The following is a 54,645-nucleotide window of genomic DNA, read 5'->3' on the forward strand; positions in this document are numbered from 1 at the left end:
CGAAGTCGTCCGTGAATGTCTCGCCGTGCACGGTGCGGGCGGTGGGGCGGGCGGCCGCGCGCGGGGGCGTCGGCAGGGAGGTCTCATACATGCGCCCATCCCATCACAGCGGCCAGGGGCCGGCGTGATCGCGGCGCCTGGTCCCTCGCGCCCGGGGGCGCCCGCCGCGCGCCCGCGAGGATGCCGGAGCCACCGCTGGCGGGTCAAGGCCTGCCGGGAACTCCCGGCGACTGCCTCCGGCGCGCCCATGGAGTTGCGGCCGGGGTGTCAGGTCCGTCCGGGGATTCGCGCAGGTCGCACCGTCACGGTGGAGGGACGGCGCCGCCCGGTGCCGTGACCACCGAAGGACAGGAGCTCCCCGTGAGCATCGACCAGAACACCGCCGACACGACCACCCCCCTGGCCACGACGGGCGTGCGGGGCCGATCGCGTCGCCGCCGGACCGCCGTCGGCGCGCTCGGCGCGGCGGGCGCCCTCGCCGCCGTCGGCATGGCGAGCGCCCCGGCCCAGGCGGCGACCGTGGACGCGTCCGTGCTGCAGTCCATCCAGGCCTGCGAGTCCGGCGGCGACTACACCGCCGTGAACCCCGCCAGCGGGGCCTCCGGCGCCTACCAGTTCCTCGACTCCACGTGGGCGACGCTGGCCGCCGCGCAGGGGTATGCGAGCGCGGCCGACGCCCCGGCATCCGTCCAGGACGCGGCCGCACAGGAGCTGTACGCGCAGGAGGGCACCACGCCGTGGGAGGCGTCGCAGAGCTGCTGGTCCGACGCGGCGAGCGTCGCGGCCATGAGCACCTCGACGTCTTCCACGACCGTCTCCGACGCCGCCGTGGCGCAGGCGGACGTCGCCACGCCCGTCGAGACCGTGGCCCAGGTGGAGCCTGCCGCGGGCGCCGCCGACGAGGCCGAGGCGGACACCGCCGCAGGCGCCGACGCCGCCGCGGAGGAGGCGGCGGGCGAGGAGACCGATGCGGGAGGGACCGCCCCGACCGCCGCCCCGGATGCCGCCGCGTCCGGTGAGCAGGCCCCGGCTCCGAGCGAGCCCGCCCCGGAGCCCGCCCCGCAGGGTGATCAGACTGGCCGCCAGCCGGCCGAGCGCCCGGCCGAGCAGGGCCGCGGCACCGCCGAGCAGGCTGAGCAGGGCCGCGGCACCGCCGACCAGCGCGAGCAGCGGGGGCAGGACGTCGAGCAGCGCGAGGGCCGCACCGGCGGCGAGCGCCAGGGCGCGGCCCCGGAGACCGGCGGTGACGCCGGGCACCAGGAGGCCGATGCCGCCTGCTGACCCTACGAGCGACGAGGGGCGGGGCGCGCCTGGAGAGCATCGACCTCCGAGCGCGCCCCGCCCCGCCGTCGTGCGGGAGACGGCAGGGGATCAGGCGAGGCCGAGGATCCCCCGGAACACGCCCATGCCGAAGTACAGCACGAAGGCGGCGGCCACGACCCACAGCAGCGGGTGCACCTCGCGGGCCCGGCCCTGGCCGGTGCGGATCACGGCGTAGGCGATCATGCCGGCGCCGATGCCGTTGGCGATCGAGTACGTGAACGGCATCAGGATGAACGTGAGGAACGCGGGCAGGGCGGCGCCCCAGTCGGTCCAGTCGATGCGCACCACCTGGGAGCACATCATGAAGCCCACCACGACGAGCGCCGGCGCCACGGCCTCGAACGGCACCAGGTGGATCAGCGGGGTGAGGAAGATCGTGGCCACGAACATCAGGCCGGTCACCACGGAGGCCAGGCCGGTGCGGGCGCCCTCGCCGATGCCGGTGCCGGACTCCACGTAGATCTGGCCCGCGGAGGCCGAGGCGGCGCCGCCGCCCGTCACGGCCAGGGCGTCGACCATGAGCACGCGGTTCAGGCGGGGGACGTTCCCGTGCTCGTCCATCGAGCCGGCCTCGCGGGCCAGGCCCACGGTGGAGCCCATCGCGTCGAAGAACACGGAGAGCAGGATCGCGAAGACCAGCAGGGCGCCCATGAGGCCGCCCACGGCCTCGAACGCGCCGAAGGGCCGGGCCGAGCCGAGCAGGGACAGGTCCGGGGCCGCCCACTCCGGCAGAGACGGGGCCACGAGGGCCCAGCCGGTCGGGTTGTGGGAGCCGTCCGCGCCCACGGACGGGCCGATGTGGAACACGGCCTCGAGGATGTTCGCCAGCACGGTGGCGGTGACGATGCCGACCAGGATGGCTCCGCGCACGTTGCGGATCACGAGGATCGCGGTGACCAGCAGACCCACGATGAACACGAGCACCGGCCAGCCGGCCAGCTCGCCGCCCGTGCCCAGGCCCACCGGCACGGTGGTGCCGGCGGCGTCCGGCAGGCGCCGCACGAACCCGGCGTTCACGAGGCCGATGAGCGCGATGAACAGGCCGATGCCCACCACGATCGCGGTCTTGAGCGCCTCCGGCACCGCGTTGAACACGGCCGTGCGGAAGCCGGTGGCCACGAGCACCACCATCACCAGGCCCGCGATCACCACCAGGCCCATGACGTCCGGCCAGGTGAGGCCCGGCGTCGTCGCGACCGTGATGGCCAGGAACGCGTTCACGCCCAGGCCCGAGGCCAGGGCGAACGGGTGCCGCGCCCACAGGCCCATGGCCAGGGTCGCGACGGCGGCCACGAGCGCCGTCGCCGCGGCGACGCGCGGGATGCCCAGGACGGCGCCGGTGGAGTCCGGCCCGGAGAGGATCAGGGGGTTCAGGACCACGATGTAGCTCATGGCCAGGAACGTGGCGATGCCGCCGCGGACCTCCTGGCCCACGGACGAGCCGAGGGCGGAGATGCCGAAGAACCGGTCCAGGCCGGAGCGGGGGCCTGCGGGGGAGGCGGGGTTGGACGGGGCGGTGCCCGGCGGGGTGGCGCCGGTGGTGCGGGATGACATGCGCCCCAGGATAGTGACCGCGCTCGGCCGCCCCCGCTGTGCGGCGACGGGCCGGTCAGCCGAACGCGGTGGGGGTGCGGGGGGCGTCCGCGCCCTCTTCCGGGGGCATGGTCTGGCCGGAGGCGTGGTCGTCGAAGATCATGTAGGTCTGCGTGTCCACGACGGCGGGCAGGGACTGGAGCTTCTCGAAGATCACGTGTCGCAGGTCGGCGGTGTCCCGGGCGCGCACCAGCAGGACGACGTCCATGTTCCCGCCGACCAGGGAGACGTGCCACACCTCGGGGATGGCCAGCAGGGCGGCGCGCAGCTCGCGCCAGTCGTGCTGGCGCAGCTTGAGCATGACGTGGGCGGACGCGGTGAAGCCGGTCTTCACGGGGTCCACGCGGGCGGAGAAGCCGGTGATGACGCCGGAGTTCTGGAGGCGGTTGAGGCGGGAGTAGCAGTGGGCGCGGGAGACGTGCACGCGCTCGGCCAGCGCGGCCACGGAGAGGCGGCCGTCCTGGGACAGCTCGCGGACGATCGCGCGGTCCACGCGGTCCAGGGGGGAGGATGTGCTCATGGCGGTCTCGCTTCGCTCACGGGACGGCGCCCGACGACGACGCCCGCGCACCTCCGGGAGGCGACGCACGGTCATCGTGAGACCCGTCACATCGGCAGGATGTCTTCCAGAATCCGGAAGATCCGAACGGTTGTCCACTGATTCTCCCATACCCGTCGACGAAGTGCCGGAACGCTCCACACTGGTGGCACAGATCGAGAGGACGCCATGACCAGCACCCGCCCCGGGCCGGCCACGCCCGACACGCGCACGGAGGCCGCCGCCGCCTTCGGCATCACCCTGGAGGAGTACCTGCTCCCGGCCGCCCGCCGGATCCAGCTGATCTCCCCTGAAGGCGAGCTGCTCCCCGCCGAGGAGCAGGGCACCGCCCCCGGCCACGAGTACCCGCTGCCCTCGGACGAGGAGCTCCTCGCCGCCTACCGGCACCTGGTCATCGGCCGCCGCGTGAACGACCAGGCCTACGCGCTCGTGCGCCAGGGCCGCATGGCCGTGTACCCGTCCTCCCACGGCCAGGAGGCCTCCGAGGTCGCCGCCGCCGTGTGCCTCGGCCAGGACGACTGGCTGTTCCCCACGTACCGCGACACCGTGGCCGTGATCGCGCGCGGCGTGGCTCCGCTCGACGTCATGGTCTCCTTCCAGGGCACCTGGCACCAGGGCTACGACCCGAAGGAGCACCGCGTCTCCGTGCAGTCGACCCCGCTCACCACCCAGCTACTGCATGCCGTGGGCATGGCCAAGGCCGCCCGCCTGCGCGGCGAGGACGTCGTGTGCCTGGCCATGGTCGGCGACGGCGGCACCTCCGAGGGCGACTTCCACGAGGCCCTGAACTTCGCGGCCGTGTTCAAGCTGCCCGTGATCTTCCTCGTGCAGAACAACAAGTTCGCCATCTCCGTGCCCTTCGCGAAGCAGTCGGCGGCCCCGTCCCTGGCCCACAAGGCCGTGGGCTACGGACTCGCCGGCGAGCGCGTGGACGGCAACGACCTCGCCGCCCTGCTCGCCGTGCTCGGCCGCGCCGTGGACCTGTGCCGCGAGGGCAAGGGCCCGTTCCTCGTCGAGGCGGACACCTACCGCATGCAGGCCCACACCAACACCGACGACCCCACCCGCTACCGCGAGGACTCCGAGGTGAAGGAGTGGGAGGTGCGCGATCCGCTGCGCCGGATGACCGCCTACCTCGAGTCCACCGGCGCCCTCACCGCGGAGGTCTCCACCTCCATCGCGAAGGACGCCGAGGATGTGGCCCAGCAGCTGCGCGACGCCATGAACGCCGACGTGGAGCTCGACCCCCTCGAGCTGTTCGACCACGTGTACTCCGTGCAGACCCCCCAGCTCGCCGCCCAGCGCGCGCAGCTGGCCGAGGAGCTGTCCCGTTCCGAGAACAAGGAGGCCTGAGCATGGCGAACCTGACCTTCGCCGCCGCGCTCAACGCGGCGCTCGCCGACGAGATGGCCGCCGACGACATGGTGGTGGTGTTCGGCGAGGACGTCGGCACTCTCGGCGGCGTCTTCCGCATCACCGACGGTCTGACGCAGCGCTTCGGCGACGAGCGCTGCTTCGACACCCCGCTGGCCGAGTCGGGCATCGCCGGCATGGCCGTGGGCATGGCCCTCGGCGGCGCCCGCCCGGTGATCGAGATGCAGTTCGACGCCTTCGCCTACCCCGCCTTCGAGCAGGTCGCCTCGCACGTGGCCAAGATGCGCAACCGCACCAAGGGCGGCGCGCCGATGCCGATCGTCATCCGCATTCCCTACGGCGGCGGCATCGGCGGCGTGGAGCATCACTGCGACTCCTCGGAGTCCTACTACGCCCACACCCCGGGCCTGAAGGTGTACACCCCGGCCTCCGTGAAGGACGCGTACCTGATGCTGCGCTCCGCCATCCGCCTGGACGACCCGGTGGTGTTCATGGAGCCGAAGAAGATGTACTGGACCAAGGCCGACCTGGACCTCGACGAGCTCCGCGCCGAGTTCGACGAGCAGTGGGCCCGCGCGCAGGAGAAGACCGCGCAGGGCGAGGCCTGGGCGCGCGCCGCCGTCGTCCGCCAGGGCGCCGACGTCACCCTGGTGTCCTACGGCCCGTCCGTGCCCACCTGCCTCGCCGCCGCTCAGGCGGCCGCGGAGGAGGGCCTCTCGGTGGAGGTCGTGGACCTGCGCACCGTGAACCCGCTGGACGAGGACACCATGGCCGCGTCCGTGGCCAAGACCGGTCGCGCCGTCGTCGTCGCCGAGCCGCAGGGCTTCGCGTCCGTGGCCTCCGAGCTGGTGGCCCGTATCCAGCAGCGCTGCTTCCACTCGCTCGCCGCCCCCGTGGGCCGCGTGACCGGCTTCGACATCCCGTTCCCCGCGCCGAAGCTCGAGGAGCACCACCTGCCCAACGTCGACCGCATCCTGGACGCGATCGACGACCTGAACTGGGACCTGGACGCCGAGGAGGCCCGCGCATGAGCAACACCTTCCTGCTGCCCGACCTGGGCGAGGGCCTGACCGAGGCCGACATCGTCCGCTGGCTCGTGGCCGAGGGTGACGAGGTCGCCGTCGACCAGCCGATGGTCGAGGTCGAGACCGCCAAGGCGCTCGTCGAGGTGCCCAGCCCCTTCGCCGGCACCGTGCTCACCCTGCACGGCGCCGAGGGCGAGACCATGGAGGTCGGCGCGCCCCTGATCACGGTCGGCGCCGTCGGCGAGTCCGCCGGTGACGCTCCGCCCCCGTCCTCCGCGGCCGACGCCGGCACCGCCCCCGCGGCGGACGGCGCCGTCCCCGGCGCGCTCAGCTACCGCGAGGAGGAGCGCGCGGGCGTCCAGCCGAAGCCGGACAAGGCCCGCGGCGGCGACGGCGACGTGGCCGGCTCCGACGACGAGGCCTCCGGCGCCGTGCTCATCGGCTACGGCACCTCCGGCCACACCGCCACCTCCCGCTCGCGTCCGTCCAAGCGCGCCCGCGGCGGCGCCGGCACGACCCAGGCCGCCGCGGGTGCCGCCCCCGCCGCGTCGGGCCGCGCCCCGCGCGTGACCTCGCCGATCGTCCGCAAGCTCGCCCGCGAGCGCGGCGTCGATGTGGCCACCCTGACCGGCACCGGCCCGGACGGCCTCATCACCCGCGCCGACGTGCTGGGCGCGGCCGGGGGCGCCTCCGCCCCGCAGGACGCCCAGGCCCCCGCGCCGGTGCAGACCGCCCCGTCGGCCGCCGCCCAGGCCCCCGCCGTCGCGGCGGGCGCCACGGACGCGCGCACCGGCCTGGCCGTCGTCGCCCGCACCCCGATCTCGGGCGTGCGCAAGGTGATCGCGGACCAGCTCTCCCGCTCGCGCCGCGAGGTCCCCGACGTCACGGCGTGGCTGGACGTGGACGTCACCGCGCTGCTGGAGCTGCGCGCGCAGCTCAAGGCGAAGGACCCGGAGAACGCCCCGAGCCTGCTCGGCCTGATCGCCCGCTTCACCCTGGCCGGCCTGCGCCGCTACCCGGTGATGAACGCGCGCATCGAGGCCGGCGCGGACGGGAAGGACGAGATCGTCGAGGTCGACGGCGTGCACCTCGGCCTGGCGGTGCAGACCGACCGCGGCCTCATGGTGCCCTCCGTGGAGCACGCGGAGAAGATGTCCGCGGACGAGCTGACCCGCGCGATCAACGACACCGTGTCCCGTGCCCGCGAGGGCAGGGCGGCCCCGGCCGAGCTCACCCGCGGCACGTTCACGCTGAACAACTACGGCCCACTCGGCACCGACGGTGCGACCCCGATCCTGAACATCCCCGAGGTGGGCATGCTGGGCATCGGCCGCATCATCGACCGCCCCTGGGTCGTGGACGGCGAGATCGTGGTCCGCAAGGTCACCGAGATGACCGTGACCTTCGACCACCGCGTCACCGACGGCGCCACCGCGAGCGCGTTCCTGACGTTCGTGGCGGACTGCCTGAACGACCCGCAGGCCGCGCTCGCGCGGATCTGAGGGCCGACGCACGGCCGAGGACCGGCGTCGCCCCCGTGGGGCGGCGCCGGTCCCCACTGCTCTCCGGGTCCTCAGTGCTGTTCGGCGCGGCGCAGGCCGGTCAGCAGGGCGGCGCAGAGCACGAGGGCGGGCGTGCCGCTGAGCAGCGCCCCGGCGGGGGCCGCCAGCGGGTGCGGGTCCGCGCTCACGGCCGGGGAGCCCAGGGTTGCGACGGCGAGTCCCAGGCCCACGAGCACACCGGCGACGCCGAGCGTCCAGAGCATCCGCTCCACGGCGAGAGCGGCCCGGGAGGCGTGGCGCGGACGGTGGTCCGCCGCGCGTCGCCAGGGGGCCACGAGGACGGCCCAGAAGGCCGCGACCCCGAACGCCGCGGCCATGTCCGAGGGACGGTGCCAGGCCTCCAGGTAGGCGGCCGAGCCGGTGAGCGCGGTGGCCCCGGCGCCCACGACGGCCACCGCCGGGCGCCAGCGCGCGGGCACCAGCAGGAGCGCGGCCACGGCGGCCGAGGCCGCGAGCGTCGTGTGGCCGGAGGGCAGCGAGTTCCCGCCCGCCCAGGGCACGTGGTTGGCGAACGACGGCCGCCCCAGGGACTCCTTGAGGGCCTGCGTGCCCACATTGGCCCCGGCCAGCGCCACCAGCGCGACGACACCCCGCCGCCGCGTCCGCCGCGGGATCAGGCAGGCCAGCGCCGCGAGCGTGGCGGCGCCCGCCAGGACCACCGGCAGCACCGTGAGGATCCGCTGGGCCGGGCCCGTGGAACGGGTGCCCCAGCGGTCCTCCACGGCGTGGAACACCTGGTACTCCAGCAGCTGCCCGCCGGAGGTCCCCACGAACACGGCGTGGACCAGCGCCACGACGCCGGCCGCCGCCGCGAGCCCGAGCAGCCACGCCCAGCGCGACCCGCGGGGGCGGCGCGAGGACGCCACGGGGCGCGCGGCGGCGTCGGCGGGGGAGCCGGGCGGGGGCGTGACGGTCATGCCCACCATTGTGGGACAGCCCCCTGAAGGAGGCCCAGACGACCCGGTCATGCAGGCTTCACCGGCCCGTCACCGGCCCGTCAGCGGCCGGTCCTGCCGTCCGTGGCCGGCGGCTCCTAGCCTGGCCGCATGGACCGCCACCTGCTCCCCGCCGGCCCCGGCGAGGTCACCCCCCGTCCCCGGATCGCCCTCGACCCCGCCCGCCTGCACGCCGCCCGCGCGGCCCTGTCCGTGTTCGGGCCGGTGCACCGCCAGGAGCCCATCGAGTGGGCGGCGGAGGAGCCGCTGGCCCCGGACCTGGCCGAGTTCTACCGCGAGGTGGGCCCGGACTGGGTGGAGATCGACACCCTGGGCCTGCCCCTGCTGATGTTCCCGCTGGAGCGGCTCTGGGACGAGCAGGCCGGGTACCGGTGGAACCACCGCACCGGGGCCATGCTCGCCGACTGGAACGAGGACTGGACGGTGGTCGCCAAGCAGGGCGCCGAGCCGTTCATCCACGAGGCCGCCACCGGCCACGTGCTCATGGCCCACGGCGAGGAGGGCTGGGAGGACCGCCTCGGGGAGCCGGTGCCCGTGTTCCGGGACGTCGCTGAGATGACCCTGGCGCTGTGTGCGGCCGGGGCCGCGTGGGCCGGCTCGGACGACCCCTTCACCGCGGACTGGCACGTGCGCCCCGAGGTGACCTCCGCCGTCGTGGACGGGCTGGAGCAGGTGCTGGGCGACCGCGCCCGCGCCGTGGACGTCGCCCGCCGCCTGGGCCACCTCCGCGCGGCCTGAGCCGTCGCCGGCCTCCCTAGACTGGCCGGCATGACCGTCCCCGCCGCACACGACGACGCCGACCCCCGCCCCGGATCGGCGCTCCCGCCCCTGCCGGGCGCCCCCGGCGGACCCGCGCTGCCGGACGTGGACGAGCTCCTGGAGCACGCGGTGGCCGTCACCCTGCCGATGACCGTCCGGTTCCGCGGCACCACGGAGCGCCGGGCCCTGCTGCTGCGCGGCCCGGCCGGGTGGGCCGAGTTCTCCCCGTTCCCGGAGTACGGCCCCGCCGAGGCCTCCCGCTGGCTGGCGGCCGCGGTCGAGGCCGGCTGGCAGGGCTGGCCCGCCCCCGTCCGCTCCGAGGTCCCCGTGAACGCGACCGTGCCGGCGGTGGACGCCGCCGACGTCGAGTCCGTCCTCGCCCGCTACGGGGACGGCATCACCGCCGTGAAGGTCAAGGTGGCCGAGCACCGTCCCGGCGGCGGCCTCGTCGACCCGACCCACGCGGCCGACGTCGCCCGCGTCCGCCGGGTCCGGGAGCTCCTGCCGGAGGCCGCCGTGCGCATCGACGCGAACGCCGGCTGGGACGAGGACCGGGCCTTCGCGGTGCTGGGTGCGCTCCAGGACGTGGGGCTCGAGTACGCCGAGCAGCCCGTGCCGGGCATCGCCGGCCTGGCCGCGCTGCGCTCCCGCCTCCGCGCGGCCGGGATCGCCACCCCGATCGCCGCGGACGAGGCCGTGCGCAAGGAGACCGACCCGCTCGCCGTCGCCCAGGCCGGCGCGGCCGACCTGATCGTGGTGAAGGTCCAGCCCCTCGGCGGGGTGCGCCGGGCCGCGGCGATCGTCGCCGCGGCCGGACTGGACGCCGTCGTCTCCTCCGCCCTGGACACCTCGGTGGGCATCGCGGGAGGCGCGGCGCTCGCGGCGCACCTGCCCTCCCTGCCGTTCGCGTGCGGGCTCGGCACCGCCTCCCTCTTCGCGCACGACGTCGTGTCCCCGGCCTGGCGGCCCGCCGACGGCTCCCTGCCGGCGCCGGGGGAGCGGGCCCCGGAGCCGGACCCGGCCCTGCTCGCGGCGGCGCGGGCGGACGCGGCCGAGCACGCGTGGTGGGCCGAGCGGCTGCGCGCCGCCCACGCGGTGCTGGCGGCCCGGGGGCGGTGACGGGGACGGATTAACGCACGGCCTCGGGACGAAATCCCACGGTGGCGGCGAGTTCCCCTCCGGTTCACCTGGGTGTAGTCGACGGCTCGTCCGTGTGGGCCACGCTGGGCGGTGCGAGCGGGCCGTGGGCCCGCCTCCGGCCGCGGCACCCGTCACCGGCCGGGCCCCGTCTCATCCGGATGTGAAGGAACCCCCATGCTCAAGCGACTCCTGCCCATGGCCGGCCACACCCGCGGCAACCGCTCCGCCGTCACCTGCGAGCTCAAGTGCGGCAACGCCTGCTCCCACCCGATCCCGAACACCTCGGCCAACGAGACCTTCCACTCCGTGGCCGAGCGCGCCATCTCCCGTCGTGCCGCGCTCGGCGTGGGCGGCGGCCTGGCCGCGGCCGTCGTGATCGGCGCCAACGTGGCCCACGCCCCCGAGGCCCTCGCGGACAACGGCCTGCGCCCCGCCGGCGGCGGCAAGCTGGACTTCACCGCCATCCAGCCCGTGCAGCGCACCGTGGACACCATGACCGTCCCCGAGGGCTACGACTGGGGCACCATCATCCGCTGGGGCGACCCGCTGTTCGCGGACTCCGAGGAGTTCGACATCGAGCACCAGACCGGCGCCTCCGCCGCCGGCCAGTTCGGCTACAACAACGACTACCTGAACATCATCTCCGACGGCGGCAACCACCGCCGCGGCTACCTGGTGTCCAACCACGAGTACACCAACGAGAACATCATGTTCTCCCCGGAGTACATCGCCTCGAACCCCGAGGACGTGGTGAACGCCGGCATCGAGTCCCACGGCCTGTCCGTGGTGGAGCTGGAGCGCCGCAAGGCCGGCGCCAAGTGGGAGTACGTCCGCGGCGGCCGCCGCAACCGCCGCATCACCGGCACCACCCCCTTCCGGGTGACGGGCCCCGCCGCCGGCCACGACCTGCTGAAGACCGTCGAGGACCCGACCGGCACCCGCGTGCTCGGCACCCTCAACAACTGCTCCGGCGGCACCACCCCGTGGGGCACCGTGCTCTCCGGCGAGGAGAACTTCAACCAGTACTTCAAGGGCCGCGGCACCGCGGAGGAGAAGCGCTACGGCATCTCCACCTCCGCCACGCAGCGCGGCTGGGAGCGCTTCCACGATCGCTTCGACCTCACCAAGGCCGGCTACGAGAACGAGGCCCACCGCTTCGGCTGGGTCGTCGAGATCGACCCCGAGGACCCGACCTCCACCCCGGTGAAGCACACCCTCCTGGGCCGCTTCAAGCACGAGGCCGGCACCGCGATCATCTCCGAGTCCGGCCACGCCGTGGTCTACTCCGGAGACGACGAGCGCCACGACTACCTGTACAAGTTCGTGTCCTCGAAGAAGGTCATCGAGGGGAACAAGAAGCACAACATGACCCTGATGGACGAGGGCACGCTCTACGTGGCCAAGTTCACGGGCGACTCCCCGGCCTCCGAGATCGACGGCAAGGGCACCCTGCCCTCCGACGGCGCCTTCGACGGCTCCGGCGAGTGGATCGCCCTGGCCTCCCACAAGAAGTCCTACGTGCCCGGCATGTCCCTGGCCGAGGTCCTCGTCTTCACCCGCATCGCCGCGGACAAGATGGGCGCCACCAAGATGGACCGCCCGGAGGACGTCGAGACCAACCCGGTCAACGGCAAGGTCTACGCCGCCCTCACCAACAACACCAAGCGCACCGCCGTCGACGAGACCAACCCGGTCATCGGCAACCGCGACGGCCACGTCCTGGAGATCACCGAGAAGTGCGGCGACCACACGTCGACCTCCTTCAACTGGGTCATCCTGCTGCTCGCCGGCGACCCCAAGGTCTCCTCCTCGGCCTACTTCGCCGGCTATCCGAAGGAACTCGTCTCCCCGATCTCCTGCCCGGACAACGTGGCGTTCGACTCCGAGGGCAACCTCTGGATCTCCACCGATGGCCAGCCCGGCACCATCGGCTATGCCGACGCCCTGCACAAGGTCACCCTGGACGGCCCGGAGCGCGGCCGCGTGCAGCAGTTCCTCGCCGTCCCCCGCGACGCCGAGACCTGCGGCCCGGTCATCCACGACCGCGACAACTCCGTGTTCGTGAACGTGCAGCACCCGGGCGAGGACGGCAACTGGGGCGCCCACACGTCCTACTTCCCGGACTTCCTGTCCCCGAACGGCCCGGTCCAGGTCGGCGACAAGGTCGCGGCGCCGCGTCCGTCCGTCGTGCAGGTCTTCAACGCGACCGGCAACAACGGCATCGGCAAGGGCTCCGGCAACAAGAAGGGCAACCACGGCAAGGGCAGGGGCAACTCCGCCTTCGGCCACGCCCAGGGCCACGGCCCGAAGAAGTGATCCGCGCCGGCGCCTGAGCCGGTCGCAGCCCCCGTGGTCCGCCCCCGTCGCCCCGTGCGGCGGGGGCGGACCCGTGTCTGCCGGTGCGCCCGCCTAGACTGGAGGCCACCATGTCTTCCGTCGACTCGACCACCCTGGCCCGCACCGTGGCCGCCGCCCTGCTCGAGGGCGGCATGCGCGAGGCCGTGGTGTGCCCCGGCTCCCGCTCAGCACCCCTGGTCTACGCCCTCGCCGAGGCGGAGCGGCGCGGCCGGATCCGCCTGCACGTGCGCGTGGACGAGCGCTCGGCCGCCTTCCTGGCGCACGGGATCTCCCTGGCCACCGGCCGTCCCGTGGGCGTGCTGACCACGTCCGGCACCGCCGTCGGCAACCTGCTGCCCGCCCTGATGGAGGCGTTCCACGCGGGCACGCGCCTCGTCGCGCTGACCGCGGACCGGCCCGCGGAGATGCACGGCACCGGTGCCAACCAGACCACCCGCCAGGACGGGCTGTTCGCCCTCCACACGCGGGGGGCGGCGTCCATCAGCGCGGACCTCGCCCCCGGCGAGGGCGCCGAGGAGCACCTGGGGCGGGTCGCCGCCACGGTCCGCCGCCTGCTCGTGCGCGCCGAGGGGCTCGTGGTCGACCCGGCCGCGGCCCGCCCGGACCTCGCCGAGGCCCCCGCCGGGCCCGTGCACCTCAACCTGCCCTTCCGCGCCCCGCTCGTCCCGGACGCCGGGCAGCTCGCGGCCATGGCCGCCCCCGCGGCCCCGGGCGACGACGCCGACCGCCCCGCCGAGCCCGCCCCCTGGCGGGCGCCGGGCAGCGACCTCACCGCCCGCGTGGACCTGGACGTGTCCCGGCGCCCGGAGCGGCGCACCGTCGTGCTGGCCTGCCACGGCGCCGGCCCGGTGGCGGCCGCGTTCGCGATGGCCCTGGGGCTGCCGCTGCTGGCCGAGCCCAGCTCGAACGCCCGCTTCACCGTCAACGCCGTGGCCGCCTACCCGCTGCTGCTCGGCCCCGCCGGCGGCGCGCCGGGCTCCGACCAGGGGCACCCGCTCGCGGAGTGCATCGAGCGCGTCGTGCTCTTCGGCCGCCCCACGTTGACCCGCACCGTCACCGCCCTGCTGGACCGCCCGGACGTCGAGGCGGTGCTCTACTCCCCGGAGCCCGCCCCGTGGTTCGAGCCCGGTCGGCGCCCGGAGCGCGTGGTCACGGACCTCGGAGAGCTCGCGGACTTCGCGGGCCAGGGCGCCGCCGGCTGGGTGCCCGCCTGGCAGCGCGCCTCCCACCGGGCCCAGAACGCGGTGGAGGACGCGCTGGTGCGGGCGGACCGCCGGCACGGCCTGTCCCCGCAGAGCGTCGCCCACGTCGTCCCGGCGGTCACGCGGGGCCCGCTGGTGCTGGGCTCCTCCTCCCTGATCCGGGACGTCGACCTGACCTGGCGCCCGCCGACCGCCCCGGACGCGGGCGTGTTCGCCAACCGCGGGCTCGCGGGCATCGACGGCACGATCGCCACGGCCGCCGGCGTCGCCCTGGGCACGGGGCGGCGCACCGTCGCCCTGATCGGGGACCTCACGGCCCTGCACGACGCCGGTGGGCTGCTCGTCGGGGACGGGGAGCCGGAGCCGGACCTGGACGTGGTGGTCGTCAACGACGCCGGCGGTGCGATCTTCGCCGGCCTGGAGCACGGCCAGGTGGCCGGCCACGCGGGCATGGCGGACGTGGTCGAGCGGTTCTTCGGCACGCCGCACCGCGTGGACCTCGCCGCGCTCGCCGCCGCCTACGGCGTGCCGCATGTGCTGGTCGAGGACCGCGTCGAGCTCGTCCACGTGCTCGGCGCCCCCGAGCGCGGGCGCCGGCTCGTCGAGGTGCGCGTCCACCGCGCCGACCGCCCCGCCGTCGCCGCGGCGATCGCCCGGGCGGTGGCCGAGGCCGTCGCCGCCGACCCCGTCCCCGCCTGCACCGGGGCCGCGGCCCCCGAGGAGGAGTCATGACCGAGCACCCCACCCCCGCCGCAGCGCCCGTCGTCCGCAGGGCCGACGTGCTGATCTCCGGGGCGGGCCCCGCCGGGGCCACCGCCGCCGCGCACCTGGCCGCGGCCGGTCTGGACGTCGTCGTCCTGGAGAAGTCCGCGTTCCCGCGGGAGAAGGTCTGCGGCGACGGCCTCACCCCGCAGGCCGTCCAGGAGATCCGCAACCTGGGCATCGAGCATCAGGGCGGCCCCGGCGACGACGGCGGCTGGCACGCCGTGCGCGGCCTGCGCCTGCGCGCGGGGGAACGGTCCGTGGACGTGCCCTGGCCCGCCACGCAGAGCTGGCCCGACTACGCCCTGACGCGCACCCGCAAGGACCTGGACGCGCTCCTGGCGGACACGGCGCGCGCGCGCGGCGCCGAGGTCCGCGAGCGCCACGCCGTCACGGGCGTCACCCGGGACGACGCCGGTCGCGTCGACGGCCTCGAGGCCGAGCTGATCGCGGAGAACGGCCGCAAGACGGGGGAGCGGGTCCGGTTCGCGGCGCCCCTCGTGCTGGCCTGCGACGGCGTCTCCGCGCGCGCCGCCGTCTCCATGGACGTCCACCGCCGCACCGACCGCCCGATGGGCGTGGCCGTGCGCGCGTACTACACGGCCGGGCCCGTGGGGGCCGACGGCGCCGTGCCCCGCCCGCCGGGGGACCGCGTGGACTGGATGGAGTCCTGGCTGCGCCTCCCCGACGAGCACGGGAACCCGCTGCCCGGATACGGGTGGCTGTTCCCCCTGGCGGACGGCACCGTGAACGTGGGCCTGGGCATCCTGGACACCTCCCCCCTGTTCGGGAAGCTGGACTACCGGGCGCTCCTGAAGCAGTGGTCCGGCGCGCTGAGCGAGGACTGGGGGATCTCCGAGGAGACCCGCACGTCCAAGATCCTCGGCGCGGCCCTGCCCATGGCGTTCAACCGCACGCCCCAGCACGTGCCGGGGATGCTGCTGGTGGGCGACGCCGCCGGCATGGTCTCCCCGTTCAACGGCGAGGGCATCGGCTTCGCGATGGAGGCCGCCCGCATCGCCGCGGACCTGGCCGTCCAGGCCCATGCCGCGCCGAACACCCCCGCCGCGGACGCCGTGCTCGCCCGCTACCCGGTGATCACCCAGCACCTGTGGGGCCGCCACTTCCGCCTGGGCACGGTGTTCGCCCGGCTCATCGGCGAGCCGCGGGTGATGCGCGCCGCGCTGGCCACCGGCATGGCGGTGCCCCCGCTGCTGCGCACCGTGGCCCGGGTGATGGGCAACGTCGTGGATCCGTCCGGCGGGGACGCGGTGGACCGCGCGGTGCGGATCCTGGAGTCCGTCACGCCGTCCCTGACGACGGCGGACGCCCCCGGTGTGGGTAGGCTTGCCCGGTGACCACGTCTGCCGCCGGCTTCGCCCTGCCCTCCGGATTCGACCCCCTGGCCGAGCACGGCCGGGTGCTCGAGGCCGTCCTCACCGCCCTGGAGCGGGTCGAGGAGCAGCTGACCGCGTCCCTGGAGTTCGACGACGTCTTCTCCCAGACCGCCACCCGCCACCTGGCCTCGGCCGGCGGCAAGCGCGTGCGCCCGGTGCTCACCGTGCTGGCCTCCCTGCTCGGCGACGCAGGCCTGGCCGAGGGACAGGTGGGCGAGGTCGGCCCCGAGACGCGGCAGGCCGCCGTCGTCATGGAGCTGACGCACCTGGCCACGCTGTACCACGACGACGTCATGGACGAGGCCCCCGTCCGCCGCGGCGCCCCCGCCGCACACCGGCTGTGGGGCAACTCGCAGGCCATCCTGGCCGGCGACCTGATCTTCGCCCGCGCCTCGCAGCTGATGGCCGAGCTCGGCCCGCGGCCGGTGCGCATCCAGGCGGAGACGTTCGAGCGCCTCGTGCAGGGCCAGCTGTGGGAGACCCGCGGCCCCGACGAGGGCCAGGACCTCCTGGAGCACTACTACCGGGTGCTCCGCGGGAAGACCGGATCGCTGATCGCCGCGGCGGGCGTGCTGGGCGCCTACCTGGGCGGGGCGGACGAGACCGCCGTGCAGGTGATGGCCGACTACGGGGAGAAGGTCGGGCTGGCCTTCCAGCTCGCCGACGACCTGATCGACCTCACCAGCTCCGCCGAGGAGCTCGGCAAGACCCCGGGCACCGACCTGCGCGAGCACGTCCCCACCCTGTCCACCATCCTCGTGGCGCGCGCCGCCGCGGGGGAGGGGCCGGAGGCCGACGACGCCCGCCGCGTGCTCGCCCTCGTGGACGGCCCGCTGGACACCGACGAGCAGCTCGCCGCCGCCGTCGCCGCCCTGACGGCGCACCCGGCATTCGCCGAGGCCGGCGCCCTGACCCGCCGCTGGGCGGAGGAGGCCAAGGCCGCGCTCGCGCCCCTGCCGGAGTCCGTGGTCACGGAGGCGCTCGCGGCGTTCGCCGACTACGTGGTCTCCCGCGCCAGCTGACGCGCTCCGCCCGCCCCGCGGCCGACCGGCGCGGGCACGTTCGCCGCAATGTCACGATCCGGTAACGCTGTGGTCGGCGGATCGACCCTACGCTGAGGTGCCGCCCTCCCCGCGTGCGCCTCCGTCTCCTCTCGCCCGAAAGGCGCAGATCCCCCATGCGCTCCGCCTCCCGCCGCACCCTGATCGCCGGTCTCGGCGCCACCGCCGCCCTCGCCCTCACCGGCGCGTCCGCCGCCCCCGCCCTGGCCGCGGGCACCGCCACCGCCACCGCCACCATGGACGTCTACCTGCGGGCCACCCCGTCCTGGACAGCCGGGCGCCTGCTCGTCGTCCCCCGGGGCGCCGCCGTCTCCGTCACCGGGGTCGTGAGCTCCGGCTGGCAGCAGGTCGGCTACGCCGGGCAGACCGGCTGGATCGTCCCGGACTACCTGACGCCCGTGGCCGCCGTGGCGGTCACCGACCTCACCTCCGTGGCGACCTGCCTGCGCTCCACCCCCTCGTGGTCCGGCGGGCAGCTCGCCTACCTCGCGGCGGGCACGGGCGTCGCCCGCACGGGAGCCACGAGCGGTTCCTGGGCCCAGGTGACCACGGGCGGCCGCACCGGCTGGCTGCACACGGGGTGCCTCACGCCCGTGGTGGAGCGCACCGTCGCCGTCGTCGCCCGTCCCGTGACGCGCCTCAACAGCACGTTCGCGTACGGGGCCCAGTCCTCGGCCTACCACGTGTGGGCGGAGGGCATCGACTGGAGCCGCCCCACCGGTGTGCTGTGGTACCTCGACGGCGACTACACGAACCCGGCCTGGTCCCGCGTGATGAACCTGACCGGCGCCGAGATGACGTCGATCGCGGCCGAGGCCAATCGCCGCAACCTGGTGTGCGTGGCCGTGAACACCCCGGACGTCTACCGCGCCGACGTGGGCTACTCGTGGTGGTACGACCGCCCGAGCACCGCACCGTACTTCCGCGCCTTCGCCGACTGGTTCAACCGCACCTACGGCATGGACGCGGGCCGCCAGTGGCTCATGGGCTACTCGGGGGGCGCCCAGATGATCACGGGCAGCATCATGGCGCAGCAGCAGTCCACGTGGGGCTTCTCGGGCGGCGGGGCCATCATCGTGGGCGGCGGCGGCCGGCCCTGGACCTACGACGAGGTCGGCATGGGCTCCACGTACAAGCAGATGAGCGCCACGTGGGTGGTGGGCTCGCTCGACGTGGCCGGCGCCACCGTGCCCGCCACCTGGTCCGCGCTCGACTCCGCGCGCGGCGGCCAGGCGTACTTCGCAGCGCAGGGCTTCGTGAACACCGCATACACGGAGCTGGCGCAGGTGGCCCACCGCTACGTCCTCGCCGACGTGATGCAAGCCCCCCTGGAGGCGGCCGGCGTCGCGCGCCTGCGCTGAGCACGACGCCGCCGGGCCCGCTCCCGCCCGGCGGTCAGTCCAGCAGCGTCGGCGCCGGGTCGAGGGCCGCGGCGAGCTCGCGGGCCCGTGCCGCGCGGACCTCGGGCGCCACAGGGTGGCGCAGCTGCCGGTAGAGCAGGTCGTCCTCGTAGCGGGGGAACACGTGCAGGTGGTAGTGCCACACGTGCTGGTTGCCGGCCGGCTCGTTGTGCTGGCGCGTGGAGACGCCGTCCGGTCCCCACGCCCGCTTCATGGCCAGGGCCACCTGCTGCGCCATGAGCGCGATCCGCTGCAGCACGCGCGGGGGCAGGTCGTAGAGGTTCTCGTAGTGCCCGGAGGGACAGACCATGGCGTGCCCGTCGTGCTCGCCGAAGCCGTCCACCGCGATGAGGACGAGCACGTCCTCGTCCTGGTAGACGGTGTCCTCGAGCTCGCACCGGTTGCCGGGGTCGGAGACGTCCCCGGCCACCAGGCCGCAGAACGGGCAGACATACCCCTCGGGGGCGTGGGAGAGCGGCTGCGCGCTCATCGGGCGTCCTCCGCGGCGTCGTCCTCCGGGTCCTCGAACGTCCACACCAGCAGGTCTGTGATGAACTCGCTGAACGTGCCGCCCTCGTCCTGCCAGTCTCCCTCCTCGGCGTCCGCGCCGGTGTCGCGGCGCCACACGAGCGGGTCCGGCAGGGCCAGGTTGTCCACCGGCAGGCCCCACACCACGGTCTCGCCCTCGTCCTCGAGGAACATCAGGAAGCCGTCACGGACCTCGAGGTCCTCCGGGTCCCACACGTAGTGGTCCGTCTCCATGAGGTCGCCGCAGTTGCCCAGCGCCAGGTAGAACTCGCGCAGCGCGGCGGGGACCATGAAGCCCGTGCCCAGCTGCTCCGCGGCGGGGGACTCCGCCAGGCGAGCCTCGACGTCGGCGGGGGCCAGCCCGTCGTCCTTCGCCCAGGTGTCCCCGAGAAGGTCCGGGACGAGGCGCTGGAAGCCGGGCAGGTACACGGGGGCGGGGGGCTTGGCGGGCATGGGCCCAGTCTAGGGGCGGGTCCTAGGGTGGGCCCATGACCATCGAGCGATCCTCCGCCCCTTCCGGCGGCCCGCTGCCCCGCGGCATCCAGCACATCGGGGTGACCGTGCCCGACCTCGACGCCGCCACCCGCTTCCTCGCCGACGGCCTCGGCGCGAAGGTGGCCTACGACGGGCTGAGACCCGAGGACGAGCCCCGCAGCGGGCCGGAGGTGGAGCGCCAGCTCGGCCTCCCTGCCGGTGCGGAGATCCGCCGGCAGCGGATGCTCGTCATCGGCGAGGGGCCCGGTCTCGAGATGTTCGAGGTCTCCGGCGAGCAGCGTCCCGCGAGCGGGCTGTCCGACCTGGGGCTGAATCACATCAGCCTCTACTGCGACGACATCGACGGCAGCCTCGCGCGACTCGTGGCCGCGGGCGGCGAGGCGCTCTCCGAGGTGCACGGGAACAGCCGGCACGAGGACACCCCCGGGAACGGGAGCGTCTACGTGCGGGCACCGTGGGGGATGCTCATCGAACTGCAGACCATCCCCGGCGGGCACACCTATCCCGCCGATGCAGAGGCCGAGGTCTGGATGCCCCGTCCGCGCTGACCGGACAGTCCGCACCGGCCCGCGGGGCAGGCGGCTCAGGTGCGTGCCCGGCCCGCGGCCCGGGCCGCGCGGCGCTGCACGCGGGAGGCGTTCGCCTGGTCCAGGGTGAACACCACCAGCGAGAGCCAGATCAGGGCGAAGCCGGCCCAGCGGGCGGCGGGCATGTGCTCGCCTAGCACGGCGACCGCCACCAGGAACTGCATGATCGGCGCGATGTACTGCAGCATGCCGAGGGTGGTGAGCGTGAGGGACTGCGTCGCGGCGGAGAACAGGATGAGCGGCACGGCGGTGAGCACGCCGAGGCCGGCCATCATCCAGAAGTGGCCCGGGCCCTCGGAGACGGTGGTGAGCAGCCCGGCCTGCACCAGGAACACCATGCCCACCGCGAACGCCGGGAGCAGCACCACCGTCTCCGCCGTCATGGTGGTCACCGCGTGCACGGGCACGGGGAAGCGCTTCTTCACGAAGCCGTACATGCCGAACGTGAACGCCAGCCCCAGGGCTATCCACGGCACCTGGCCCATCGCCACGGACATCACCACGACGGCGACCACGGCGATCCCGACGGCGATCCACTGCCCGCGGCGCAGCCGCTCGCCGAGGAACAGCACACCGAGCAGCACGTTCACCAGCGGGTTCATGAAGTAGCCGAGCGAGGCCTGGAGCACGTTCCCCGAGGTGACCGAGTGTGCGTAGAGCAGCCAGTTCACCGCGATGAACGCGGCGGCCAGGGTGATGCTGCCCCACCGGGCGCGGGTGGCCAGGGCCGTGCGCAGCTCCGGCAGCCGCCGCATGACCGCGAGCAGCAGCAGGCAGAAGATCAGCGCGAAGACGACGCGCACCACCACGATCTCCACCGCGCCGGCCGGGGCGGTGGCCGCCATGTACAGGGGCAGCAGCCCCCAGATGACGTACGCCGCGAAGCCCAGGGCCAGGCCCCGGGGGTCGTTCGCGGGCGCGGGGGTGATCGTGGGCAGGGCGCCGGTGTCCGGCGCGGCGGCCTCAACGGGGACGCCGTCCCGCGGCGCGTCCGGGCCGGACGGGGAAGGGGAGTGGCTCACCTGGGCCACTGTACGGCGGGGCCGTGCCCCGGGCGGCCGGGTGAGCACTCTCACCCGCCGGGCGCCGGCGGAGATCGGTAGACTCGGGGGTTGATCCCGCGCGCCGTGGTCCGGGCCCGCCCCGCGGACCGGCGCGCACCGCCGTCGTCAGAGAAGGACACCCCCGCCGTGACCGAACGCCCTGATCGCCCGCTGCGCATCGCCGTCGTCGGCGCCGGCCCCGCCGGTGTCTACACCGCGGACATCCTCACCAAGGAGGAGCGGGACTTCCAGGTCAGCATCGACCTGTTCGACCGCTACCCGGCCCCGTTCGGCCTGATCCGCTACGGCGTGGCCCCGGACCACCCGCGCATCAAGGGCATCGTCACGGCCCTGCACAAGGTCATGGACCGCGGCGACATCCGCTTCATCGGCAACGTGGACGTGGGCACCACCGTGTCCCTGGAGGACCTGCGCCGCCTCTACGACGTCGTCGTGTTCACCACCGGCGCCGTGCGCGACGCGGCCCTGGACGTGCCCGGCGTCGAGCTGGAGGGCTCCTTCGGCGGTGCCGACTTCGCGTCCTGGTACGACGGGCACCCGGACGTGCCGCGGCACTGGCCGTTGGAGGCCACCCAGGTTGCGGTGATCGGCAACGGGAACGTGGCCCTGGATGTGGCCCGGATCCTGTCCAAGCATGCCGAGGACCTGCTGGTCACCGAGATCCCGGACAACGTGTACCGGGACCTGGCCGCCTCCCCGGTGACGGACGTGCACGTGTTCGGCCGGCGCGGGCCGGCGCAGGTGAAGTTCACCCCGCTGGAGTTGCGCGAGCTCGCCCACTCCCGGGATGTGGACATCGTGCTGTACGAGGAGGACTTCGACTTCGATGAGGCCTCGGAGAAGGCCATCGAGGAGAACAACCAGGTCCGCACCATGGTCGGCACGCTGACCAACTGGCTGATGGAGCAGGAGGACCGCACCGAGCAGGCCTCCCGCCGCCTGCACCTGCACTTCCTGCAGGCCCCGGAGGAGTTCCTCGACGCCGACGGCGACGGCCGCGTGGACGGCCTGCGCATGCGTCGCATGGAGCTCGACGGCCAGGGCGGGATCACCCCGACCGACGAGACCGTGGACTACGACGTCCAGGCCGTGTACCGGGCGGTGGGCTACTTCGGCTCTCCGGTGCCGGGCGTGGAGTTCGACGACGTCCGCGGCGTCATCCCGAACGCCGAGGGCCGCGTGCTCGACGCCGCCGGGCATCCCGTGCCGGGGCTGTACACCTCGGGCTGGATCAAGCGCGGGCCGGTCGGCCTCATCGGCTCCACCAAGGGCGACTCCCTGGAGACGATCAAGCACCTCATCGAGGACGAGCCCGGCCTGTACACCGCCGAGGACCCGTCCGAGCAGGCCGTCCTGGACCTGCTGGCCGAGCGCGGCGTGGACTACACGACCTGGGAGGGCTGGCACGCCCTGGACGCGCACGAGAAGGCGCTCGGCGCCGAGGCCACCCAGGCGGGCCCGGTCGAGCGCGAGCGGGTGAAGGTCGTGGACCGCGCCGAGATGACCCGCATCTCCCGCGCGGGCACTGGCCTGGCCTGAGCGGCCCGGGCGGCGGCGGCCCGAGCGCGGCCCGAGACGGCCCGCCGCCGCGCCCTCTCCACCGACGGGGCACCCGCTAGGCTTCGCGGGTGCCCCGTCTGCTCGTCGACCTCGCCCCGCTGGAGGCCTCGCCCGCGTACCGGCGGCTGTGGCTCGGCAACGCCCTCGCGTTCGTGGGGACGCAGCTCACGCTCGTGGCGGTCTCCCTCGAGGTCTTCGCCCTGACGGGCTCGTCCTTCGCGGTCGGGATGCTGGGCCTGGCCGCCCTGATCCCGTTGGTGGTCGCGGGCCTGTACGGCGGCGCCGTGGCGGACCGCCACGACCGCAGGACGGTCGCCCTCGCCTCCGGCGCCGTCATGTGGGCGGCCACCGCCCTGATCGCGGCGCACGCGTGGGCGGGCGTGGAGTCCGTGGGGGTGCTCTACGGGCTGGTGGCGCTGCACTCGGCGGCCTCCGGCATCAACCAGCCCACCCGCGGGGCCATCATCCCCGCGCTGGTGGGGCCGGCCCTGCTGCCGGCCGCCAACGCGCTGAACATGCTCACCTTCTCGACGGCCATGATGGCCGGGCCCCTGCTCGGCGGGGTGCTGGTGGCGTCGGTCGGCTACGCGTGGACGTACACGGTGGACGTGGTGACGTTCTTGGCGGCGCTCTGGGCGGTGTGGAGGCTCCCCTCCCTGCCCCCGGACCGCTCGGCCGCCCCGGACGACGCCGGACGAGGCGGCCTCTCCTCGGTGCTGGACGGCTTCCGGTTCCTCGGCACCCGGCGCAACGTCCGGATGACGTTCGTGGCGGACATCGTGGCCATGGCCACGGCGTTCCCGCGTGCCCTGCTGCCGGCGGTGGGCGGGACGATCCTCGGCGGTGGCGAGGCCGCGGTCGGCGTGCTGCTGGCGTCCATGGCGGCGGGCACGTTCCTGGCGGGCCTGTTCTCCGGGACGTTCACGCGGGTGCATCGCCAGGGCCGTGGTGTGGCCGTGGCCATCGCGGCGTGGGGCCTGTCCGTGGCCGCGTTCGGGGCGGTGGTCCTCTGGGCCGCCCCGCTGCCCGACGGCGACCCGCGCCTGGGCCCCGCCCTGGCCGCATGCGCAGCGTGCCTGGTGGTGGCCGGCGCCGCCGACTCGGTGTCCGCGGTGTTCCGCACCACCATCCTGCAGTCGGCGACCCCGGACCATCTCCGGGGACGGCTGCAGGGGGTGTTCGTCGTCGTGGTGGCCGGCGGGCCGCGGGTGGGGGAGATGATCCAGGGCACGGCCTCGGCGGCCCTGGGGGAGGGGGCCACCCTGGTGCTGGGCGGCGTGCTGTGCGTGGCCGGGATCGCGCTCCTGATGCGCGTCCAGCCGGGGTTCCTGCATTACGACGCGCGGCGTCCCACGCCGTAGCGGGGGCGCCGCGCGTCGGGGGCGTCCGGAGGGAGGCGGCGGCCCGGCCGCCGGCTCAGTGGGGCTCTCGGCTCAGTCAGCGTCGGCGAGGTCCGCCTGGATGGTGGCGGGCAGGCCGCCGCCCATGCCGCGCCAGTGGGTCACCAGCTCGCGGCGCGGGGCGGCCTGGAGGGCCTCGCGGGCGGCCTTCTCGGCCTTCTCGATCCGCGTGTCCAGGTCGCGGTGCGCGCCCTCGACGACGGCGGCGTGACGGCTGGAGCGCAGGGAGTCGGTCTCGGTGCGCAGCTCGACGGGCTCCAGCTGGTCGGCGGTGGCGTCCTGGTTGGCGCGCTGACGCTTGAGCTGGGAGGGCTGCAGGACCTGGGTGACCCAGCCGCCGTCGAGCAGGATGCCGCGGGGGGCGGCCACGCCGTGGCGCAGGCCGAGGTCCAGGACGTCGGCCTCGTCGATCGGCAGCACGGCCTTCTTCAGCGGCACGTCGTCCACGGGGCGGCCGTCCACCTTCTGGCGGGCGAGGGCGCGCCCGAGGGTGACGTCGGACTGCCACACGGCGCCGCGGGGGTCGATCAGGTAGAGCATCGGGACTCCTCGGTCTCGGGCGGGGCGGCTCAGCGGAAGTTGATGAACTGCAGGTCGGCGTCCTCGAACGTCTTCAGGAGCGCGATGGTCTCCTGGAGGTCGTCACGGGACTTGGAGGAGACGCGGAGCTCGTCTCCCTGGATCACGGCCTTGACGGACTTGGGGGCCTCGTCGCGGATCAGCTTGGTGATCTTCTTGGCGGTGGGCTGGTCGATGCCCTCCTTGATGGAGGCCTCCATGCGGGTCTCCTTGCCGGAGGCGAAGGGCTCTCCGCAGTCCAGGGACTTCAGGGAGATGCCGCGCTTGACCAGCTTGGACTCGAAGACGTCCAGGACGGCCTTGACGCGCTCCTCGGAGTTCGCCTTCATGAGGATCTTCTCGCCGGAGAAGTCGATCTCCGCGCCGACGCCCTTGAAGTCGTAGCGCTGGGCGATCTCCTTCTGCGCCTGGTTCAGGGCGTTGGACACCTCCTGCTTGTCCACCTTGCTGACGACGTCGAACGTGGAATCGCTGGCCATGGGTGCTCCTTGCTGCGTGGGCGGGCGCGCCGGGGTCCCTGCGGCCCGGGCGCGGATTCTGCGCCCACCCTACCGGCCGTGCCCCGTGCCGGTCCCGGCTCGATTGGCGAGGGGTGCACGGTGTGCTGTAGAGTCGTCTCTCGCCTGATCGGTCGGCCTCACGGATTCGTGGGGGCACCGATGAGCGGCCTGGCAGATTACCCGAGCGGCCAAAGGGGGCTGACTGTAAATCAGCTGGCACTGCCTACGGGGGTTCGAATCCCTCATCTGCCACCGGGAGGGAGACCCCGGGACCGGAGCACCGGTCCCGGGGCCTTCTGCCTCTCCGGGGCCCTCCGGGCCTCCGGTGTCCCCGCCGGGTCCGCCCTCACCCCGCGGCCGGCAGCGGGAACACGTCCCAGACGGTCCCGAGCGCGCCACGCGGGGCCTCGCGCTGCAGGCGGTGCACCAGCAGCGCCCAGCCGTCGACGTCCGAGCCGGCCGGGGCGGGCGGGCAGGTGCCGCGGTGGTGCCAGACGTCCCCGGCGAGGACGAAGTCCAGGTGCTCTGCGATGCCCCCGTCGGAGGGGACGTCGCCCTCGCGGCGGAGCCCGTCCGCGGGGGAGACCGCGTAGAGGCTGGTGGCGTCGCGGTCCAGCACCAGGCCGCAGTCGTCCTCGAACGCGGTGATCCACGCGACGGCGTGCCCCATCGCCGCCTCGGGCGGCCCGGCGGGGGAGAGCACCAGGACGCTGCCGCGCTCACCGGGGCGCAGGGTGGCGGGGGTGCCGGGGCCGTGCGGCTCGGCGCGGTCGGTGCGGGTGGGCTCGGCGTGCTGGGCGGTCATGGTGTCCTCCTCGGGGCGGCGCCGGGGTGCCCGGCGGTCGGGTCGACGCCCCTGTGGACGCCGTGCCTCCACCCTCGGCGGAGCGTGCCGGCCGTCACGCGTGGTGGGCGCTGATCCGGGGACGACGCGCCGGGGCCTGGTGCCCTGTGCAGGAGGGTTCGGGGCGCGCTGCCCGGGTCAGTAGGCCCGGTGGTCCGCGGGGGCCAGTCGCGGCCCGAACCGCTCCTTGCTCGCCCCGGAGGCGCCGATCATCCGCACCACCCGCTGGCGGTGCCCCTCCCACGGCTGCAGCAGCCGCAGCATGCCGGCGTCGTCCGTCCGTCGCCCCGCGAGGACCTGGCCGACCAGGTGCGCGAGGTGGAAGTCGCCCACGGACACCAGGTCGGCTGAGCCGTGACTGCGCTGCAGCGCCTCCGCCGCGGACCACGGGCCGACCCCCGGGATCGCCTGCAGCCGGGCCGCGAGCGCGGCCGTGCCGGCGACGTCCCCGGGGGCCACGGCGGCCCCCAGCCGGTCCACCGCCGACGCGCGGCGCGCCACCTCCAGCACCGTCCGGGACTGGGCGGGCTGGACCCAGGCGCGCGCGTGCCAATCCCAGGAGGGGATCGCCAGGACCGCGCGCGGGGTCGGCGGCAGGAGCATCCCCGCGGGTGCCGGACCGGGCGGGGTGGCGTCGTCGATCCCGTGGGCCAGCCGGACGAGGGTGCGCCAGCCGTGGCGGGCCTGGTCGTGGGTGACCTTCTGCTCGAGGACCACGGTCATCAGCTGGGTGGAGAGGTGTCCGGCGGCGGGCAGGCGCAGTCCCTCTCGGGTGCGGCGGGCCTCGCGCAGGGCGTGCGGCAGGGAGGGGCGGCGGGGGTCCGGGGCGAGGAGCGCGTCGAAGGCGTCCCAGCCGGTGTCGTGCAGGCCGAGCAGGGCGGGCAGCCCGGCGAGCGCGGCGGCGGCCCCGGGGCCCCAGGCGCGGGCCGTCACCTCGCCCCGGACCTGCGGGGAGACCAGGAGGGTGGCCGGCAGCGTGGCCCCGTCCACGCGCTCGCGGCGGGTGAGCCACACCCCCGTCGGCGCCGCGCGCACCGTGGGGTCGGCCGCGCCGCGCTGCAGGGGACGCAGCGTGGCGGCCACGTCCACCGGGACGCCCGGGGCCAGGCGCACGACGGCATCCGGCGGGACGGACAGGGGCGGGACCATGGCGGCACGGTACCGCGTGCGGTGCGCCGTCCCGGCCGGGGGCGTCCGCTGTGAGCGGAGCACATGGCGTCCGGTGACCGGACCTCGGTGCCGTGTCCGGAGGCTCGCGTAGCGTGGGCGCCGTGAACGAGATCAACCCCGCCCCCGCCCACGGTCAGCCGCGCTGGGCCGAGAACGTCCTGGACCTGATCGGCCGGACCCCGCTGGTGAAGCTCAACCGCGTCACGGAGGGCGTGGAGGCCACCGTGCTCGTCAAGGTGGAGTACCTGAACCCGGGCGGCTCCGTGAAGGACCGCATCGCGCTGCGCATGCTCGAGGAGGCCGAGCGGGACGGGAAGCTCGCCCCCGGCGGCACCGTGGTGGAGCCCACCTCCGGCAACACCGGCGTGGGCCTGGCCCTCGTGGCCCAGCAGAAGGGCTACCGGGCCGTGTTCGTCACCCCGGACAAGGTCGGCCAGGAGAAGCGGGACGTCCTCACCGCGTACGGTGCGGAGATCGTGGTCACCCCCACCTCCGTGGAGCCGTCCTCGGACGAGTCCTACTACGGCGTGGCCAACCGTCTGGAGAAGGAGATCCCGGGCGCGTTCCAGCCGAACCAGTTCTTCAACCCGGCCGCCCCGGCCTCGCACTACGAGACCACCGGCCCGGAGATCTGGGAGGACACCGCGGGCACGGTGACCCACGTGGTCATCGGCGCCGGCACCGGCGGCACCATCACCGGCACGGGCCGCTACCTCAAGGAGGTCTCCGCGGACCGCGCGTCGAGCCCGGTGCGCGTGATCGGCGCGGACCCGGAGGGCTCCGTCTACTCCGGCGGCACCGGGCGCCCCTACTTCGTCGAGGGCGTCGGCGAGGACATGTGGCCGGGGAACTACGACCCCTCGGTCCCGGACGAGGTCATCGCCGTCTCCGACGACGCCGCGTTCGAGATGACCCGCCGCCTGGCCGCGGAGGAGGGCCTGCTGGTCGGCGGCTCCTCCGGCATGGCCGTGGTGGCCGGGCTGCAGGCGGCCCGCGAGCTCGGTCCCGACGACGTCATGGTGATCGTCCTGCCGGACTCCGGCCGCGGCTACCTGGCCAAGATCTTCAACGACGACTGGATGGACGAGCGCGGCTTCCACTACGCGCAGGAGGAGACGGTGCTGCCCGCCTGGGCGCAGGGCCGCACCCGCTCCGCCGTGGCCACGGCGCCGTCCGACTCCCGCGAGGGCGCGCGCGGCGGTGTGGGCACCCCCGTGGAGGCCCCGGGCGAGGGCTCGCCGCAGGACGGCGCCGCCACCGCGACGCCGGCCCCCGGCTCCCGCTGGGACGCCTCCCTGGCGGACGTGCTCGCGGACAAGGAGGACCTGTTCCCCGGCTCCGTGCCCACCCTCGTCACCGCGTCCCCGGACACCACCGTGGCCGATGCCGTCGCCACCCTCGCCCGCTACGGCGTGGACGCCCTGCCCGTGATCGCCGAGCCGCGCCACGACCTGCGCATCAACGAGGTCCGCGGCACGGTGTCCGCCCCCGCGCTCGCGGCCGCGTTGGCGGCAGGCCGGGTGCAGCCCGGCTCGGCCGTGTCGGACGTCATGGAGCCCGCGCTCCCGAGCGTCGGCGCCGCCATGACCCTCCGCGCGGCCGCCCGCCGGCTGCAGGAGGACCCGATCCTGCTGGTGATGGACGCGGGCATCGTCCAGGGCGTGGTGACCCTGCACGACGTCCTCGTCTACGCCACCGCCTGAGACAGCCGCCCCCGAGACAAGGAGCCTCCGGCATGACCGAGCAGAACGCCCACGAGCAGCCCCACGACACCGCCCCCACCGGCCCCGAGGCCACGGAGGGGCCCGCGGAGGGCTTCGGCACCCGTGCCGTGCACGCGGGACAGCACCTGGACGAGGTGTACGGCGCCGTCGTCCCGCCGCTGCACATCTCCAGCACCTACGCGCCCACCGCCATCGGTGAGCTGCGCCGTGGTTACGACTACGGCCGCGGCACCAACCCCACCCGCGACGCGCTCCAGGAGCAGCTCGCCGCGCTGGAGGCCGGCGTGGACGACGCCGGCACTCCGAAGGCCACCGGCCTGACGTTCGCATCCGGCCTGGCCGCCGAGACCGCCCTCATCATGGGCGCCGGTCAGCCCGGCATGACCATCGTGATGGGCAACGACGTCTACGGCGGCTCGTACCGCCTCATCTCCAGGGTCCTCAAGCCCTGGGGCGTGGACCACGCCGTGGTGGACATGGGCGAGCCGGAGCAGGTGGCCGCCGCCGTCGAGCAGGCCGCCGCGTCCGGCCCGGTGATGGTCTGGCTGGAGACCCCCTCCAACCCGATGATGAAGATCTCCGACGTCGCCGCGGTCGCCGAGGCCGCCCACGGCCGGGGCGCGCAGCTCGTGGTGGACAACACGTTCGCCACCCCGTACCTGCAGAACCCCATCGCCCTGGGGGCGGACGTGGTGGTGCACTCCACCACCAAGTACATCGGCGGTCACTCGGACGTCATCGGCGGCGCCCTGGTGATCCCGGACGCCGAGCTCGCCGAGAAGGTGAAGTTCCAGCAGTTCGCCGCGGGCGCCGTCAACGGCCCGGTCGACGCCTACCTCACCACCCGCGGCCTGAAGACGCTCGGGGTCCGCATGGACCGCCACCAGGCCAACGCGCAGGCCCTGGCCGAGTGGCTCACCGAGCAGTCCGCCGTGTCCCAGGTGCTGTACCCGGGCCTGCCGGACCACCCGGGCCACGAGCTTGCGAAGCGCCAGATGCGCGGCTTCGGCGGCATGGTGTCGGTGCGGTTCCACGGGGGCGCCGCGGCGGCCAAGAAGGTCGCCGAGTCCACGCGCCTGTTCCAGCTGGCCGAGTCCCTCGGCGGAATCGAGTCGCTGATGAACTACCCGGCGGAGATGACCCACGCCTCCGTGGCCGGCACCGAGCTGGCCGTCCCGGACGACCTCGTGCGGCTGTCCGTGGGCATCGAGGACGCCTCCGACCTCATCGCCGACCTCGAGCAGGCGATCGCCGGCCTGGCCGGCTGACGCGCCCCGCCTCGTGCGACGCCGGCGGGACCCCTTCCGAGTCCGGCCGGCGTCGTAATGTGGACCACATGAGCATCACCGCCTTCACGAACGTCCACGTGGTCCCCGTCGAGTCCGACCCGTTCGACGGCGTCCTCCTGGCCGAGGACGGGCGGATCTCCGCCCTCGGCCCGGACGTCGAGATCCCGGCGGGTGCCGACGTCGTCGACTGCGGGGGACGCTGGCTCCTGCCCGGCTTTGTGGACGCCCACGTCCACCTGGGCATGCACGCCGAGGGCGAGGTCGGGGCCACCGCCGACGTCAACGAGATGACGGACCCCGTCATGGCGGGCGTGCGCGCCCTCGACGCCGTGGACCCGAACGAGCCCGGCTGGCGGGACGCCCTGGCCGGCGGCATCACCACCGTCAACGTCAACCCCGGCTCGGGCAACCCGATCGGCGGCCAGGCCGTGGCCATGCACACCCACGGGCGCACGGTGGACGAGATGGTGCTGCGCGCCCCGTCCGGCGTGAAGTCCGCGCTGGGGGAGAACCCCAAGACCGTCTACAAGGAGCAGGGCCGCACCCCGTCCACCCGCCTGGGCACCGCCCTCGTGATCCGTCGGGCCTTCATGGAGGCGCAGGGCTACATGGCCCGCCGCACGGAGGCCGAGGCGGACGGCAAGCCGTTCACGAAGGACCCGCACATGGAGGCCCTCGCTCTGGTCCTGGAGCGCAGGATCCCGTGGCGCCAGCACTGCCATCGCACCGACGACGTCGCCACGGCCCTGCGCATCGCCGACGAGTTCGGCTACGACCTCGTGCTCGACCACGGCACCGAGGCGCACCCGCTCGCGGACGTGCTCGCCGAGCGCGGGGTGCCCGTGCTGATCGGCCCGCTCTTCACCACCAAGTCCAAGCCGGAGCTGCGCGGTCGGTCCCTGCGCAACCCCGGCCGACTGGCCCGTGCGGGCGTGGAGATCAGCATCATCACGGACCACCCGGTGGTGCCGATCGACTTCCTCGTCTACCAGGCGGCGCTCGCGGTCAAGGAGGGGCTGGACCGGGACACCGCGCTGCGGGCCATCACGCTGAACCCGGCGAAGGTCCTCGGGCTCGCGGACCGCATCGGCTCCCTCGCCCCGGGCAAGGACGCCGATCTGGTCCTCTGGTCGGGGGACCCGCTGGACGTCATGCAGCGTGCGCTGCGCGTGTGGATCGGGGGCCGTCCGGTGATGGAGTACGACGCCGCCGCGGCCCGCCCGGTCGTCGCCTCCGCCCGCCCCGCGGAGGACTGACCGCGGAGGCCTGGGCGGGGCGGACACGACGCGGGGGCCGGCGATGCCGGCCCCCGAAGTCTCGTGTCCGCTCAGCGGCGCACGCGGGAGCGCACCGGCGGCAGCCAGAGGAGCACGGCGCCGATCGCCATGGCCGCGCCGAGCACGATGAACAGAGGATTCGGGCGCAGCACCGCGGGGATGGCCAGCAGCACGGCCACGGTGGTCAGCGTGCCGAGGGAGGCGCGGCGGCGCCGCAGGAGGCCCACCCAGCCCCAGAGGGTGACGAGCGCCAGCGCCGCGAGCACGCCGCCCACGGTGTACTGACCGGTGGCTCCGCCGAGCGGGCCGATGGACTGCAGACCGGTGACGGGGTCGATGACCTCGCCGCCGTCGCGGTCGGCCCGCACGCCGTTGTAGACGAACGCGGTGGCCAGCCCGAGCAGCAGCAGGGAGACGGCGAGCCACCACAGCCGGGTGAGGCGCAGCAGCGGGTGGACCCTGCCGGCCTCGGTCTCGTCGCGGGCGTCGAGGGCGCGCTCTCGCTCGGCCTGACGCTCGGCGCGGGCGGCGTCGTCGTCGGCGCGGACCTGCTCCCGCACCCCGCGCAGGCGCGCGGCGTCCTGCGCCTGGTTCTCCTTGAAGCTGCGGCCGGCCTCGCCGGCGGCGTGGCCCACGCGTTCCTTCAGGGGCTCGGCCCGCTCGGCCGCCTGGGCCGCGGCACGGACGGCGCGCTCGCGCAGGCCGGTGGCGCGCGAACCGTCGGCGTCTGCGGTTCGGGGGGCCTCGGCGCGCGCCTGCTCGCGGCGGATCCGCTCGGCGTCCTGGCCCTCGCGGAAGGCGCGGGCGGCGCGTCCGGCGGCGCGGGCGATGCGGTCGCTGCTGTTCTCTGCGCTGTTGTCTGCCACGGGCCCGAGCCTATCGGGCGGGCCCGGGGAGGGGCAGGACGGTGGGGCAGGACACACCACCGGGGCGCAGACGGGCGAGGGTGCACTCGCGTACAGTGGGGGAACCGGATCCGGTCATTTCCCCCTGTGGTGGAGAGCGTGGACGCGTGAGCCACGCCGTTGGATGCAGATGTCGTGCAGATGTGTGTGCGGGTCGCGAACGTCGCGGCCCCGGGGGACTTCGCGGCTGGACGGTCACTTCCATCCCAGCAGCCCCCGCGCCCACGACGACGACCCGCGACCGTCGCCCGCCGGCGCGCCTGCGCATCCCCAGGAGGACGCCTTGACGCCCCATGAGACCATCCCCGCCGACGATCAGGCACCCGTGGACCTGACCGAGTTCGACCCCGAGCTGGCCGAGACCACGGCGGAGGCCCCCGCCGCCGAGCAGGACGCCGACGACGCCGAGGCCGACGCTGAGCCGGCCGGACCCACGTTCCTCTCCCTCGGCCTGGACGCCCGTGTCCTGGCCGCCGTCGAGGACCTGGGTTACCAGCGTCCCTCGCCCATCCAGGAGGCGACCATCCCGCTGCTGCTGGACGGCCGCGACGTCGTGGGCCTCGCCCAGACCGGCACCGGCAAGACCGGTGCGTTCGCCCTGCCGGCACTCTCCCGCCTGGCCGAGACCCAGGACGTCAACGGACGCTCGCAGGCCCCCCAGATCCTCGCCCTGGCCCCGACCCGCGAGCTCGCACTCCAGGTCGCCGAGGCGTTCGAGTCCTACGCCAAGCACCTGGACGACGTCTCGGTGCTCGCCGTCTACGGCGGCGCCCCGTACGGTCCCCAGCTGGCCGGCCTGCGCCGCGGCGCCCAGGTCGTCGTCGGCACCCCGGGCCGCGTGATCGACCACCTCGAGCGCGGCAACCTGGACCTCTCTCAGCTGCAGACCCTCGTGCTGGACGAGGCGGACGAGATGCTGCGCATGGGCTTCGCGGAGGAGGTGGACCGCATCCTCGCGGAGACTCCGGACTCCAAGCAGACCGCGCTGTTCTCCGCCACCATGCCCCCGGCGATCCGCCGGATCTCCGCGCAGTACCTGAACGACCCGGAGGAGGTGGCGGTCGCCCGCCAGTCGACCACCGGCACGAACATCCGCCAGCGCTACCTGCAGATCGCGCATCAGTGGAAGTTCGAGGCGATGACCCGCATCCTCGAGACCGAGGACCATGAGGGCGTCATCGCGTTCGTCCGCACCCGCGCCGGCACGGACGAGCTGGCGCAGCGCCTGAACCAGGCCGGCTTCTCCGCCGTGGCCATCTCCGGCGACGTCGCGCAGAAGCAGCGCGAGAAGACCGTGGACGACCTCAAGGCCGGCCGCGTGGACATCCTCGTGGCCACCGACGTCGCCGCCCGCGGTCTGGACGTGGAGCGCATCTCCCTCGTCGTGAACTACGACATCCCGCAGGACGCCGAGTCCTACGTGCACCGCATCGGCCGCACGGGCCGCGCCGGCCGCTCCGGCGACGCCGTGCTCTTCATGACCCCCCGCGAGCGCTTCCTGCTCAAGCAGATCGAGCGCACCACGCGCCAGGAGGTCGAGGAGATGCAGGTGCCCACCGTGGCGCAGGTGAACGAGGCCCGCACGCGCGGCGTCGTCGCCGGCATCGGGCGCACCCTGGAGACCGCCTCCGAGGCAGACCTGGACACCTACGCGCGCATGGTCGCCGAGTACGTGGAGGCGAACGACGTCGACCCGGCCCGCGCGGCGGCGGCCCTGGCCCTCATGGCCCAGGGCGGGCGCCCGCTGCTCACCGAGGCCGACGAGGTCCCGGCCGGCGGCCGCGTGCGCCGCGATCGCGACCGCGACGACCGCCGTGAGCGGGGCGACCGTTCCGAGCGGGGCGACCGCGACGGCCGTGGCTCCCGCGGCCCGCGCCGCGAGCCCGCCGCCGGCAACGCGACGTACTGGATCGGCGTCGGCCACCAGGACCGCGTCCGTCCGGGCAACATCGTGGGCGCGCTGGCCAACGAGGTCGGCCTGCCGGCCTCCGCGATCGGCGCGATCGACCTGCGCGGCAACCACGCCCTCGTGGAGCTGCCCGCGGACCTGACCGCGGCCCAGCTGGACGCCGCGGCGAACACGGAGATCAATGGGCGCCGCCTGAACCTGCGCAAGGACACCGGCCGGCCCACCCGCGCCGAGCGCGACGGTGACGGCGAGCGCGGCCACCGCGGTCCGCGCGAGGACCGCGGCGGCTTCCGCCGGGACCGGGGCGACCGTGGGGGGTTCCGCAGGGACCGCGGCGAGCGCCCCGAGCGCGGCGGCTTCCGCAAGGACCGCGACGACCGCGGCCCTCGCGAGGACCGGGGTGGGTTCCGCCACGACCGTGACGACCGCGGCGGCCGTCCGGGCGCCCGCAAGCCGCGCTGGGGCTCCGACGACCGTCGGGACCGCGGACCGCGCCGCTGACCCCCGCTGACGCCCTCCTGACCGGGGCCGTGGTGGACCTTCCGAGGTGATCGGAGAGGCCGCCGCGGCCCCGATTTTGCATCAGTGGGAAAGATGCTGTAGAGTCTTACCTCGTTGCCCCGATAGCTCAGTGGTAGAGCGCCATCTTGGTAAGATGGAGGTCCCGGGATCGATTCCCGGTCGGGGCTCTGACATGAGAGCCCGTTCTCTCGGCTTGCGCCGCGAGCGCGGGCTCCTCATGTTGTGGCGGCGTAGCTCAGCTGGTTAGAGCGCACGACTCATAATCGTGAGGTCGAGGGATCGAGTCCCTCCGCCGCTACCGATCGAAGGCCCGGACCCTGTGGTCTGGGCCTTCGTCGTTCCCGGCGCCTCGCCGGGCCTCCCGCCCGTGCTCCGTAGACTGGCGCCCATGCCCACCTCCGCGCGTCGCCCCGAGCCCTCCGCCCGCTCCGGCGGGTTCGTCTCCCCGTGGGAGCACGGCTCCCGGCTCTACCGCGGCATGGTCCTCACCGGCTCCGCGCTGTTCCTCATCGGCATCGTCCTGTCCGTCGTCGGCGCCACCGCGCACGTGCTCGCCCTGTCCTGGACAGCGCTGGGTGTGCTCGGCGCCGGTGTCCTCGTCCACCTCTCGGCGCAGCTGGTGCGGCTGCGGGAGGCCGGCCGACGCGAGTCCGCCGCCCGGAGCGCCCGGCGGAAGGGCCGGGGGAGCGGCCGCTAGGCTGGAGGCCCTGGCCGAGGCCGCCCGCGGGCGGCCGTCTCAGATGTGAGGAGCCCCCGTGAGCGAGACCGAGTCCCTGGTCGGACGCACGTATCCGCCCGCGCCCCCGTACCAGGTCGGCCGGGAGGCCGTCCGCGCGTTCGCCGACGCCGTGCAGGCCGCCCATCCCGCGCACACGGACGTGGACGCGGCCCGCGCGCTCGGGTACGCGGACGTCGTCGCCCCGCCCACGTTCGCCGTGGTGGTCGCCCAGCGGGCCGAGGCCGCCGTCGTCGCCGACCCCGAGGCGGGCATCGACTTCTCCCGTGTGGTCCACGCGGACGAGCGCTTCACCCATCACCGGCCCATCGTGGCCGGGGACGAGCTCACCGCCACCGTGCTGATCGAGGCCGTCAAGGAGCTCGGCGGCAACCGGATGGTCACCACCGTCACAGAGATCGTCGACGCCGCCGGGGCGCCCGTCTCGGACGTCGCCTCGACCCTGCTGGTCCGCGGAGAGGAGTCCTGATGCGCGCGCAGTCCGCCCGCCCCGTCCTGGCCGAGCTGGCGAAGGGCCAGTCGATCGGCTCTCGGACCGTGCCGCTCACGCGCGCCGGCCTGGTGGCCTACGCCGCCGCCTCCGGGGACCACAACCCCATCCACTGGAACCAGGCCTTCGCCGCATCCGTGGGCCTGCCCGGCGTCATCGCGCACGGCATGCTGACCATGGGCGCGGCCGTGCAGCTGGTCACCGACTGGGCCGGTGACCCCGGCGCGGTCGTCGACTACCAGACGCGCTTCACGGCCATGGTGCCGGTCGCGGACACCACCGGTCAGACCGACGACGCCGGCGCGCCCGTCCCCGGGGCCGTCCTGGAGGTCTCCGGCGCGGTCGGCGCGATCGACGCCGAGGCCGGGACCGTCCGCATCGACCTCACCGTCAACGACCCGGCCCAGGCCAAGCCCCGCGTGCTGACCAAGGCCCAGGCGCTCGTGCGCCTGACCAGGGCCGTCGAGACCCCCGAGGAGACCGCGTGAGCGAGCGCCTGTCCGACCACACCACCACCCGCGTCGGCGGCCCGGCGCGTGCCTGGGTCGAGGCCCGCACCGAGGCCGAGGCCGTCGCGGCCGTGCGCGCCGCGGACGCGGCCGGCGAGCCGCTGTTCGTGCTCGGCGGCGGGTCCAACACCCTGATGGCGGACGCCGGGTTCGAGGGCACCGTGGTGCACATGGGTTTCACCGGCGTGGAGGTCCTCCCCGCCGAGGGCGCCGCGGACGGGGCGGGCGACGTCGTCGTGCGCGTGGCCGCGGGCCACGTGTGGGACGAGGCCGTGGCCTGGACGGTGGAGCACGGGCTGGCCGGTGTCGAGGCGCTCTCGGGTATCCCGGGGTCCGCCGGTGCCACCCCCGTGCAGAACGTGGGCGCCTACGGGGCGGACGTGTCCCAGGTGCTCGTGTCCCTGCGGGCGTTCGACCGCGCGGCCGGGCAGGTCGTCGAGCTGTCCGCCGAGGATCTGCGCTTCGGGTACCGCGACTCGGTGATCAAGCGCTCCATGTTCGAGGACGGGTCGCCGAGCCCCCGGTGGATCGTGCTCTCGATCGACCTGCGCCTGCGCCGTGCCGAGGAGGGCGCCGAGCCGACCGCTCCCGTGCGCTACGCCCAGCTGGCCCGCGCCCTGGAGGTCGAGGAGGGCGCCGACGTCTCCCTCGCCCAGGTCCGCGAGCACGTGCTGGCGCTGCGCGCGTCCAAGGGCATGGTCAGCGACGCCGCCGACCACGACACCTGGTCCACCGGCTCCTACTTCACCAACCCGATCGTCCCGGCCACCGTGCGCGTCACCCTGCCCGAGGGGGCCCCGGCCTTCGCGGCGGGCACGGACGAGGACGGGACGCCGTTGGTGAAGCTCTCCGCCGCCTGGCTGATCGACCACGCCGGCTACGGCAAGGGCTTCGGCCTGCCGGACGCCCCGCGCCGCGAGGGCGACGCGGACGGCAGCGGCCCCGACGGGCGCGGGCTGGCCGGGGGGCGCGCGGCGCTGTCCACGAAGCACACCCTGGCGGTGACCAACCGCGGCGGGGCGTCCACCGAGGACGTGTTGACCGTGGCCCGCGCGGTGCGGGACGGCGTGAAGGCGCGCTTCGGCGTCGACCTGCACCACGAGCCGATGATCATCGGCACCCGCCTCTGACGCCCCGCCCCCTGCCCGCCCGCGCACTTTCGCGAAGGAGAACGTCGCTACCATCCCGACTCCTCGGGAAGGTAGCGACGTTCTTCTGAGCGAAAGTGCCGCCGTGCTGCCGCCCCGCAGCCGCGGCCGGGGCTCAGAGGTTGCCGGTGGCGATCATCAGCATGCGGCGGATGGGCTCGGCTGCGCCCCAGAGGAGCTGGTCGCCGACGGTGAACGCGGAGAGGTACTCCGGGCCCATGTTGAGCTTGCGCAGGCGCCCGACGGGGATCTGCAGGGTGCCGGAGGCGGCGATCGGGGTGAGGTCCCGCAGGGAGGCCTCCTTCTCGTTCGGCACGACCTGGGCCCACTCGGTGCCGTCCGCCACGATCTCGGTGATCTCGTCGAGCGGCACGTCCCGGGTGAGCTTGAGCGTCAGCGCCTGGGAGTGGGAGCGCATGGCGCCGATGCGCACGCACAGCGAGTCGAACGGGATGCGGTCGTCGCCGGTGAGGCCGAGCACCTTGTTGGTCTCGTCGTAGGCCTTCTGCTCCTCGCGGGAGACGCCGTTGCCGAGGTCCGAGTCGATCCACGGGATCAGCGAGCCGCCCAGCGGCACCCCGAACTGGGATGCATCCAGGCCGCCGCGCTGCAGTTCCAGCACCTTGCGGTCGATCTCCAGGATCGCCGACGACGGGTCGGCCAGCTCCTCGGCCACGACGCCGCCCAGGGCCGCGTACTGGGTGAGCAGCTCGCGCATGTGGCGGGCACCGCCGCCGGAGGCCGCCTGGTAGGTCATGGCGGTGCCCCACTCGACCAGGCCCTCGCGGAACAGGCCCCCCAGGCCCATGAGCATGCAGGAGACGGTGCAGTTGCCGCCGATGAAGTCCTTGGTGCCGGACGCCAGCGCGGCGTCGATCACGGAGCGGTTCACGGGGTCCAGCACGATCACGGAGGAGTCCTCCATGCGCAGCGTGGAGGCGGCGTCGATCCAGATGCCGTCCCAGCCGGCGGCGCGCAGGGCGGGGTACACGGCCTTGGTGTAGTCGCCGCCCTGGGCGGTCACGATGATCGGCAGGGCCTTGAGGGCCTCGACGTCGTGCGCGTCCTGCAGGGTGCCGGCGTCACCGTCCATGCCCTCGAACACGGGGGCGGGGCGGCCGGCGTTGGAGGTGGAGAAGAACACCGGGTGGATGCGGGCGAAGTCGCCCTCCTCGGCCATCCGCTGCATGAGGACGGAGCCGACCATGCCGCGCCAGCCCACGATGCCCACGGTGGGCACGGCGGCCGGAGCGGCGGGGGACACGGGGGCGGGGGCTGCGGAAGTCATGCCCCCACGTTACCGGCCGGAGCGGTCCCGCCTCCTGCGGTTCCAGGTGATGAGACCGCCCGCGGCGAACACCTGGGTGAGCACCACCAGGAACACGACGCCGGCCACCACCTTGCCCTGCAGCACGAGGATCAGGCCCATCACCGCGCAGACGAACGCGAGCACGGGGAAGGCGATCAGCGTGAGGAAGGTGACGGCCTGCGCGTCCAGCAGGGGCGCCTTCTCGTCGGAGGGGAGGTCGGCCATGTCAGTCACGCTCCCATCGTTCGTCGCGGCGGCGCGGCCCGGCGGCGGAGTCGAGCCAGCCGTCGGGGCTCGGGTCGGCGGCCACGAGCCGCCAACGGGAGTCCAGGGCGGGGGCGTGGGTGTCGCCGGGCGCGTCCACGTCCACGACCGTGATCTCGGCACGGGTGGCCACGTCCAGGGCCTGCTCGTAGAGGGTGGCCCCGCCGATGACCCACACGAGGTCCAGTCCGTCCGCCTCGTCCGCGGCGGTCAGTGCCGCCCCGAAGTCGGGGACGACGACGGCGCCGGCCGCCCGCACCGCCTCGCCGGCCTCGGGGGTGGCCGTCAGGGTGCGGGAGACCACGATGTTCGTGCGCCCGGGGAGGGGGCGGACGCGCGCCGGGAACGAGTCCCAGGTGCGCCGGCCCATGATCACGGGGTGGCCCAGGGTGAGCGCCTTGAAGCGGGCGAGGTCCTCGGGCAGGTGCCAGGGCATGGTGCCGTCGGCGCCGATGACGCCGTCCGGGGTCTGCGCCCAGATCATGGCGATGGTCTGGCGGGGGCGAGCGCCGTCGTCGTGGTGGCGGGCCATCAGACGGCCACCGGGGCCTTGATCGCGGGGTGGTGGCGGTAGTCCACGAGCTCGAAGTCGTCGTACTCGTAGTCGAAGATGCTCTCCGGCGTGCGGCGGATCCGCAGCGTGGGGTACGGGTACGGCTCGCGGGAGAGCTGCTCGCGCACCTGCTCCTCGTGGTTGGCGTAGATGTGGCAGTCCCCGCCGGTCCACACGAACTCGCCGGGGGTCAGCCCGGTCTGCTGGGCCACCATCAGGGTGAGCAGGGCGTAGGAGGCGATGTTGAAGGGCACGCCCAGGAACAGGTCCGCCGAGCGCTGGTAGAGCTGGCAGGAGAGCACGCCGGGCGCGCCGTCGACGTCGGGGGCCACGTAGAACTGGAACATCGCGTGGCAGGGCGGCAGGGCCATCTCGTCCACCTCGGCCGGGTTCCACGCGGTGACCAGGTGGCGGCGGGAGTCGGGGCTCGTGCGGATCTGCTCCACGACCTTCGCGATCTGGTCGATGCTCCCGCCGTCCGGGGTGGGCCACGAGCGCCACTGCACGCCGTACACCGGGCCGAGCTCGCCGCCCTCGTCCGCCCACTCGTCCCAGATGGTCACGCCGCGCTCCTGGAGCCAGCGAACGTTCGAGTCGCCGCGCAGGAACCACAGCAGCTCCAGCGCCACGGACTTGAAGTGGACCCTCTTGGTGGTGATCAGCGGGAAGGACTCGGCCAGGTCGAAGCGCAGCTGCCGGCCGAAGACGCTGCGCGTGCCGGTGCCGGTGCGGTCCGCCTTCACGGCGCCGTGCGCGAGCACGTCGGCCAGCAGGTCCTCGTAGGGGGTGGGGATGCTCACCCGGGGAGTCTATCGAGGCCCCCGGACGCGCTGTCGCCCCCGGACGCGCTGTCGCCCCCGGTCGCGACGGGATCGGCGTCGGGCCCGTCCTGCAGGATCCGCTCCTCGGCACGGGGCCGGGCGAAGATGAGCACGGCCGCGATCAGCGCCGTCGCTGCGAGGACGGCCGCGGAGACGCCCGCGTCCGGCGTGTCCTGGGCGCGCACCGCCGCCGTGACGCCGGCGACGTCGATCCCGCCTTCGGCCCACCGGCCCGCCAGGTCCCCCAGCAGCCCGGCGGCGTCCCGTGCCTGCGCGTGCGCGCCGGCCGCCAGCAGTCCGGCCAGGCCGTTCCAGGCCAGCAGGGCCGCGCCGATGCGGGCGGACCGGTCCACCGCAATCCGGCGGGCGGCGAGGTCCTCGCGGGGGCTGAGCCCGCCGAGCGCCCCGCGCCGGTGCACCACCAGCACGACGCCGGCCACGGCGGCGAGCACGGTCGCCGCGGCCGCGGCGAACCAGGGGGCGACGTCCGCGCCCGCGGGCTGGCTGTCGGCAGACGCGCGGAACTGCGTCGACTCCGGGCCGGTGTGCACGCTCAGCTGGACGCCGTCCACGGCGGGCAGCCCGGCCATCGCGGCGATGCCCGCCGCGGCCAGGACCGTGGCCCCGCCCAGGATGACGAGCACGCGCCGGGAGAGCAGGTGGCGCCAGGACCGGGAGCGCAGCGCCGCCCGCCGTCGCGGTCCGGTTTCCCGAGGCCAGGTGACCTGGGCGAGGGCGGCCAGGCCCACGAGCCACAGCGCGGGCAGCAGGGCCACGGCCGCGATGCCGGGGGTCAACAGCTCTGCCGGCACCGCGGACTCGACCAGCTCCACGGTGCCACGGGTCGGTGCGCCGTCGGCCTGCACCCAGGACAGCCCGCCGTCGCCCGCCCACAGCCCCACGTAGGCCCAGGGGCCGAGCAGCGCCCCGGTGAGGACCAGGGCCAGCAGCGCCCAGAGGCCCAGGTGCTGGCGGGCCGTCGTCCGGGCGGAGCGCCGAGGCCCGCGGCGGGCGGCGAGCGCGAGCACGCCGACGACGGTCAGCCCGAGCAGAAGGACGGGCCAGAGGGGGATGTCGAGGGTCATGGGGTGTCCTTCCGGTCCACGGGGGCGGGGGGAGAGACGAGGGCGGCCTCCACGACGCGCTGCACGCGCTCGCGGTCCCAACCCGCGGCGAGGGCGCTGTGCACGGCCGCCTCCAGGGTCCGGGCGGTGCCGTCGTCGTCGGCGGTGAGGGCGCCTCGGGGCCGGTCCGCGACGACGGTGCCCTTGCCGCGGGCGGTGCGCACGACGCCGGCGGACTCCAGCTCCCGGTACGCCCGCACCACGGTGTTCGGGGCCACCCCGAGGTCGGCGGCCAGAGCCCGGACGGAGGGGAGGCGGTCGCCGGGGGCGAGCACGCCGGCGTCGACGAAGGCGGAGATGCCCGCGCGTATCTGCTCGAATGGGGGCACGGGGGAGCGGAGGTCCAGTTCGAGGGTCGGCTCGACGCCGTTCATGCCGTCTCCGTCCGCACCGTCTCAGCGGTCCGCGCCCGGTCGATCCCTGGCCCCGTGCGCAGCTCGCCCAGCGCGGGCGGGCGCCACAGCAGAAGGACGAGCGCCACCGCCAGGGTGGCGAGGCCCGTCCAGGCGTCGACGGTGCCGATCCATCCCAGCCCGGGCCTCGCGTCGAGGGCGGCCGGGTGGCCGGGGAACACGGCGTGCAGCAGATCCCGCTGGGTGCGGCTCAGGAGGACGGAGCCCCACGCCCCCAGCGTGAGGAGCCACAGCATCCAGGCGACGGTGCGCACCAGCCGGTGCGCGGCGACGGTGCGAGCGGCCCGGTCCTGGGCGGCCGTGAGCCCGATGATCGGTGGCCGGTGTGCGATCGCCCGCAGCCCGATGGCCGCCGCGCCCAGATCGGCGACGAGGGCGCCGAGGATCCACGGGGCCAGCTGAGCGCCGGCGGCCAGCGGGGTGTACCCCTCGGGCTCCTGTGCGCCGTCCGACGGGAAGAGCCGGGGGACGCTCGGCTCGGCCCAGAGGAGGACCAGGGTCGCGCCCAGGGCCAGGCCGATCCCGACGCCGGGGAGCGCCGGTCCGCGCGGCACCAGCGAGGCCGCCGTCCGGGGGGTGAGCACCGCGCGTCGCACCCGTCCCTGGGGGGCAGGGACGGAGCGCTGCGCCCCGACCGTCACCGCGGCCACGAGGATCGCCGGGAGCAGGGCCAGCGCCAGGGCGAGCCAGACGGCGTCGAGGAAGACCGGGACGCCGTGCCACTCGCCGGCGTCCCAGGTCCATTCCGGCCCCTCCGGCCGGGCCTCAGCGGCCAGTCCGGCGAAGCCGGAGATGGAGCCCAGCAGCAGAGCGGTGACGGCGGTGGCCGCCCCGTGCGATCGGACACGCGCCAGGAGGGCGGCAGATGTGGTGGTGGGCCGCACGCTCAGCGCCGTGCCGATGACGATGGCCAAGACGCTCAGCACGGTGAGGACGGGCAGCAGGACGGTGAACAGCGCCATCACGACCTCCGGTGACGGGGAGCGCCGAATGGCACCCCTTTGCGCCCACTGTATCAATACGGTGATACACGAGGAGGGGGTGTCCGCACGCACCACGGGGCGGGGACATCCTCGTCCCCGCCCCGCCAGATGTCGCCGTCTCAGACCTCGCGCACCATGTCCTGGTACTCGGGGTAGCGGCGCAGGTAGTCCTGCACGTAGGAGCACTCAGGGGAGATCTTCTCGCCCTCGGCGCGGAGCCGGTCCAGGACGATCGTCACCAGAGCGCGGGCGTAGCCCTTCCGGCCGTGCGCCTCGTCGATGATGGTGTGCTGGAGGCGCACCACGGTCTCGTCCTCACCGCCGTCGGCCGCGGGGAGCTCCTCGACGTCGTAGCCCAGGAAGCCGATGAACACGCCGTCCTGGCGCATCTCGAAGCGCTGGCGGTCCGGGTCGCGGGTCACCTGGAGGCGCTCGTGGACGATCTTCTCGGGGTGCTGGTTCGCGGTGGTCTCCATGCCACGAGCCTAGGCCCGCACGGTCAGTCGCTCCAGGGGTCGTAGACCTCGGCGGCCACCACGGCGCCCTTGGCGTCCAGCCCCTGGTGCAGCACCAGCACGCCGCCCGGGCGCAGGTGCGGGTCCCGGCGCGGCAGGGCGGCCAGCACGTCGGAGGCCGGGCGGGCGGCGGCGTCGTCGACCTCCTCGAGGATCGAGGGGATCACGGGACGGTGCAGGCACAGCACCTGCGGACGACGCCGGGCCAGCAGGTCCCGGAACGCCCGCCGGGTCTTCTTGGGCTTCTCGCGCGCCGTGGTCTCGGTGAACGCGGACTTGGTCTTCAGGGGCAGTCGGGTGGCCTTCACGAAGGGGGCGAGGGTCTCCACGCAGCGCCGCCAGGGGGAGGAGACGACCCGCTCGGGGCGCCAGACCGCGATCAGGCGCGCCACCGAGTGGGCCTGGCGGCGACCGGTGGCGGCCAGCGGGCGCTCCTGCTCGGCGCGCGACCAGGACGAGCGCGGCTTGGCCTTCGCGTGCCGCAGCACCAGCAGCGGGACGGTGCGCAGGTGCCCGCGGGCGTCGGCCCGCTCCAGCCGGTCCAGCGGCTCCAGGTCCGTGGCGTTGCTCAGCATCTCGCGGGCGCGGGCCGAGCTGACCCAGCGGGCCTCGTCGACCTCGTCGCCGTCGGGCGTCGGGCGCTGGCCGGTGGCCTCCCCGGCCCAGTACCAGACCTCCTTGGAGAGCATCCCCTTCCCCTTGCGGTCGGGGACGTCGTAGCGGGTCACGGCCAGCGGCAGGCCCGGGCGGAGGGTCAGCGCGACCTCCTCGGCGAGCTCGCGGGCGGCCGCCTCCGGGAGGGTCTCGCCGTCGTCCACCTTGCCCTTGGGCCAGGACCAGTCGTCGTAGCGGGGCCGGTGGATCACGAGGACCTCGAGGCCCTCGGCACCCGGACGCCAGGGGATCATGCCCGCGGCGAGCACCTCGGCGCCGGGCGCGGTGACGGCTCCGTCCGGGGTGGACCAGGCGGCGGCGCGGTCGTCGGGGTGCGCGGACATGGTGCGGGGGTCCTCCGGGGGGATGGGGTCGGGGATGCCGTCCCAGGATAGGGGACGCGTCACGCGGTGCCGCGGGTCGCGGTCGCCCGCCCACGGGCCCGCGCCCGGACCGTCAGCGGGCGGGGCGCAACTGCACGTCGGCCGCGGCCAGCGCGAAGCCGAGGGACTCGTAGAGCCGCACCGCCGGCACGTTGTCCGCGTCCACGTACAGGTCCACCGCGTCCACGCCACGGCCGGCCATGTGATGCAGCCCCGCCAGGGTCAGGGCCCGCCCCAGGCCGCGCCCCTGGGCGGCGGGGGAGATCCCGACGGCGTACACCTCGCCCTCCGACGGCGCCCCCGCCTCCGCCGGGGTCACCTTCGTCCAGTGGTAGCCCACCGGGGTGCCCTCGGCGTCCTCGGCCAAGAGCAGCCCGGCGGCCTCGAACCAGTCCTCGGCCTCCCGGGCGTCCAGGTCGGCGCGGGTGAGGGAGCCCTGCTCGGGGTGGTCGGCGAACGCGGCGGCGTTCAGGGCCAGCCAGGCGTCCTCGTCCCGGCCCGGCACGAATCCGCGCAGGGTCACGCCCTCGGGAAGCCGCGTCGGGGGCAGCGCCCCCAGTCCGGCGGGGTCCAGGCGCATCCGGCGCAGCTCGCGCACGGGCTCGAGGCCGTGACGGCGGGCCAGGGCGAGCGCCCCCGGCAGCGCGCCGTGCGCCCAGGCGCTGGTCCGCCGCGCCTCCCCGCGCTCGCGGACCGCGTCCGCCGCGGCCTCCGCCAGGGCGGCGCCCAGGCCGGCGCCGCGGTGCGCCGGGTCCACCGCCAGCTCCACGACGCCCGGCCCCGCGGCCTCGCCCTCCGGTGCCAGGACCGCCACGCCGGTGACGGCGCCCGCCTCGTCGCGGGTCAGGCCCCACCACCGCTGCGCATCGCGCGCCAGGACCGCGCGCGTCTGGTCGTTCAGCGGGGGGTGGCCGTCGGAGCGGTGGGCGCGGTCCGCCAGGGCGAGGGCGGCGTCCACGTCGGACGGCGTTCCGGGGGAGACGACGCCGGGCGTCGGCGGGAGGGCGGGGGAGGCGGGCTGCTCGGACATGCCCACACCCTAGGCCGCCGGACGCCAGGCCCGTCAGGCATCGCCGTCGGGGCGGGGGGTGAACCGGTAGCCGACGTTGCGGACGGTGCCGATCATCTGCTCGCGGTCCGGGCCGAGCTTGGCGCGCAGGCGGCGCACGTGGACGTCCACGGTGCGGGTCCCGCCGAAGTAGTCGTCGCCCCACACCTCCCGGAGCAGCTGCTCGCGGGAGAACGCCCGGCCGGGACTCTGCGCGAGGTGCTTGAGCAGCTCGAACTCGCGGAAGGTGAGGTTCAGGGCGCGTCCGTCGAGGCGGGCCCGGTAGCCGACCGGGTCGATCTCCACGCCGCCCACGGCCAGCCGCTCCGCCGCGCCGCCGGCCACCGGCGCGTCGGCGGGGCGCAGCAGGCGCACGCGGGCGTCCACCTCGGCGGGTCCGGCGCCGGTGAGCACGATGTCTGCGAGCGACCACTCCGGGCCCACCGCGGTGAGGGCGCCTTCGGCCATCACCGCCACCACCGGCACCTCCGGCGCCAGGGACGCCAGGTCCCGGGCCAGGGTGCGCGCCTCTGCCAGGCCGGAGGTGGCGTCGAGCAGCACGCCGTCGACGTCCTCCCGGCCGGCGGCGAGGGCGGCGCGGGGGTCGGCGCGCTCGACGTCGTGCGTGAGGAGGTCGAGCGCGGGGAGCACCTCCACGGCGGACGCGGCGCGCGTGAGCATCAGCAGCCGCGCCATGGCGCCCCCTCGACGTCGTCCGTGCCGGCGCTGCCGGCGCCCGCGTGTGACGCCGGCCCGCCGTCGAGGATACCGATCGGGCGCGCCTGGCAGGATGGGGGGCGTGATGCGTCTGTCCATGGCCCTGAGCGCGGCCCTCGCCGCCCTCGTCCTCGGGGGAGCGGCCCTGCTGGGCCCGGTCCCGGCTGCGGTGGCGGCCTGCCTCGTCATCGCGGTGATCGCCTTCGGCTGGCCCCGTCAGATGGGCGCCCCCGCCCGCCTCTCGCTGACCCTCACCATGCTCGTGGCGGGCGTGCTCGGCGTGCTCGTGATGGTGCTGTGGCCGCGCGGCGACGCCGGTCCGCGCGGCGCGTGGGCGCTGTTCGAGCCGCTGGCCGTGGTCCTGGCGTTCGGCACGATGGCGTCGTTCATCGTGCAGCTGGTGCGCGGGACGGGCCGGCCGCTGCGCCTGGAGTCCACGGTGACCACCATGGGCGGAGTCCTCGTGTGCCTCCTGGCCGCCTCGTGGGTCCCGCTCGCGCATCACCGCGAGGCCCCCGGCGCCACCGGACTCGTGGTCACGCTGGCGGCCACCCTGATCGTCACGTCCCTGATCGGCCTGACGCCGTTCATGCAGGGGCGCCCGCGGGTGCTCGCCCTCGTGATGGTGCCGGCCTCCGGGGTCGTCGCGGCGCTGGTGTCCCTGCTGCTCGGCGCCCCCGCCCACACCGCGTGGGTGTACGCGGCGGCGGCCCTGGGCACGGCGGGGCTCGTCTCCCTGACGGCCGCGGCGGCGCCCTCCTCCCGCCCGCTGCCCGAGGACCGCGTCGTGGGCACCACGCTCTCCCCGCGGCGCGCCGGCTATGCGCTGGCGATGGCCCCCGTGGGGGCGGCGGGGGTGGTCGGGCACGTCATGCTCGGCTTCCTGGCCTGACCCGGGGGCGCTCCCGGGATAGGATGCCGAGCATGGATTCGATTGTTGCTCTCGAGATCTTCTTCCTCGTCCTCGTCGTGCTGGCGGGCCTGGGCATGGCGGCCGTGGCCGCCCTCGTCGTCGGCGGCCTCTTCAAGGGCCAGCGCTGAGCGCACGGCCCCGCTGAGGGGCCGTGCCGTGCGTCGTCATGGCCACTGAACTCCCGTACGACCTCACCCCCGAGCTCGCCCCGCTGTCCTGGCTGATCGGCAGCTGGGAGGGGCAGGGACGCCTCGGCGACGGCTCCGAGGGGACGGACATCTTCTACCAGCGCGTCGACTTCGTCGAGCACGGCCTCCCGTTCGTCGAGTACCGCGCGGAGTCCTGGCTCTGCGAGGCGGACGGCACCCTCCTGCGCCCGCTGACCGTGGAGTCCGGCTTCTGGCAGGTGGACCGCGCGCGGCAGGACGGCGACGTCGGCCCCGGCATGGTGCCTGCGGACATCGTCCCCGCCTATCGCTCCGCCGAGGACGTGGAGGCACTGCGCTCCGAGGACGGCGCCTTCCGCATCACCGCCACCATCACCCACCCGGGCTCCCTGGCCGAGCTCTACTACGGGCGCATCAAGGGCCCGCAGGTGCAGATCGTGATGGACTCCCTGCTGCGCGGCGCGGCCGCCGGCGAGTACGCCCGCGCCACCCGCATGGCCGGCCTGGTGAACGGCCAGCTGTTCTGGCGCTGGGACTCGTCCCCCGCCGTGGAGGGCCCTATGGAGGTCCACGCCTCCGCCATCCTGGACCGCATGCCGGACCCCTCCGAGGGTCGGCTGGCCCCCGGCGCACCCCGACCCCGGGGGGAGCGCGGGCGAGCTCCGGAGCAGGGCGCGTGACCGAGCCGCGTCCCGAGCCCGCCCCGGCCGTCAGGGCGGCGCGGCGCAGCCCGCTGCTGGCCCCGCCCCCGGCCGCTCCCGGCGGCCCCGCGGAGGGCGCGGTCGAGGGCGTCGGCCAGGACGCCGGCGTCGCGGCCCACTACGGCCGTCCGCTCGTCGAGCAGCGCGCCCTCGCCCGCGGCCGGGCGCTCGTGGACCTCTCGCAGAAGACGGTCGTGTCCGTCTCCGGCCCGGACCGGCTCTCCTGGCTGCACACGCTGAGCACACAGCACCTGAAGGACCGTCCCGCGGGCACCAGTACCGAGGCCCTCTTCCTGGACGCGAACGGGCGCATCGAGATCGCCGTGCACCTGCTGGAGGACGGCGCCGCCGCCTGGCTGATCGCCGATCCCGCCCACGCCGACGTCCTCGTCACGTGGCTGCGCTCCATGGTGTTCTCCCACCGCGTCACCCTGCGTGACCACACGGGCGTCGTCGCCGTGGTCGGGGCCATGGCCCCGGTGCCCGGCTGGGAGGACCGCACCGTGTGGCTCGACCCGTGGCCGCGCGTCGACGTCGGCGGCTGGCCGTACTCCCCGGATCCCGACCCGGCCGCGCACCCGGGCGCGGGCTGGTCCTGGCGGGAGTACCTCGTGACCCGCGGCGACCTCGTGGCCACCGTCGACCGGCTCGGCACGGGGGAGCTGGAGGGCTGGTCCCTCGCCGGCGCCCTCGCGGCGGAGGCCCTGCGCATCGAGGCGGGCCGCCCCCGTCCCGCGGTGGACGCCGACGCCCGCGCCATCCCGCACGAGCTCGACATCCTGCGCACGGCCGTCCACCTGGAGAAGGGCTGCTACCGCGGGCAGGAGACCGTGGCCCGCGTGTACAACCTGGGCCGTCCGCCGCGGCGGCTCACCCAGCTCCTGCTGGACGGCTCCTCGCATGCCCTCCCCGCCGCGGGGGCGGCCGTCATCCTGCGCCCCGAGCCGGACACGGCCGACGCGCGAGCCGCCGCCCGTCCCGTCGGCACCGTGACCAGCGCGGTCCAGCACCACGAGGCCGGGGCGGTCGCCCTGGCGGTGCTCAAGCGGGCCGTTCCCGTGGCCGCCGAGCTCCTCGTCCGGGAGGAGGCCGCGGGCGGCGGGGAGCCCGAGTGGATCGCCGCGTCCCAGCAGGCGCTCGTCTCGCCCGACGCCGGCCAGGTCGTCGGCCGCCCCGCGGGGCTCAGCCGGCGCGCGTGAGCTCGACGCGGGTCAGGCGGCCCGTGGGCACGAAGCCGACGCCCAGCGCGAGGCGCAGGGCCCCGTCCTGCGCGGCGGGCACGCGCGCCTGCGGCACCAGGCCCTCGTCCCAGGCGGCCCCGGCGGCCACCGCCGCGGCATAGGCGCCCAGGCCGCGCCCGCGCAGTTCGGGGCGCACCAGCACGCGGACGTCCGCCAGGAGACCCGCCCGGGTCGCGTGCCCGGCGGCCGCCAGCGGCGTCCCGGTCGCCCGGCCCGCTCCGTCGTCGGGGACGAGGGTGCGTAGCGCGTGGAGCTCGTCGAGCCCCGCGGCACGGGCGTCGTCGGCGGGGCACTCCCGGGCCAGGGCTGCGGCGTCGGCCGGGTCGTCGGAGACCGCCACCCGCCCGGAGGGGGCCACCTCCGGGGGCTCGTCCAGGTGGAGGAGGGTGTGCTCGCCGCGAGAGCGCGGACCCCATCCCGAGGCCAGGCGCAGGAGCGTCGACTCCAGCGCGAGCTCCTCGGTCGCCCGGTCCGCGGCGGCGGCGAGCAGTGGCTCCGGCCCGGCGAGGACCTCGAGGCCGGCGGCCTCCAGCAGCAGGATGTCCGTCTCGGGGCCGGCCGGGCGGGGCAACGCCACCCGCCGGCCGGTGGCCCGGGCGAGGGCGGCGACGTCGTCGGGCACGCCGAGGGCCCGCCCCCAGGCGAGGGCGACGAGCTCCCGGACGTGCTCGGGCAGCGGCTCCGCGGCCGTCACCGGCCGAAGAGGACCTTGGCCTCGTCGTAGCGCTCCCGGGGGACCTCCTTGAGCCCCTTGAGCGCCGCGCTCATCGGGATGGTGATGATGTCCGTGCCGCGGGCGGCCACCATGGAGCCCCAGCGGTGCTGGGCGGCGAGGTCGATCGCACCCATGCCGAAGCGGGTGGAGAGCACGCGGTCGCGGGCCGTGGGGGCGCCGCCGCGCTGGATGTGGCCGAGCACCGTGTTGCGGGTCTCGATCCCGGTCATCTCCTCGATCTCGCGGGTGACCCACTCGCCGATGCCGCCGAGCCGCGGACGCCCGGAGGCCTCCATGCCCGCGTCGGCCAGGGGGTCGTCGTGCCCCTCGGGGATGAAGCCCTCCGCGACGACGACGAGCGGCGACCGCCCCTTCTCGTGCACCTGGGTGACCCACTCGGCGACCTGCGACATCGGCGTGCGGACCTCGGGGATCAGGATGGCGTGCGCGCCGGCGGCCATGCCGGAGTGCAGGGCGATCCACCCGACGTGCCGTCCCATGACCTCGGCGACCATGCACCGGTGGTGGGACTCGCCGGTCGTGCGCAGGCGGTCCATGGCGTCCGTGGCGATCTCCACGGCGGTGTCGAAGCCGAACGTGTAATCGGTGCCCTGGAGGTCGTTGTCGATGGTCTTCGGCACGCCCACCACGGGCAGGCCGTCCTGGGCGAGGCGGTTGGCGCCGGCCAGGGTGCCCTCGCCGCCGATCGCGACGACCGCGTCGATGCCGAGCTCGCGGAGGTTGCGCGCCATGTTCTCCGGGCCGCCGCCGTCGGCGTCGTACGGATGGGTGCGCGAGGTGCCCAGGATGGTGCCGCCGGTGCGGGCCAGGCCGCGCACGCGGGTGCGGGGCAGGTCCTCGACGTCCTGCTCGATGATGCCGGCCCACCCGTTGCGGATGCCCACCATCTCCATGTCGTAGGTCTTGATGCCGTGCAGCACCGCGGCACGGATCACGGCGTTCAGGCCGGGGCAGTCGCCACCGGAGGTGAGCAGGCCGACTCGCATGGGGTGTCCTCCTGGGATCGGTGCGGGGAGGGCGTCGGAAGACGCCCTCGACCACCCTAGTCAGGGGGCCGTCGCCGCGTCAGGAGACGGGCGACCGCCCCAGCCGGCGGGCGGTCAGGGCGGTCTGGTGGCGCGGTCGGGGCGCCGCCGGTGCCGGGGCGGCTCAGGCGCCGGAGAGGGCGCGTTCGGCGGGGATCACGCCGTCCTCCCACGGGGTGAGGGCCCAGACCACCAGGTAGGCGCCGAGGCCGAGCACCGGCAGCAGGCCCACGAGGACGAGGACCAGGCGCATGAGCCAGACGTCGACGCCCGTGTTCGCGGCCAGGCCCGCCGCGATGCCGCCGACCAGGCGGGGACGGGTGCGACGGAACCCCAGCGCGCGGATGCCGTCGAAGACGGGCGTGAGGGGCGTGCGGCGGGCGCCGCCGGGGCGAGGGCGGGAGACGGGGGTCATCGGGGGTCCTTTCGGCGGGAGGGGGAGTCGACGGCGGACGGCGACGTCGGCCGTGTCAGGGGAGCGGGGTGAAGAGGAGGTGGGCGCAGACCTGCAGTGCGACGACCCCCACCAGGATGCCGCTCAGCGGAGCGAGGAGCCCGGGCCGGCGGCCGCGGAGGAGTCCCGCGGTCATCACCGCCGCCATGACGCCCAGGGCGGCCAATGCCGGCCAGACGGGGAACAGGGTGGCCGACGTCGACACGTTGCCCAGGACCATGGCGAGCGAGACCGCGAGGGCCACGCCCGCGGCGACGACGCACGTCGCGATCCGCGTCCCCCGGCCCAGGAGGGGCTTCACCGCGCTGTGGGAGCCACGCCCTGTGCCGGCGGGACGGCGGCCCGCGGCCTGGCCGGCGGCGCGGACCTGCGCCTCCGCGAGGCGTGCCGCGGCCCGGTGCTCGCGGCTGTGCGGCTGCTCGCGCCAGGAGCCGGTCTCGGGGTCGATCCAGTCGGAGCGGAAGCCGTGGGCGTCCACGGTGGCGGACTCCGGCCGGTGGCGGCGCAGGTACCACGAGGGCTCGGCCGCCGGGCGCGCGGCCGCGTCGCGCGCGGGCTGAGCCGGGGCCATGCGGCGCTCGCCCTCGCCGTCCCATCGGGTCACGAGCCACCACACCAGCACGGCCAGGGCGGTGAGGCCGATCAGGGAGCCCGGGCCGCCCAGGACGGGGGCGATCAGCGTGAAGCCCGCCCCGAGCACGACGTTGAGCGCGCCGATCGCGGCGATCGCGGCGATGGCGACCGGGGCGTCGGACCACTCGCCGCGGCGCAGGCGGCCGTAGTGGACCCGCCCGTCGGCGTCCGGCAGGACGGCCCACGCCAGGGCGTACCCGAGCAGCCCGATCCCGGCTGAGACCACGCACAGCGCCACGAACACGCCGCGTGACAGGAGCGGGTCGATCCGGTAGCGCTCGGCCACGCCGGCGAGCACCCCGCCGACCCAGGAGGAACGCGACCGGCGCACGCCCCAGCCCTCCACCGGGCGGCGCAGCCAGACCGGCAGGACCTCGAGGCCGTCGGGTGCCGGTCCGTCCGTGCCGGCGCTCCGGGAGCGGGCGTCGCTGGCGGGCCCCGGGGGGAGGGGACGGGTGGCGGGGGAGGACCGTGGTGCGGGGAAGGGGTCGTGTGCGGTGTCCATGGCTCCATCGTCCTCCGGGACGGCCCCGCGCACATCCGGGGGATCCCGGAGCCGGTCCCGGATGTGCGGACCCGGAGGACCCGGCAGGATGGGGTCATGCCCGCACCCGCCATCCCGCCGCCCGCGGACCTCTCCGCACGCCCGGCGCTGCTGCGCCACGCCGCGGACCGGCCCGTGTCCGGCGTCGCGGGAGGGGTGGCCCGCCACCTGGGCCTCGATCCGCGTCTCGCACGGGCCGGCTTCGCCGTCCTCGCCCTCGCGGGCGGGGCGGGGATCGCCCTCTACGCGTGGCTGTGGCTCCTCATGCCCGAGGAGGGCCCCGACGGTGCCCCGGCCGGTCCGGCCCCCACCCTGCGGGGGCGCGCGCCGGAAGTCCTCGAGCGGCTCAGGGAGGGTGGCTGGCCGATCCTCCTGGCCGTGGTCGTCCTGGGCGTGGGCGTGCTCACGGTCGCCGACGGACTCGGCGTGCCCGTGGACTGGGCACTCGTGGGGCCCGTGGCCGTGCTCGTCATCGGCCTCGGCCTGGCCTGGATGCAGCTTGGCGCCGCAGACGGGCCCGAGGGCGGTCGGTGGGCCCGGCGCGCGCGCCTCGGACTCGGCACCGCGCTCGTGCTGCTGGGGGTCCTCGCGATCGTCGTCGGCGCGGTGACCGCCGGAGACCTGTGGCTGGGGCTGCTGGTCGCCGTCGCCCTGCTCGCGGGCGGGGCGCTCGTGGCCATGCCGTTCGTGCTGGCCCGCCGACGGCGACGTGACGAGGAGCGGACGGGAGCCGCCGTCCGCGCCCAGCGTGACGAGATCGCCGCCCACCTGCACGACTCCGTGCTCCAGTCCCTCGCGCTCATCCAGCGGCGGGCCGACGACCCGGAGACCGTGGCGCGGGTGGCCCGCGCCCAGGAGCGCGAGCTGCGCCAGTTCCTCGCGCTGGACTCGGCCCGCGCCCACGGCACGCTCGCCGAGGCGGTGGAGGACCACGCGGCCGCCGTCGAGGACGCCTTCGGGCGGCGCGTCGAGGTCGTGTCGGTGGGGGAGGCGTCCGGCCCGTGGCTCGAGCCGCTGGCGTCCGCGGCGCGGGAGGCCATGGTCAACGCCGCGCGTCACGCCGGTGACGTGCAGGTCTTCGTCGAGGTCTCCGAGGACGACGGCGGGCGCACGCTCGCGGAGGTCTTCATCCGGGACCGCGGCACCGGCTTCGACCTGGCGGACGTCCCGGCGGATCGTCTCGGGGTGCGGGAGTCGATCTTGGGCCGCATGCGCCGGGCCGGCGGCACGGCGCGCATCCGCTCGGGCCCGTCCGGCACCGAGGTGCAGCTGTCGCTCGCGGATCCCGGCGCCCCGGGCGTCGGCCTGCGTGAGGGGCGCGGCCGCGCGTGACCGGGCAGGATGAAGCCATGACCGTGCATGCCGATCCCGTCGTGCCCACCGCGGTGGTCGTGGACGACCACGCGATCTTCCGCTCGGGGCTGAGGGCGGACCTGGACGCCTCCCGGCTGCGGATCGTGGGGGAGGCCGGGGACGTGGACGAGGCCGTGCGAGTGGTCCTTCAGCTCGCCCCGGACGTCGTGCTGCTGGACGTGCACCTGCCCGGGGGCGCGGGCGGCGGCGGGGCCGAGGTCGCCTCCCGTGTGCTGGCCGAGCGTCCGGGCCAGCGCCTGCTCGCCCTCTCCGTCTCGGATGCTGCCGAGGACGTCGTCGCCGTGATCCGCGCGGGGGCGCGCGGCTACATCACGAAGAGCGCCGCGGGGGCGGAGGTCGTGGAGGCCGCGCTGCGCGTGGCCGGCG

The 54,645-nt window shown here is 75.1% G+C and carries 54 protein-coding genes and 3 tRNA genes (2 of these 57 cut by a window edge); 30 read left to right on the forward strand and 27 right to left on the reverse strand.

The genetic code is table 11. The annotated features are described in order from the left end of the window. A protein-coding gene (locus KW076_RS05090; RefSeq protein ID WP_224356514.1) for a S9 family peptidase crosses the window boundary here: on the reverse strand, window positions 1–91 show its 5' portion. 2,132 nt of this gene lie to the left of the window's left edge; the window shows 91 of its 2,223 coding nt (coding positions 1–91); the start codon lies at window positions 89–91; its stop codon lies off the left edge, out of view. A 269-nt stretch (window positions 92–360) separates the two neighbouring features. On the opposite strand from KW076_RS05090, the gene KW076_RS05095 reads away from it, so the two are divergent. Further along, entirely contained in the window at window positions 361–1,281 is a 921-nt protein-coding gene (locus tag KW076_RS05095; RefSeq protein ID WP_224356515.1) for a transglycosylase family protein, read from the forward strand. A 90-nt stretch (window positions 1,282–1,371) separates the two neighbouring features. Here KW076_RS05095 and KW076_RS05100 read toward each other — a convergent pair whose 3' ends face one another. Together KW076_RS05100 and KW076_RS05105 are read right to left on the reverse strand one after the other, a co-directional pair. Further along, complete coding sequence (locus KW076_RS05100; RefSeq protein WP_224356516.1) at window positions 1,372–2,877, reverse strand: NCS2 family permease; 1,506 nt, start codon at window positions 2,875–2,877, stop codon at window positions 1,372–1,374. Between the two features lie 55 nt (window positions 2,878–2,932). Then, complete coding sequence (locus KW076_RS05105; RefSeq protein ID WP_224356517.1) at window positions 2,933–3,436, reverse strand: Lrp/AsnC family transcriptional regulator; 504 nt, start codon at window positions 3,434–3,436, stop codon at window positions 2,933–2,935. A gap of 207 nt (window positions 3,437–3,643) precedes the next feature. On the opposite strand from KW076_RS05105, the gene KW076_RS05110 reads away from it, so the two are divergent. The 3 genes from KW076_RS05110 to KW076_RS05120 are packed head-to-tail and all read left to right on the forward strand — an operon-like array spanning window position 3,644 to window position 7,376. Then, window positions 3,644–4,828, forward strand: a complete 1,185-nt coding sequence (locus KW076_RS05110) for a thiamine pyrophosphate-dependent enzyme (protein WP_224356518.1) — start codon at window positions 3,644–3,646, stop codon at window positions 4,826–4,828. Between the two features lie 2 nt (window positions 4,829–4,830). Next, window positions 4,831–5,880, forward strand: a complete 1,050-nt coding sequence (locus tag KW076_RS05115) for an alpha-ketoacid dehydrogenase subunit beta (RefSeq protein ID WP_224356519.1) — start codon at window positions 4,831–4,833, stop codon at window positions 5,878–5,880. Beyond that, on the forward strand, window positions 5,877–7,376 hold the full coding sequence (locus KW076_RS05120) for a dihydrolipoamide acetyltransferase family protein (RefSeq protein ID WP_224356520.1): 1,500 nt from the start codon (window positions 5,877–5,879) through the stop codon (window positions 7,374–7,376). Before KW076_RS05115 ends, KW076_RS05120 begins: the two co-directional genes overlap by 4 nt. Before the next feature lie 71 nt (window positions 7,377–7,447). Here the strand turns inward: KW076_RS05120 and KW076_RS05125 are convergent, their stop codons facing one another. Then, complete coding sequence (locus KW076_RS05125) at window positions 7,448–8,353, reverse strand: phosphatase PAP2 family protein (RefSeq protein ID WP_224356521.1); 906 nt, start codon at window positions 8,351–8,353, stop codon at window positions 7,448–7,450. A 129-nt stretch (window positions 8,354–8,482) separates the two neighbouring features. Here KW076_RS05125 and KW076_RS05130 point away from each other — a divergent pair, with 129 nt between their 5' ends. The 7 genes from KW076_RS05130 (at window position 8,483) to KW076_RS05160 (ending at window position 18,432) form a co-directional block, all read left to right on the forward strand. Further along, window positions 8,483–9,130 (forward strand): hypothetical protein, encoded by a 648-nt coding sequence (locus tag KW076_RS05130; RefSeq protein WP_224356522.1) that lies wholly within the window; start codon window positions 8,483–8,485, stop codon window positions 9,128–9,130. 30 nt (window positions 9,131–9,160) lie between these two features. Further along, a complete protein-coding gene (locus KW076_RS05135) occupies window positions 9,161–10,270 on the forward strand; it encodes an o-succinylbenzoate synthase (protein ID WP_224356523.1) in 1,110 nt (369 codons plus the stop codon). Between the two features lie 195 nt (window positions 10,271–10,465). After that, window positions 10,466–12,607 carry a PhoX family protein gene (locus KW076_RS05140; RefSeq protein ID WP_224356524.1) on the forward strand — a complete coding sequence of 714 codons (2,142 nt, stop codon included), beginning with the start codon at window positions 10,466–10,468 and terminating at the stop codon, window positions 12,605–12,607. Window positions 12,608–12,717: 110 nt separating this feature from the next. Beyond that, the gene (gene menD / locus KW076_RS05145) at window positions 12,718–14,583 is read left to right on the forward strand and encodes a 2-succinyl-5-enolpyruvyl-6-hydroxy-3-cyclohexene-1-carboxylic-acid synthase (RefSeq protein ID WP_224356525.1); all 1,866 of its coding nucleotides are present in this window, start codon (window positions 12,718–12,720) and stop codon (window positions 14,581–14,583) included. After that, complete coding sequence (locus KW076_RS05150; RefSeq protein WP_224356526.1) at window positions 14,580–15,971, forward strand: NAD(P)/FAD-dependent oxidoreductase; 1,392 nt, start codon at window positions 14,580–14,582, stop codon at window positions 15,969–15,971. Before menD ends, KW076_RS05150 begins: the two co-directional genes overlap by 4 nt. Beyond that, the gene (locus KW076_RS05155; RefSeq protein WP_224356527.1) at window positions 15,968–17,032 is read left to right on the forward strand and encodes a polyprenyl synthetase family protein; all 1,065 of its coding nucleotides are present in this window, start codon (window positions 15,968–15,970) and stop codon (window positions 17,030–17,032) included. Before KW076_RS05150 ends, KW076_RS05155 begins: the two co-directional genes overlap by 4 nt. 155 nt (window positions 17,033–17,187) lie before the next feature. Further along, window positions 17,188–18,432 (forward strand): SH3 domain-containing protein, encoded by a 1,245-nt coding sequence (locus KW076_RS05160; RefSeq protein WP_224356528.1) that lies wholly within the window; start codon window positions 17,188–17,190, stop codon window positions 18,430–18,432. Window positions 18,433–18,466: 34 nt separating this feature from the next. Here the strand turns inward: KW076_RS05160 and KW076_RS05165 are convergent, their stop codons facing one another. Both KW076_RS05165 and KW076_RS05170 read right to left on the reverse strand, forming a co-directional pair. After that, window positions 18,467–18,961: an HIT family protein gene (locus KW076_RS05165; protein WP_224356529.1), complete on the reverse strand. Its 495-nt coding sequence runs from the start codon at window positions 18,959–18,961 to the stop codon at window positions 18,467–18,469. Beyond that, window positions 18,958–19,452, reverse strand: a complete 495-nt coding sequence (locus KW076_RS05170) for a hypothetical protein (protein ID WP_224356530.1) — start codon at window positions 19,450–19,452, stop codon at window positions 18,958–18,960. The genes KW076_RS05165 and KW076_RS05170 overlap by 4 nt, the downstream gene beginning before the upstream one ends. 35 nt (window positions 19,453–19,487) lie before the next feature. On the opposite strand from KW076_RS05170, the gene KW076_RS05175 reads away from it, so the two are divergent. After that, the gene (locus tag KW076_RS05175; RefSeq protein WP_224356531.1) at window positions 19,488–20,042 is read left to right on the forward strand and encodes a VOC family protein; all 555 of its coding nucleotides are present in this window, start codon (window positions 19,488–19,490) and stop codon (window positions 20,040–20,042) included. Window positions 20,043–20,077: 35 nt separating this feature from the next. Here KW076_RS05175 and rarD read toward each other — a convergent pair whose 3' ends face one another. Further along, window positions 20,078–21,112 (reverse strand): EamA family transporter RarD, encoded by a 1,035-nt coding sequence (gene rarD, locus KW076_RS05180; protein ID WP_434084357.1) that lies wholly within the window; start codon window positions 21,110–21,112, stop codon window positions 20,078–20,080. Window positions 21,113–21,271: 159 nt separating this feature from the next. On the opposite strand from rarD, the gene KW076_RS05185 reads away from it, so the two are divergent. Together KW076_RS05185 and KW076_RS05190 are read left to right on the forward strand one after the other, a co-directional pair. Then, window positions 21,272–22,684 carry an FAD-dependent oxidoreductase gene (locus KW076_RS05185; protein WP_224356783.1) on the forward strand — a complete coding sequence of 471 codons (1,413 nt, stop codon included), beginning with the start codon at window positions 21,272–21,274 and terminating at the stop codon, window positions 22,682–22,684. Window positions 22,685–22,773: 89 nt separating this feature from the next. Next, window positions 22,774–24,066: an MFS transporter gene (locus KW076_RS05190; RefSeq protein ID WP_224356533.1), complete on the forward strand. Its 1,293-nt coding sequence runs from the start codon at window positions 22,774–22,776 to the stop codon at window positions 24,064–24,066. 72 nt (window positions 24,067–24,138) lie between these two features. Here the strand turns inward: KW076_RS05190 and KW076_RS05195 are convergent, their stop codons facing one another. Both KW076_RS05195 and KW076_RS05200 read right to left on the reverse strand, forming a co-directional pair. Continuing rightward, the gene (locus KW076_RS05195) at window positions 24,139–24,645 is read right to left on the reverse strand and encodes a hypothetical protein (RefSeq protein WP_224356534.1); all 507 of its coding nucleotides are present in this window, start codon (window positions 24,643–24,645) and stop codon (window positions 24,139–24,141) included. A 29-nt stretch (window positions 24,646–24,674) separates the two neighbouring features. After that, window positions 24,675–25,163: a YajQ family cyclic di-GMP-binding protein gene (locus KW076_RS05200; RefSeq protein ID WP_224356535.1), complete on the reverse strand. Its 489-nt coding sequence runs from the start codon at window positions 25,161–25,163 to the stop codon at window positions 24,675–24,677. A 191-nt stretch (window positions 25,164–25,354) separates the two neighbouring features. Here KW076_RS05200 and KW076_RS05205 point away from each other — a divergent pair. After that, a tRNA-Tyr gene (locus KW076_RS05205) sits at window positions 25,355–25,436 on the forward strand. Window positions 25,437–25,530: 94 nt separating this feature from the next. On the opposite strand, the gene KW076_RS05210 is transcribed toward KW076_RS05205, so the two are convergent. After that, window positions 25,531–25,989, reverse strand: coding sequence for a hypothetical protein (locus KW076_RS05210; RefSeq protein ID WP_224356536.1), 459 nt, complete (start codon window positions 25,987–25,989; stop codon window positions 25,531–25,533). A 177-nt stretch (window positions 25,990–26,166) separates the two neighbouring features. Then, window positions 26,167–27,177 (reverse strand): DNA-3-methyladenine glycosylase family protein, encoded by a 1,011-nt coding sequence (locus tag KW076_RS05215; RefSeq protein ID WP_224356537.1) that lies wholly within the window; start codon window positions 27,175–27,177, stop codon window positions 26,167–26,169. A gap of 122 nt (window positions 27,178–27,299) precedes the next feature. Here KW076_RS05215 and KW076_RS05220 point away from each other — a divergent pair, with 122 nt between their 5' ends. The 3 genes from KW076_RS05220 to KW076_RS05230 all read left to right on the forward strand — a co-directional run bounded on the left by KW076_RS05220 (window position 27,300) and on the right by KW076_RS05230 (window position 31,467). Further along, window positions 27,300–28,901, forward strand: a complete 1,602-nt coding sequence (locus tag KW076_RS05220; protein WP_224356538.1) for a pyridoxal-phosphate dependent enzyme — start codon at window positions 27,300–27,302, stop codon at window positions 28,899–28,901. 32 nt (window positions 28,902–28,933) lie between these two features. Further along, window positions 28,934–30,190, forward strand: coding sequence for a cystathionine gamma-synthase (locus KW076_RS05225; RefSeq protein ID WP_224356539.1), 1,257 nt, complete (start codon window positions 28,934–28,936; stop codon window positions 30,188–30,190). A 68-nt stretch (window positions 30,191–30,258) separates the two neighbouring features. Beyond that, complete coding sequence (locus KW076_RS05230; protein ID WP_224356540.1) at window positions 30,259–31,467, forward strand: amidohydrolase; 1,209 nt, start codon at window positions 30,259–30,261, stop codon at window positions 31,465–31,467. 71 nt (window positions 31,468–31,538) lie between these two features. Here KW076_RS05230 and KW076_RS05235 read toward each other — a convergent pair whose 3' ends face one another. Beyond that, the gene (locus tag KW076_RS05235) at window positions 31,539–32,354 is read right to left on the reverse strand and encodes a hypothetical protein (RefSeq protein ID WP_224356541.1); all 816 of its coding nucleotides are present in this window, start codon (window positions 32,352–32,354) and stop codon (window positions 31,539–31,541) included. Window positions 32,355–32,523: 169 nt separating this feature from the next. Between KW076_RS05235 and KW076_RS05240 the strand changes: the two genes are divergently transcribed. The 7 genes from KW076_RS05240 (at window position 32,524) to KW076_RS05270 (ending at window position 37,689) form a co-directional block, all read left to right on the forward strand. Continuing rightward, a complete protein-coding gene (locus tag KW076_RS05240; RefSeq protein ID WP_434084358.1) occupies window positions 32,524–34,803 on the forward strand; it encodes a DEAD/DEAH box helicase in 2,280 nt (759 codons plus the stop codon). 116 nt (window positions 34,804–34,919) lie between these two features. Then, window positions 34,920–34,991 (forward strand) — tRNA-Thr (locus KW076_RS05245). Window positions 34,992–35,048: 57 nt separating this feature from the next. Continuing rightward, window positions 35,049–35,122, forward strand: a tRNA-Met gene (locus KW076_RS05250). A 90-nt stretch (window positions 35,123–35,212) separates the two neighbouring features. Then, window positions 35,213–35,521 (forward strand): hypothetical protein, encoded by a 309-nt coding sequence (locus tag KW076_RS05255; protein WP_224356542.1) that lies wholly within the window; start codon window positions 35,213–35,215, stop codon window positions 35,519–35,521. 58 nt (window positions 35,522–35,579) lie between these two features. After that, window positions 35,580–36,029 carry an FAS1-like dehydratase domain-containing protein gene (locus KW076_RS05260; RefSeq protein WP_224356543.1) on the forward strand — a complete coding sequence of 150 codons (450 nt, stop codon included), beginning with the start codon at window positions 35,580–35,582 and terminating at the stop codon, window positions 36,027–36,029. Next, on the forward strand, window positions 36,029–36,538 hold the full coding sequence (locus KW076_RS05265; RefSeq protein WP_224356544.1) for a MaoC/PaaZ C-terminal domain-containing protein: 510 nt from the start codon (window positions 36,029–36,031) through the stop codon (window positions 36,536–36,538). The genes KW076_RS05260 and KW076_RS05265 overlap by 1 nt, the downstream gene beginning before the upstream one ends. Then, window positions 36,535–37,689: a UDP-N-acetylmuramate dehydrogenase gene (locus KW076_RS05270; RefSeq protein ID WP_224356545.1), complete on the forward strand. Its 1,155-nt coding sequence runs from the start codon at window positions 36,535–36,537 to the stop codon at window positions 37,687–37,689. Before KW076_RS05265 ends, KW076_RS05270 begins: the two co-directional genes overlap by 4 nt. 133 nt (window positions 37,690–37,822) lie before the next feature. Here KW076_RS05270 and asd read toward each other — a convergent pair whose 3' ends face one another. The 11 genes from asd to KW076_RS12515 all read right to left on the reverse strand — a co-directional run bounded on the left by asd (window position 37,823) and on the right by KW076_RS12515 (window position 46,470). Then, on the reverse strand, window positions 37,823–38,995 hold the full coding sequence (asd, locus tag KW076_RS05275; RefSeq protein ID WP_224356546.1) for an aspartate-semialdehyde dehydrogenase: 1,173 nt from the start codon (window positions 38,993–38,995) through the stop codon (window positions 37,823–37,825). Window positions 38,996–39,004: 9 nt separating this feature from the next. After that, the gene (locus KW076_RS05280; protein ID WP_224356785.1) at window positions 39,005–39,241 is read right to left on the reverse strand and encodes an NF038396 family protein; all 237 of its coding nucleotides are present in this window, start codon (window positions 39,239–39,241) and stop codon (window positions 39,005–39,007) included. A 1-nt stretch (window position 39,242) separates the two neighbouring features. Beyond that, window positions 39,243–39,812: a dihydrofolate reductase gene (locus KW076_RS05285; protein WP_224356547.1), complete on the reverse strand. Its 570-nt coding sequence runs from the start codon at window positions 39,810–39,812 to the stop codon at window positions 39,243–39,245. Then, window positions 39,812–40,633 carry a thymidylate synthase gene (locus tag KW076_RS05290; RefSeq protein WP_224356548.1) on the reverse strand — a complete coding sequence of 274 codons (822 nt, stop codon included), beginning with the start codon at window positions 40,631–40,633 and terminating at the stop codon, window positions 39,812–39,814. The genes KW076_RS05285 and KW076_RS05290 overlap by 1 nt, the downstream gene beginning before the upstream one ends. Further along, window positions 40,630–41,739, reverse strand: coding sequence for a hypothetical protein (locus tag KW076_RS05295; protein ID WP_224356549.1), 1,110 nt, complete (start codon window positions 41,737–41,739; stop codon window positions 40,630–40,632). The genes KW076_RS05290 and KW076_RS05295 overlap by 4 nt, the downstream gene beginning before the upstream one ends. Next, entirely contained in the window at window positions 41,736–42,152 is a 417-nt protein-coding gene (locus KW076_RS05300) for a GntR family transcriptional regulator (RefSeq protein WP_224356550.1), read from the reverse strand. The genes KW076_RS05295 and KW076_RS05300 overlap by 4 nt, the downstream gene beginning before the upstream one ends. Then, a complete protein-coding gene (locus KW076_RS05305; protein ID WP_224356551.1) occupies window positions 42,149–43,153 on the reverse strand; it encodes a hypothetical protein in 1,005 nt (334 codons plus the stop codon). Before KW076_RS05305 ends, KW076_RS05300 begins: the two co-directional genes overlap by 4 nt. A 140-nt stretch (window positions 43,154–43,293) precedes the next feature. Further along, on the reverse strand, window positions 43,294–43,650 hold the full coding sequence (locus tag KW076_RS05310; RefSeq protein ID WP_224356552.1) for a GNAT family N-acetyltransferase: 357 nt from the start codon (window positions 43,648–43,650) through the stop codon (window positions 43,294–43,296). Between the two features lie 23 nt (window positions 43,651–43,673). Next, entirely contained in the window at window positions 43,674–44,687 is a 1,014-nt protein-coding gene (locus tag KW076_RS05315; RefSeq protein WP_286670235.1) for an NUDIX hydrolase, read from the reverse strand. A gap of 112 nt (window positions 44,688–44,799) precedes the next feature. Next, window positions 44,800–45,756 (reverse strand): mycothiol synthase, encoded by a 957-nt coding sequence (gene mshD / locus KW076_RS05320; RefSeq protein ID WP_224356553.1) that lies wholly within the window; start codon window positions 45,754–45,756, stop codon window positions 44,800–44,802. Window positions 45,757–45,789: 33 nt separating this feature from the next. Further along, the gene (locus tag KW076_RS12515; RefSeq protein ID WP_286670236.1) at window positions 45,790–46,470 is read right to left on the reverse strand and encodes a response regulator transcription factor; all 681 of its coding nucleotides are present in this window, start codon (window positions 46,468–46,470) and stop codon (window positions 45,790–45,792) included. 106 nt (window positions 46,471–46,576) lie between these two features. Here KW076_RS12515 and KW076_RS05330 point away from each other — a divergent pair, with 106 nt between their 5' ends. The 3 genes from KW076_RS05330 (at window position 46,577) to ygfZ (ending at window position 49,471) form a co-directional block, all read left to right on the forward strand. After that, on the forward strand, window positions 46,577–47,383 hold the full coding sequence (locus KW076_RS05330) for a hypothetical protein (protein WP_224356787.1): 807 nt from the start codon (window positions 46,577–46,579) through the stop codon (window positions 47,381–47,383). A 187-nt stretch (window positions 47,384–47,570) separates the two neighbouring features. Next, window positions 47,571–48,251: a nitrobindin family protein gene (locus KW076_RS05335; protein WP_224356554.1), complete on the forward strand. Its 681-nt coding sequence runs from the start codon at window positions 47,571–47,573 to the stop codon at window positions 48,249–48,251. Continuing rightward, complete coding sequence (ygfZ, locus tag KW076_RS05340) at window positions 48,248–49,471, forward strand: CAF17-like 4Fe-4S cluster assembly/insertion protein YgfZ (RefSeq protein ID WP_434084359.1); 1,224 nt, start codon at window positions 48,248–48,250, stop codon at window positions 49,469–49,471. The genes KW076_RS05335 and ygfZ overlap by 4 nt, the downstream gene beginning before the upstream one ends. Here ygfZ and KW076_RS05345 read toward each other — a convergent pair. From KW076_RS05345 to KW076_RS05360, 4 genes are all read right to left on the reverse strand, one after another. Continuing rightward, window positions 49,455–50,207 (reverse strand): hypothetical protein, encoded by a 753-nt coding sequence (locus KW076_RS05345; protein WP_224356555.1) that lies wholly within the window; start codon window positions 50,205–50,207, stop codon window positions 49,455–49,457. The genes ygfZ and KW076_RS05345 overlap by 17 nt on opposite strands. Continuing rightward, window positions 50,204–51,235, reverse strand: a complete 1,032-nt coding sequence (locus KW076_RS05350) for a 6-phosphofructokinase (RefSeq protein WP_224356556.1) — start codon at window positions 51,233–51,235, stop codon at window positions 50,204–50,206. Before KW076_RS05350 ends, KW076_RS05345 begins: the two co-directional genes overlap by 4 nt. Window positions 51,236–51,398: 163 nt before the next feature. Beyond that, entirely contained in the window at window positions 51,399–51,689 is a 291-nt protein-coding gene (locus KW076_RS05355) for a PspC domain-containing protein (protein ID WP_224356557.1), read from the reverse strand. Window positions 51,690–51,744: 55 nt separating this feature from the next. Beyond that, window positions 51,745–52,866: a PspC domain-containing protein gene (locus KW076_RS05360; RefSeq protein ID WP_224356558.1), complete on the reverse strand. Its 1,122-nt coding sequence runs from the start codon at window positions 52,864–52,866 to the stop codon at window positions 51,745–51,747. Window positions 52,867–52,962: 96 nt separating this feature from the next. Here KW076_RS05360 and KW076_RS05365 point away from each other — a divergent pair, with 96 nt between their 5' ends. Further along, entirely contained in the window at window positions 52,963–54,237 is a 1,275-nt protein-coding gene (locus KW076_RS05365; RefSeq protein ID WP_224356559.1) for an ATP-binding protein, read from the forward strand. 17 nt (window positions 54,238–54,254) lie between these two features. After that, window positions 54,255–54,645: the 5' portion of a LuxR C-terminal-related transcriptional regulator gene (locus tag KW076_RS05370; protein ID WP_224356560.1), read on the forward strand. Its footprint extends 299 nt past the window's final position; 391 of the gene's 690 nt are visible here — the first part of the coding sequence; the start codon lies at window positions 54,255–54,257; the stop codon falls past the right edge of the window.

Source organism: Micrococcus porci, from assembly GCF_020097155.1.
Lineage (GTDB): Bacteria > Actinomycetota > Actinomycetes > Actinomycetales > Micrococcaceae > Micrococcus > Micrococcus porci.

What these genes read in the sequence shown, in the direction of transcription:
- KW076_RS05100 (WP_224356516.1), bottom strand. Translation starts at nt 2,877, where the DNA reads ATGTCATCCCGCACCACCGGCGCCACCCCGCCGGGCACCGCCCCGTCC.
- KW076_RS05105 (WP_224356517.1), bottom strand. Translation starts at nt 3,436, where the DNA reads ATGAGCACATCCTCCCCCCTGGACCGCGTGGACCGCGCGATCGTCCGC.
- KW076_RS05110 (WP_224356518.1), top strand. Translation starts at nt 3,644, where the DNA reads ATGACCAGCACCCGCCCCGGGCCGGCCACGCCCGACACGCGCACGGAG.
- KW076_RS05115 (WP_224356519.1), top strand. Translation starts at nt 4,831, where the DNA reads ATGGCGAACCTGACCTTCGCCGCCGCGCTCAACGCGGCGCTCGCCGAC.
- KW076_RS05120 (WP_224356520.1), top strand. Translation starts at nt 5,877, where the DNA reads ATGAGCAACACCTTCCTGCTGCCCGACCTGGGCGAGGGCCTGACCGAG.
- KW076_RS05125 (WP_224356521.1), bottom strand. Translation starts at nt 8,353, where the DNA reads ATGACCGTCACGCCCCCGCCCGGCTCCCCCGCCGACGCCGCCGCGCGC.
- KW076_RS05130 (WP_224356522.1), top strand. Translation starts at nt 8,483, where the DNA reads ATGGACCGCCACCTGCTCCCCGCCGGCCCCGGCGAGGTCACCCCCCGT.
- KW076_RS05135 (WP_224356523.1), top strand. Translation starts at nt 9,161, where the DNA reads ATGACCGTCCCCGCCGCACACGACGACGCCGACCCCCGCCCCGGATCG.
- KW076_RS05140 (WP_224356524.1), top strand. Translation starts at nt 10,466, where the DNA reads ATGCTCAAGCGACTCCTGCCCATGGCCGGCCACACCCGCGGCAACCGC.
- menD (WP_224356525.1), top strand. Translation starts at nt 12,718, where the DNA reads ATGTCTTCCGTCGACTCGACCACCCTGGCCCGCACCGTGGCCGCCGCC.
- KW076_RS05150 (WP_224356526.1), top strand. Translation starts at nt 14,580, where the DNA reads ATGACCGAGCACCCCACCCCCGCCGCAGCGCCCGTCGTCCGCAGGGCC.
- KW076_RS05160 (WP_224356528.1), top strand. Translation starts at nt 17,188, where the DNA reads ATGCGCTCCGCCTCCCGCCGCACCCTGATCGCCGGTCTCGGCGCCACC.
- KW076_RS05165 (WP_224356529.1), bottom strand. Translation starts at nt 18,961, where the DNA reads ATGAGCGCGCAGCCGCTCTCCCACGCCCCCGAGGGGTATGTCTGCCCG.
- KW076_RS05170 (WP_224356530.1), bottom strand. Translation starts at nt 19,452, where the DNA reads ATGCCCGCCAAGCCCCCCGCCCCCGTGTACCTGCCCGGCTTCCAGCGC.
- KW076_RS05175 (WP_224356531.1), top strand. Translation starts at nt 19,488, where the DNA reads ATGACCATCGAGCGATCCTCCGCCCCTTCCGGCGGCCCGCTGCCCCGC.
- KW076_RS05195 (WP_224356534.1), bottom strand. Translation starts at nt 24,645, where the DNA reads ATGCTCTACCTGATCGACCCCCGCGGCGCCGTGTGGCAGTCCGACGTC.
- KW076_RS05200 (WP_224356535.1), bottom strand. Translation starts at nt 25,163, where the DNA reads ATGGCCAGCGATTCCACGTTCGACGTCGTCAGCAAGGTGGACAAGCAG.
- KW076_RS05210 (WP_224356536.1), bottom strand. Translation starts at nt 25,989, where the DNA reads ATGACCGCCCAGCACGCCGAGCCCACCCGCACCGACCGCGCCGAGCCG.
- KW076_RS05215 (WP_224356537.1), bottom strand. Translation starts at nt 27,177, where the DNA reads ATGGTCCCGCCCCTGTCCGTCCCGCCGGATGCCGTCGTGCGCCTGGCC.
- KW076_RS05225 (WP_224356539.1), top strand. Translation starts at nt 28,934, where the DNA reads ATGACCGAGCAGAACGCCCACGAGCAGCCCCACGACACCGCCCCCACC.
- KW076_RS05230 (WP_224356540.1), top strand. Translation starts at nt 30,259, where the DNA reads ATGAGCATCACCGCCTTCACGAACGTCCACGTGGTCCCCGTCGAGTCC.
- KW076_RS05240 (WP_434084358.1), top strand. Translation starts at nt 32,524, where the DNA reads ATGTCGTGCAGATGTGTGTGCGGGTCGCGAACGTCGCGGCCCCGGGGG.
- KW076_RS05255 (WP_224356542.1), top strand. Translation starts at nt 35,213, where the DNA reads ATGCCCACCTCCGCGCGTCGCCCCGAGCCCTCCGCCCGCTCCGGCGGG.
- KW076_RS05265 (WP_224356544.1), top strand. Translation starts at nt 36,029, where the DNA reads ATGCGCGCGCAGTCCGCCCGCCCCGTCCTGGCCGAGCTGGCGAAGGGC.
- asd (WP_224356546.1), bottom strand. Translation starts at nt 38,995, where the DNA reads ATGACTTCCGCAGCCCCCGCCCCCGTGTCCCCCGCCGCTCCGGCCGCC.
- KW076_RS05280 (WP_224356785.1), bottom strand. Translation starts at nt 39,241, where the DNA reads ATGGCCGACCTCCCCTCCGACGAGAAGGCGCCCCTGCTGGACGCGCAG.
- KW076_RS05285 (WP_224356547.1), bottom strand. Translation starts at nt 39,812, where the DNA reads ATGGCCCGCCACCACGACGACGGCGCTCGCCCCCGCCAGACCATCGCC.
- KW076_RS05295 (WP_224356549.1), bottom strand. Translation starts at nt 41,739, where the DNA reads ATGACCCTCGACATCCCCCTCTGGCCCGTCCTTCTGCTCGGGCTGACC.
- KW076_RS05300 (WP_224356550.1), bottom strand. Translation starts at nt 42,152, where the DNA reads ATGAACGGCGTCGAGCCGACCCTCGAACTGGACCTCCGCTCCCCCGTG.
- KW076_RS05305 (WP_224356551.1), bottom strand. Translation starts at nt 43,153, where the DNA reads ATGGCGCTGTTCACCGTCCTGCTGCCCGTCCTCACCGTGCTGAGCGTC.
- KW076_RS05310 (WP_224356552.1), bottom strand. Translation starts at nt 43,650, where the DNA reads ATGGAGACCACCGCGAACCAGCACCCCGAGAAGATCGTCCACGAGCGC.
- KW076_RS05315 (WP_286670235.1), bottom strand. Translation starts at nt 44,687, where the DNA reads ATGTCCGCGCACCCCGACGACCGCGCCGCCGCCTGGTCCACCCCGGAC.
- mshD (WP_224356553.1), bottom strand. Translation starts at nt 45,756, where the DNA reads ATGTCCGAGCAGCCCGCCTCCCCCGCCCTCCCGCCGACGCCCGGCGTC.
- KW076_RS12515 (WP_286670236.1), bottom strand. Translation starts at nt 46,470, where the DNA reads ATGGCGCGGCTGCTGATGCTCACGCGCGCCGCGTCCGCCGTGGAGGTG.
- KW076_RS05330 (WP_224356787.1), top strand. Translation starts at nt 46,577, where the DNA reads ATGCGTCTGTCCATGGCCCTGAGCGCGGCCCTCGCCGCCCTCGTCCTC.
- KW076_RS05335 (WP_224356554.1), top strand. Translation starts at nt 47,571, where the DNA reads ATGGCCACTGAACTCCCGTACGACCTCACCCCCGAGCTCGCCCCGCTG.
- KW076_RS05350 (WP_224356556.1), bottom strand. Translation starts at nt 51,235, where the DNA reads ATGCGAGTCGGCCTGCTCACCTCCGGTGGCGACTGCCCCGGCCTGAAC.
- KW076_RS05355 (WP_224356557.1), bottom strand. Translation starts at nt 51,689, where the DNA reads ATGACCCCCGTCTCCCGCCCTCGCCCCGGCGGCGCCCGCCGCACGCCC.
- KW076_RS05360 (WP_224356558.1), bottom strand. Translation starts at nt 52,866, where the DNA reads ATGGACACCGCACACGACCCCTTCCCCGCACCACGGTCCTCCCCCGCC.
- KW076_RS05365 (WP_224356559.1), top strand. Translation starts at nt 52,963, where the DNA reads ATGCCCGCACCCGCCATCCCGCCGCCCGCGGACCTCTCCGCACGCCCG.